Here is a 57,671-nt window from a genome sequence, read left to right as displayed (position 1 = left end):
GGTCATCAAATACTTTCTTTAAGGTGATATCCCCATTGTCAGCTACTGAATAATCGAATGTATATTTATTTAACGATATAATCTTGTTGGCTGGATCTATTCTTGGCGTTATATCTATTTTCTTATAGTACTTATCTCGAACACTTTCATAACCTTCATATTCGAAAACAATAGACATCCAGTCGTCAGGAATACTCTTCCTACCTTCCTTATCATCGTCAATAAAATAAATACCATACAACGCAGATTTTTTGAAATACTGCCCCATCAGCTTATGCCTATTCAGTAAACCTGTAATCTGCTGAGTTACAAAAACAAGAAGAATCACGACTTTGAGTCCGATCATCAACTTGTTTTTCCAAGGCCGTGCGTATATCGGTCTCTCCAGCAGCTGCAACTGAGCAGGACGTCCGTGTACCAATAAGTTGAATAAAGACTGGATGTGTGGTAAGAGCAAATAGAGAGATAAGATCAATAGTGCGGTCGAGACAATCTTGACAGGGACGTCAAAGAAATAATTGGCCGTCATAATATTGATACTGACCGCCATGGTGATCAATGCCCCTAAGACCAAAGTTCTACGAAACAACAGGAATCCTGCCAATATCTCAGCAATTCCGACAAAAATATTGTAGCCCTTGGAGTATCCGAAATACGTCCAGGCTAACCCCATGGGAGAGAACTCTCTCAGCGGCTCCATCAGTCGACCTAGCCCCGGAGGCAGCATCTGCGAATGCGTCAATTTAATCACACCATAGTTGATCAACATAAATGCGATGTAATACCTCGTGACGGCAGTAAGCCAATAATAACAGGTATTATAACTTTTTCTATCTCTATCAACAACGGACCAAATAATGGTCCCTAATACCGCAACAGTAAAAAAAAGTGCTAAAGAAACCCAATCATACGAAGTATCCCCGCTACCGTTAGTGTACACTGCGTAGTCGTATCTATAATTCAGAATATGAAATGCAAACCAATGGCATAATTGGCGGATCGGCGTAGCCAGAAATTGGGTCAGGTAACCTAACAGCGAGAAAGCTCCATTATTCTTAAATAGAATGAACAATAGAATAAAAATAAAGGAAAAACGAAAGCCTATTTTCCTTGATTGGGTCCATGATTGGTCGATCATAATCTAACTTATAAAGTTTCTATTCTAAATTAATGAATATCAAACAATATCGTCCATATTTAACCTTATTTAAGACTTCAATCACGCAGTGCCTTATTTCACTAAACTTGCCATATCCCTAATAACAAACATGCTATTTCAATAGATTTTATGTAGGTTTAAAAAAAAATAGCGACGTTATGTTTATAAAAAACAAGTGTAGTATAATTGCATCTATTCTTTTATTCTGGATTAGCTCAGTATCCGGACAGGAACTCTATTACTTTACCGATAAAGACTCTGTTCAACTGGGAGTAAAATCGGCAACAGAAATAATTGTGCCTCTTGGTAGACATAGAATCACTTACGAAATTGATTTTTCCAAACCTATCTCCTCCTCCATCTTTGAACTACCAGGAAGTCTGAGTAAATCCCCTCCTGCTACAGATAATCCAGCGATGCCATCCGCTACAGTATACAATAGAAAAGGAGAACCACTTTATTACACCTTGTTGTTTGATAACGGCAGTGACTATTTCTCGGAGGACCTACAACGCATTATTGACCTAGATAATGGAAAAATTGGGTTTGCTGATGAAGAGGGGAATATCAAAATATCTCCGGAATGGGACTTTACAGCTCCATTCAACTATGGCTATGCAGAGGTACTACGCGATATCAAAAAAGAACGGATAGATGAAGAGCATTGGATTGTAGTCCCAAACTCCTCCAGTTCCTTTAAAGGATATGTGAATAAAAATGGAAATCTAATCAAGCCGAGCAAAACAAAAAAACACGAAAAAGACTATAATCTAGGGGATGGCGAATACCTCCCTTACCCCTTCAGATACACAAAAGATGAACAGGATATTTTAAAGAGATTTGAAGAGTATTATGAGATTATAAATGACATGTCTCTACACAATTATTACAGCTCGGACTCTAAATCGGAAGTATCACTACAGTTTGAAATTATAAGAAGACCTACCACAGATTTCCCCTACTACAAAATTCAAGGCTACCGCAGCCAACGCACAGAAGATGATTATGTTTTTTTATTTAATGCCGAGACACAAACTTTTCACTATATAGATTACCCCTATTCTTTAGATCAGGAAAATATTAAACCAATGAAAGAATATATACTGGAAAACCTGGAAAGAATCATCGAGTACGACAAGCAAAGGACTAAACATAAATCAGCTTTTCCTTTTGATATTGACCGCGCCTATCAAAAGTGGAACTAAAAAATCAACAGCAAATCCCTAGATTTGTACAACACCGCATTCGTATACACATGGAAAGAAACAGTCCTATCTATATTTCCTTAACGGGAGAGAACAGTCATAAAATCAACATTCCACCTGGACAAGGTAGTTTCTCTATCGGAACAAAAAAAGCCTCTCCAGGGAAATACGATGTACTAGTAGATACTGACGTACCCATCAATTGGAACGTTTTTAATGAAATGTATACTCCCCATGGAAAACAAAATGCAGACCGCTACCCTAATGGTGACTGGCCTCGTTTTTTATATTACTCGGGAAATGATACAGGTTTCATCCAATGGTCGGAAAAACGTAAGATCGAGAGAATGCACTGGAGTCCACTAGCTCCAGTAAAAGCGGATTTTACAAAGGCCAATATCTACGAACTGAGCATACACGCATCGTCACATCCCATCGAGCTGACACTCGGAGAGCATATCCAAAAACTGTTCCTTTCGGGGAACCTAGAGAATATAACGGTTAAGACGAGCACTCCCCTCCTATTATTACAACTTGCCCCAAAGACAGACCTACCTCATACGATATACAAGTTACCTGATTTCCCACATCTCAGCAAAATGGTGGATTCCGTCCATGTGGACAATGCTATCGTCGGTCCTCCCATGGACTGCAACAGCCTATTACAGTTCAAAAACACAAAGAGCTTGAATCTCAGCGGAAATATTACAAATATTGACGCATTGGCAGAATTAACAGATTTAGAATCCCTTGGCCTCCGGACGGTATCCGACCTGACAGGGATGCCTGCCCTCGCAACATGGGCTAAACTCAACAGCTTTATTGGTTGGAATATAGAGGAAACACAAGGTAAAATCCTGCAGCGGGAACTGAAAACCATCTTAGCAGAACGACAAATGGGGTACATCGGTATCGAAACTACGTAAAAAGATATGGTTTAAAACTGAATATGGAATACCTTTTACCAACTGGGATTCAAAGAATGCAAAAACAGCAACAAAGGCCTACAAAACGGCACTAAAAGAAATCGGCAAAGCAAAAAAAGAGGAAGAGGTCAAACAGGCTATCGTCAAGCTCATCGAGCTGATTAATATCTTGCCCAATATAGAGACTGTAGAACGTGAAGACACAGGCACTGCTGTGGAGCAACTGATCGAATCCTCCCCTTTAAATCTTCCTCAGGAACTTGCAACAAAATGGTTTGACGAGATTCGGGACTTTTAATATGACTAGATCGTCGGTGTACCGCAACGCTTCAGATACTTATAGTACCACACGTCTTTAAGATTGGAAATAACCACTCCTTGTTTGGTCGATACATGTACAAACTTTCCGTTTTGAAGGTAAACTCCGACGTGGTCTATATCCCTACCCCCGAAAGAAAAGAATACCAGATCCCCTTCCTTGAGCTGGTCGTCATACTTTCGCTTGATCCGCTCCGCCATATCCCGCGAGGTACGTGGTAAGTCTTTACGGTATACCTCATTGTAAACCATACCTACAAAAGCAGAACAGTCGATTCCCGAACGCGTCAGTCCGCCCATACGATGTGGGCTACCCATCCAATCATCGATAAAAGAATAAAGGTCCGCATTCAAGGACTTGGAGTCTGTACCAAGTAATTCTGCGTAATATGCCGTTAGATTACTTTTATTTTTCTTGCCTGCCGAATGACTGCCCCCGACCGTTGGCTTATGGTTATTTCCGTAAAGTGTCTTCTTTTTGGCACCACAGGATGCAAAAACAAAGGGCACAAGGAGCAGTAAAATAGATAAGTGTTTCGTTAGAGTCATAGCGTATCCTCCTATTTATTACGAATATAATAGCTCACAATAATACTATAAAACAGATAGTTTTCCACATATGTGATTTAAACATGACCTATTTCAAACATAAAACAAGCCAAAATGAGGGTAGTTTCTTTAAAATGTTTTTTATTGCTCCCTTATTTGACTGATATTTTTCCCTTAGATTTGTATTATGAACAACAAATTCAACAAGGCGCTACTCTTAGCGCTATGCACCCTCTCTACAGGGTTATATATCGGATGTAACAATCCTCCACAGCAGAATAACACGATCGTTACAGTACAGGATACGGTTCCTCAAAAAGTATCCGAAAGTCTAGCAGCAGATACCCTATCCCATCAGAATATCGGTTTTGGAGTATTCGACGATTCACGCAAGCAACTCATCTTGGTCGATGACGAAGAGCATCCATCAAATGTGAAGGCGCTAAGTTATGTATGGTCCAATGAAAAAGCGTATCCATTTGAATTTGTTAAAATGCAGAAGGAGAGTGAAGACTACAATGGAAGACAGACGCCAGAAAACTTCAACAATATTCCGGGAGCGGTATTCCAACTGCGTGAAAAACTATCTCCGGGCGAGGCCTATGCTTTCCTCGCCAACGACAATTTTCATAAGACACGAAAAGCGGTAAGCGTCAAAAAAGAATTGGCTGATGCCAACAAAAGCAGCGTAGTTGCAGAGTTGAAAAAAAGCTACCAAAGTCCTATAAAAAACATCAAACTCATCGCGACGACGGTAGAGAAAGACAGTGTTTTTCTAGCACAACTCGCCCCTGTAGCGGATACCCTAACGGTGTTGCTCATTGCCAAATCCCATACAAATCCAACCCTATTTATACAAGAATTCAAAGCAGAGTATGACGAGATAAGTACGTGGAGAGTAGATGATGGTGGTCAGTTTCCGATGGAGGATTTCGACATTCTCAATGTCTTCCACTACAACAACAAAATTGAACTGGTCACATCATTTCCAGGGGCCGAGGGCGGTAATCTCTCTTTCATAACACCGGATAAACAAAACCGCTACCACACGCTCAAAGAAGCCTATGTATATTGGTCGCCTTTGTAAAGAGAATCATTGAAAAAACCTTAATTTAACATTAAATAACTGATACTCTGAAAAAAAAGCACTAATTTGACGGCAATTTTATGAAACTATACAATGCTGACCTTCCTCCTAATGAAGAAGATGCTGTCCTCTTGGCACAGTATCTTAAGGGAAATAATATGGAAGCCTTAGGCAAGCTGTATAGCAAACATGCCGAAATGGTATACTACGTATGCTTACGCTACTTTAAAGAAGAGGAAAAGAGCAAAGATGCTGTGATGCAAATCTTTGAAGAGCTAATAACCAAGATTAAAAAACAGGATATCAAGAGCTTTCCGAAGTGGCTATACGTAGTAAGTAAGAACTTTTGCCTCATGGATCTACGATCAAAAAAAGGCAGAATAGAATTTTCAGTCGATGAATTTGTGGAATTCCCGATACGTATGCATCAGGAAGAAAGTTATTCGGAGAAAGAGGAAAAACTATCCTCGCTGGAACAATGCATAGAAAAGCTTCCAGAAAAACAAAGAGTGACGGTAGACCTTTTTTTTATCAATGAACATTGCTACAAAGAGGTCGTTGAAATAACAGGATATAGCATGAATGAGGTAAAAAGCTATATCCAGAACGGAAAGAGAAACTTAAAAAACTGTATGGATAGAGCTGATGCGTAAACTCACATTCGATATTGCCCACCTACGTAAGTATGTCAATGGCGAATTGTCTTCTAAGGAAATGCATGAAATAGAACGTGCTGCCCATGATGACGAGATGCTATCGGATATCCTTATGGGTTTGGAAATCGAAAAGAACAACGCGAGCAGTCCGCTATCATTCGTCGATATCAATGACCAAATCACTAAACGGACTGTACAGCGACCACCTTCCAGATCACTATGGAACAGTAATCTCTTCAAGATAGCCGCATCGGTTGTAGTTCTACTGACGACAACAGGTATACTATTCTGGAATAATAAAAATCAAGACACTCACACGCAAGAGCTTGTTGCCGACGATATGCCTGAAGGTCCTATTGGCCCTAGCCACGACCGTATAGCGGAAATTGCCGCTACGCCTGACAGCGTAGGCCAATTGTTTTCTGGCCCTGGGTACCGCCAGCAGGAAGCGCATGCAGAGCAGAGCAGCAAACATGAAAACATGTCCGCCAATCTACGCTCGAGAAAACTCACAGAGCAAGAGAGCCAGATTCTAGCCTACACACCTACGGAAAAAAACATTGAACTCAACCAAGACATAGCCGGCACATTAAATCTCGGTCACCCTAAGCATGAGAGCGATGTAATCATCATTAATACCGAAGCTCAGGATAAATCGAACCTTATCGCTTCCAATCAAAAAAAACAAGGACAGCCTAGGGTAACAGAAACCAGAGTGAGCAACAATCCAAACACCCCGCTATCTAGTGCACAAATGAGGGCCCGTCTGAGCAGTCTAGGTCTGGACGCTAAGACAGATTTAATCTGGGGGCAGATTTTGGACCAGCAATCGAAACAACCTTTGGCCGGAGTAGAGGTTACAGACACTCAAAATGATAAAGTTGTCGTGACAGATGCAGACGGAAGATTTTTATATGCAGCCAATAGTAAAAATAGCCTAAAAATAAACGCCTCAGGATATACCGCTAAAGAAGTCAAGGCCGAAGGTGGAGAACAGACCATATTATTATCGCCGTTAGAAAACCTACTGGACGAAATTGGCTTTACCCCAAAAGCCAAGCAAGAGAAGAGTATACCTACAAATGGCTGGGAAAAATATATGTCCTACCTCTTTCATGAGATAGACAAAATTACTGAAACGGAATATGACTTTTCTGTCCGGATGGAGCTGAATAAGGAACGTAAACCTATAAATGTATCTATAATAAGATCGTCGGATAGGAAACTTAACTCCAAGATTATCGACCTGATCGAACAGGGTCCTACCTGGAAAGCTGGAACAGATTCCAAAAATATCTATATACAGATCAAACCGCGTAAATAACTTCCTATAGGTTTAAAAAGATTCAAGCCCCTAGAAAGGAGCTTGAAAAAATCATATCTTATTGTTGTATCGTACTGAGCCTTATAGGCAACGTGTAGGAGACCCGAACAGGTCTTCCATTCTGAATACCTGGGGTCCAATGCTTCGCCCTTTGTAGGAGCTTAACAGCCTGATCCCCTGTTCCGAACCCCAAATCTCGCTTCACATCAAAAGAACTCAAGCTACCATCTTTTTCTACAACAAAGCTGACCTGTATAACACCTGATGCTCCGTTATCAACAGCTGCGGAAGGGAATTGATAATTGCGTGCTACCCACTCGACGAACGCTTTCATTCCCCCCGGCGGCATAGGCATAATCTCTACGGTCTCGAAAGGATCCCCCGAATCGTCTCCTCCCCCCGTAATACTTCCTGTACTCCGGCCTGTATTACCACCTTCTCGTTTTTCTTTGCCAAAAGTACCTTTGGGTATAAGTGTTCCACCAGCCTGTCCTTTCATCGATATCGCTCCGATCATCTTCTTCGGGGCAAGTGTTTCCGATGTCGCTACGACATCTTCTTTAACGTTTGCCTTATCAGTGGGACTAACCTCCGTAAATTTCACTACATCTACTGCAGGCACATCTTGGGCGACCTGCTGTGCTTCGCCGGTTTCTTTTGGAATGACAACCTCTTCTTTAATCGGAAGAGGATCCTCAATCTCAACAGAAATCAACGATGTATTAATACTCGAAAGATTGTCTTCCGCTGCTTTCTGGGGTTTATGTTCCATAAAAGAAAGACTGCACAGCGCAGCAACAAATAATGCCACACCTGCTAAAGAAATCTGTATAGCTTTCTCTCCAAAAAGCCTCAATTGGTAAGCTCCATAAGCTTTGTTCCGGCCGACAAAAACGACATCCATCCATTCTTTGTCGAAAATAACTGATTTTGAAAATAGCATAGCAAAAAGTTTTTTGGTTTATAACTCTCTTTTATACTATGATGATCCAAAGCGATTGTTTCCACAAAACAAATTGAACATATTTTGCACCTGCACCTACCATCAGGCAGGCTCCCTGAAGTATATAAAAAATATAGATTACCCTAATCGGGACATCAATTTTGAATACAGCTTAAGCAGAAAAAGAGCGGCGAAAACAAGAACTGCAATACCGGCTAAGGCTACAACAGGTTGTTCAAAAAATTCTACCATAATAATTAGATAAAGGTTAGCTATCACTAAGATAACAATAATGTTGCAACAGCAAAATATTTTTTATCATTTTATTTCCTTTATATTTGCTCGTGATGAAAAGATTTCTTGCCCTATTATTATGCATTATTTATACGATGGTCTCCTTTGGAGGATCAGTGTATATGCATAACTGTTGTGGCGGAACATCCATCAGTATATACGAGAAAACAGGCCATGATGAATGTGCGCTATGCACAAGACATGAAGAACAAACTTCTAGTTCTTCAGAGCACAAGACATGTTCGGATGGAAAATGTAGCGATATCGAGATTAAAATCGACCAGCTTGCCAATAAACTGTTTTCGGGAAGTTCGAATTTTTCTACCGATATAGCACCCGCGATCTTAACTCGCCTATGGATCAACCTCAAGCCTATCAGCTTGGAGTTTGAAAAGGAAAAATTGGTCCTAACGAACAATTTCGTCTTCAAAGACGTCTCTCCCCCCACATTTCTTTTAAATTGTATTTTCAGAATTTAGGATAGCATCTCCGCTGTTATTAAATGGGGCACTGCAGAGCTATGCTCCATCGATTAAATCACACAAGAGAAGCTATTGGTATATCCTTTCAGTCGGGTTAGACTGAAAAGTAAAGAACATTTGTCTTTTGGATATTACAAGTCCATTGAAAGGACTATATGATTCGCCCTAGAAGGCAAACGATATACAATAGCTGCCTCACAACAAATTGTTTACATATGAATACAATATACAAAGTCGCATCATTCATTATATTTATTTTTATAACACAGGTCACTGTAGCACAGACCCTGAGCACCGCCGTATTTGAAGTACCGGGCAATTGTGGTATGTGTAAAAAACGCATTGAAACAGCCGCCAAAATATCAGGTGTAGAATCTGCAGTCTGGGATGACAAAACACACAAAATCACGACAAAGTACGATTCTAAAAAAGTCAACCTCAACCAAATCCAACAGGCGATTGCCAAAGCTGGCCATGACACCCCATTAGTCAAAGCGGAAGATGATGTATATGCCAAGCTGCATGAGTGTTGTCTATATGAGCGACTAGGTGAAGGCAAAAAAGACGAACATGCAGGTCACAACCACGATGATCATGCAGGACATAATCATGACGACCATGCCGGTCATAACCATGATGACCACGCTGGGCACAACCATGCCCCTAAGGCAAAACACGATGACGATGATGACCATGAGCATCACGAACATATCATAACGGGTGTTGTAGTAAACGAAGATGGAAAAGCAGAACTTACCCCTATCGTTGGCGTGAATATCAAATGGCTCGAAGCTCCTACAAAACAGACGACAAGTAATGAAAATGGGGTATTCAAGATTAAACATGAAAAAGGGTACAAACACCTTATTTTCTCCCACCCAGGAATGCAGGCTGACACTATAGTCGTAAAAGACCTTCATGAGGTACTCGTTATCCACTCGAAAGACAATGTATTGTCAGAGGTAGTCGTATCAAGGAGCAAAAAAGCAACCTATATCAATAAGCTGAATCCAAATCGGATGGAAGTCCTAACGACAAAGGAACTCTTCAAAGCAGCATGTTGTGACTTAAGTGAAAGCTTCTCTACGAATGCATCTGTCGATGTCGTGAGTAATGATGCGGTAACAGGTAGTAAACAGATCCAGATGTTGGGCTTAAGCGGTATCTACACCCAATTGACTGTAGAAGGACTACCAGGTCCCCGCGGTTTCGCAACACCACTTGGTCTGAACAGTATTGCTGGAACATGGATCAACTCTATAGAAATTTCAAAAGGTATCGGATCTGTTGTTAATGGATTTGAAAATATGGCAGGACAGATCAATATCGAACTGAAAAAACCACACGAAACAGATCGCTTGTTTTTCAATGCTTACGCCAACAACATGGGACGTACAGACATCAACCTGAACCTAGCACAAAAGCTGAATGATAAATGGTCGGTAGGCTTCTTACTCCATGACAACTTCATGTACAACAAAGGCATGAACTACAGTAAAAATGGATACAGAGATGCACCTGTTGGCAACTTATTCTCGGGAATCAACAGATGGCACTACGAAGACGGAAAAGGGGTGATTGCACAATTCGGTGTTAAATACCTTAAAGACGACCGTACGGGCGGACATACTGATTTCAATAAATCTACTGACAAAGGCACAACGAATAGATATGGGATCGGTTTCGACAACCAACGTATTGAAGGTTTTGCTAAAATCGGATATGTGTTCCCAGAGAACAGACTAAGAAGTATCGGCCTACAACTATCCGGTTCGAACTATAAACAGGACAGCTACTTTGGACTTACTAATTACCGGAGCGAGCAGAGCAGTGGTTATGCCAACCTTATCTTTCAAGATGTGATTGGCTCTATAGCCCACAAATATAAAGTGGGGGCTTCGATCTCTTATGATGACTATGACGAAACTATAACTGAATACAATTTCAAACGGAAGGAAGCCGTCACGGGAGCATTTGCAGAATACACCTTCAGCCCTGCTGAAAACTTTGATGCGGTATTAGGCCTGCGCCAGGATTACAATTCTCTATACGGATGGTTTACAACACCAAGAGCTGTTGTACGCTATGCACCAACATCGACTACGACACTCCGTTTAAGCTCAGGAAGAGGACAGCGTACTGCAAATATATTCGCGGAGAACATGAGTATATTTGCATCGAGCCGTACGATCGACTTCGCTTCTTTAGCAAACCAGAACAATGCCTATGGATTAAAACCAGAGGTATCTTGGAATACGGGATTGACCTTTGACCAGGACTTTCAATTATTTGGACGGGAAGCGGGGATATCAATGGAATTATTCCATAATAACTTCCAAAACCAAGTTGTTATCGATTTTGAGAACCCAAGAGCGGTATCTTTCTACAATCTAGAAGGTAAATCATTCTCAAACAGCTTGCAAACAGAGCTACGCTTTATGCCTGCTCAACACTTTGAAGCTAGATTTGCATACAGACTATTGGATGTACAGACAGACTATGCCAGCGGACGCCTACAGAAACCATTGACAGCAAAACATAGAGGTTTCATGAACCTTGCCTACAATCTACATAGTGGATGGTCGTTTGACTACACCCTAAATGTAGTAGGTAAGAAAAGAATGCCTTCTACGGCTGCCAACCCTGTAGAGTACCAGCTACCGGAAAACTCTAAGTCTTATGTCACGATGAATGCACAGGTCAGCAGAAAACTAGGAAAAAACAAAAATATTGATATCTATGTAGGTGGGGAAAACTTAACGAATTACTACCAAAAAGATCCGATATTAGGTTTTGATCAACCTTTTGGTCAATACTTTGACACCAACTTATTATGGGGTCCATTAACGGGTAGAATGTTCTACACAGGGGTGAGATACCATATCAAATAATAAAAAAGGCCGTTTGTAAACAAACGGCCTTTTTTATAAGGATAGGACTATCCGCTTAAGTTCGTCATAGAGACGGGCGGTCGGAAGTCCGACAACATTTTCAAAAGATCCTTCAATAGCATCCACTCCTATGCGGCCTATCCATTCTTGAATCCCATAAGATCCAGCTTTATCATAGGGTTTGTACTTATTCAGATAATATTCAATCTCCTCCTTGTCCAACGTTCTAAAACGAACAATTGTCTCGCACGTAAAACTTCTTATCTCCCCATGGTAAGCTACGGCCACCCCGGTATAGACACAATGCGACTTACCGCTCAGACCAGACAATACCATTCGTGCTTCTTCTATATTCTTAGGCTTACCAAGCACTGTACCTTCCCCGTCTACTACAACGGTATCAGCCGTAATCACGATATGCTCGGAAAAGCTGAGTTCGGCAAAAGCTTTAATTTTCTCCACTGCAATATATTCGGCGGCATCTTCGGCCAGCACGCCTGCAGGGATCGATTCATCGATTTCACGAACTACAATCTCAAAATTGAGATCCAACGATGACAGAAGTTCCTTTCTACGTGGAGATTGCGAGCCTAGAATAATAGGTATTTTCGCTATAGCTTCTAAAAACAACATGTTATATACTTTTTATAAGAACTTCTGTGTGCCATTTATCTTGAAGTCGCAACACCTTTTCAATAATCTCGCGCACCACACCTTCTCCTCCACGCTTAGTAGAAACATAGTGGCTTACACGCTTAATATCTTCAACGGCATCCGCAGGGGCAATAGCGGCTCCAACTTGTTGCATACAGCTATAGTCAGGCATATCATCGCCTATAAAGGCTATATCCGCTAAGCTTAAACCGTAACGTGCAGCGAGCTCCTCAAGCAGGCTTAATTTGTCCGAAACGCCCAAATGTATCTCGGGAACATGAAGCCCCTCCATACGTTTCAAAACTCCTTGAGAACGTCCTCCGGTAATCACGAAAACCAATAAACCCTGCTTGACCGCATACTGTATTGCATACCCGTCTTTGACATTGAAAGTTCGCAGTTGTTCACCATTTTCGTTGACTAAAATAGCACCATCTGTCAATACTCCGTCGACATCCAAAACAATGCATTTTATATTTTTTAACGTAGAATAAATCATAACTAATACAAAGGTAACTAATAATTGTAGATATGCTAAACAGCCTCCTTACTCAGAATAGCCATAGATTTATCAATATAAACCAGAAACATCAAGAATTTGTCACAAAGTAGTTGTTATCGCAACTTTTATACTAATAAGACTTGACAACTACCGATTCTTGACGTAACTTTGTGTTAACAATTCGGAAATCTATGAAAGTATTCGAATAGAAAAAAGAGTTGTTTTAGAATAGTCTTTTCATAATTTAGGTTTATAATTGGTTAGTAGCAAACCTTGGCGCCCATCGTCAAGGTTTTGTTCTTTTATACCCTACAGATCGGCTCCAACAGACAACTTACCGTACAGCCTCCAATGTTGCCTCTTTTCAGATAAAACTTTTATGATTCATTCCGGTCATCAACAGACATACAAGTTCTTAGTGACCATTGAACCGAACAAAGAGCGCTCATTGATGCCTTCGAATATAGAGTCGCATCAATAATACATAAACTTTCAGAAAAAAAGGGGCATTTTCATGCCCCTTCAATTTATAATAATATCTTGCCTTAAGACTTATTCTTGTCCGTGCCTTTAGGATTGGATATGGACGAACGCATATCTGTATCCGCTTGGATATTTTGCATCTTGTAGTAATCCATAACTCCTAGATTACCGCTACGAAAAGCTTCTGCCATTGCTAATGGCACCTGTGCTTCCGCTTCAATCACCTTAGCCTTAGCTTCCTGTGCTTTCGCTCTCATCTCCTGCTCATTCGCAACAGCCATAGCACGACGCTCCTCAGCACGGGCATTAGCCACTTTAAGGTCAGCCTCTGCTTGGTCAGTCTGCAATTTTGCACCTACGTTTTCACCGATATCGATATCAGCGATGTCAATAGATAGAATCTCAAAGGCTGTTCCCGAATCCAATCCTTTCGACAATACAGTCTTGGAAATACGGTCAGGGTTTTCCAGTACCTCTTTATGATTTGCAGAAGATCCTATCGTAGTGACGATACCTTCACCCACACGAGCTAAAATCGTTTCCTCTCCGGCACCACCGACCAACTGATTAATATTAGCACGTACCGTAACTCTTGCCTTTGCGATCAACTGTATACCATCCTTGGCAACAGCCGCTACAGGAGGTGTATTAATAACCTGAGGGTTAACAGAAAGCTGCACCGCATCAAAAACATCCCTTCCAGCTAAATCGATCGCTGTAGCGAGTTTAAAATCCAGAGGAATATTAGCCTTATCTGCTGAAATCAAGGCTTTGATCACCTTATTTACATTTCCACCTGCAAGATAGTGTGTCTCAATATCATTGGTACTGATACGGAGTCCTGCTTTGGTCGAGGTAATCATCGCATTCGTAACCAATGCCGGAGAAACTTTCCGTAAGCGCATTAACACAAGATTCAGTAGACTGATACGTACGTTGGAAAGTTGAGCGGTAAACCATAGATTGACCGGTAATAGGTAAAGTAATAAGAACAATGCGACTACAGCCCCAATGACCGTTAGAATTAAAGAAACGTCTGAATTCATAAATTAATATTTTTAAAAATAGCTTTTTAAAGATATTAATTTATTTTAATTTTTTAAGCATAATCTGCTTTAGATTCTTAGAAATCCTTATAAAGAAATTTAAACATTTATATACCTTTGCATTAATCTGACCTAGTCCGAATGAATGAAAAACAAAGTGTAAACTTTATATAGACGGAATATTTTTAGTTTTTTTTACATTGTTTTAGAAATCACCATCCATGAATAAACGAAACAAATTAAAAACACAAGTTTTTATAAGTATTGGCGTTGCTATTGCAATTATCTTAGTATCTATACTTTATTTGTTTAAGCAGTTTTCTAACTATATGGTTAGGAATGATGAAATCATCAAGAACTCACAGGGCCAACTGCAAGCAGCCACAGCTATAAATACGGATTTCTATAACCTGACCCGCGCACGAATTGATCAGATAAAGGGCAAACAGAATGCTGAATTCGAAGCTACGACACATAAGGATGCACTTAAAAAGCAGGTCACTGCGCTACAGACCATTAGTTCGGAAAACAGAGAAAATGCACAACACCTAATCGATCGTATCGAATTTGTATTGACCAACGTCACTCCCGGCACTACACTGTCTAAAGATGAAGCCATCAATCACTGGATCGAAGAACAAGAAAAAAACTTACAATCTACCAATGTATTTGTCGGATCTGTAATTGCCAATCGAGCCAAGGAAATGGCCCGCAACGAAAAATACATCAATGATGTAGAATCCATCACTATAGGATTGATCGCCATAAGCCTCCTAATAATCGGATACGTATTTTATAAAATCTTCCAGCTCCTAAATCAATTACGCAAGTCCAGTAATGAATTACAAATAGTCAATAAAGAGTTTGAAGAAGCAAGAAGCAAGATTGAAGACACAAATTGGATTTTAGAAAACAGTGCTTATGTCGCTGATAAAATAAGTGGTATCGATGAAAGTGAGAAAATAAGTAGTATTGTCACTGATTTACTGAACAAACAGGTACCCTTACAGGCCATCGCTATGTACATCAGAAAGTTAGACTCCTATGAATTCACACTGACGGCCTCATTGGGATTAAAGAACGCTTCGAACCTCACTGGATTTGTCAGCGGTGAAGGCTTTTTGGGAAAGGTCGTCGAAGATAAAAATTTTATTGTTCAGGAGATAAAAGACTCCAACCACCTAAACACACAAACTGGAACACTAAACCAGCTACCATCCACTGTATTTATCTCGCCTTTGGTCCATGAGGGGCATTGTCTTGGTGTTATTGAAATGGCAGCATGTTGTGAGGAAGGGGATCAAAAAAGATACCAAGACTACCTAGTGCGAATCAGCCGGATTATAGCTACACGGATCAAATTCGGACAGAGCCACTTATTGGTAGAGCAACTGCTCGAGGAAACCCAACGACAGACCGAAGAGCTAGAAGCACAACAAGAAGAGCTCCGTATAACAAACGAAGAACTTATCCACAAGACCCACCTATTAGAATCTTCTGAAGAAGAACTCCGTGTACAACAAGAGGAGCTCACGCAGACCAATACGGAGCTAAATCAAAAGGCAGCGGAAGTAGAGAAGCGAAACAATGAACTCAATGATGCCCATAAAGTCGTAGAGCAAAAAATAAGTGAGGTACAACAGGCGAGCAGATACAAATCCGAATTCATGGCGAATATGAGCCACGAACTAAGGACCCCCCTAAACAGTATTTTGATCCTTGCTAAATTACTACAGGATAATAAAGCGAAAAACCTCAATACAGAACAGGTCAAATACGCCAGTGTAATACATGGTGCGGGTACGGATCTCTTAGAACTTATTAATGAATTGTTGGACTTAGCAAAGATTGAATCTGGGAAAATAGACTTAAATGTTGATAAGATCTACACCAAAGATTTTATTGAAAACACAGAGGAACTCTTCCGCGCTGTAGCAAAAGACAAAGGTATTACCTTTACAACACAGATCGCACCTGAAGTTCCGAAAGACTTCCTTTCGGACGAGTATAGATTGCAACAGGTGATAAAGAATTTCCTATCCAATGCCTTTAAATTCACGCCTATAAACGGTTCGGTAGAACTGAATATCCGGATGCAGGCCAACAATCTTTTCTTTGAAGTCAAAGACTCTGGGAAAGGGATCACAAAAGAAAAACAAGAGCTTATATTTGAAGCATTTAGACAGGAAGACGGATCAACAAGCCGTAAATATGGTGGTACGGGACTCGGATTATCCATTAGCCGAGAAATCGCTTCTTTATTAGGCGGACGGGTCACCTTGGATAGCGAATTGGGCAAAGGCAGCACCTTTGTATTGATCATCCCTTATGCCCCTTTTGAGGCCGTCGAAATGGCAAAGAAACAGGTTGTCGCAGAGAAAAAAGAAAGCGTTAAACCAATTTCAGAAAAAGTACCGGAACAAGAACTACCTGCAGTCCAAAAAGACCGTAAAATCCTTATCATCGAAGATGACATCAATTTTGCAGACATATTAAAAGGATTTGCAGAGGAATATGGCTTTATCGTAACGCTCGCACATGACGGAGCAAAAGGATTTGAAGAAGCCCTACAGACCATACCAGATGCCATCATTCTAGATGTCATGCTGCCTATCGCCGACGGTTGGGAGGTATTGAGAATGCTCAAGGAAAATCCATCCACCAAACACATACCGGTACACATGATGTCTGCAGCGACTTTTAACAAGAAAGACTTCCTAGAAAAAGGAGCTATAGGTTTTATGCACAAGCCGGTAACAGCAGACACTATACAGAATACATTTGAAACGATAAACTTAAATGTGAGCCAATCTGTCAAGAAAATATTATTGATCGAAGACCAGGAGTTGCAAAGCGAATTCATCAAAGATTCATTTGCAGACCACAACATTAATGTAATCCAGACATTTTCGCTTGCTGCAGCTTGGGACAAACTGAACGAAGAGGTGAATATCGACTGTATCATCCTCGATATGCAACTCCCTGATGGCAACGGTTTAGATTTGATTGAAAAAATAAAAGAGACGCCAAAACTGGTCAACATTCCAATTATTATAAACACAGCTTACGAACTTCCTAAGGAACAGTACGATCAAATACTGGCAGATGCTAGAGCCACTATCCTAAAATCGGACAAATCGAGCGACCGACTGATAGATGAAGTCAATTTGTTTTTAAATAAAATAAACGACACTTCTTACCAACCTATCAAGAATATGGGCAACATCCAACAAACGAGTAATCTCAAGGGCAAACGTGTATTGGTAGCAGATGATGACATGCGAAATATATTTGCCCTGACCACCTCACTACAAAGCTTTGAGATGGAAATAGAAATTGCCAATAATGGAAAAGAAGCCGTGCAGATCATGAGCAATCCTGACAATAATATTGACATCATCTTGATGGATATCATGATGCCGGAAATGGACGGATATGAAGCAATCAAAATAATCCGTGAGGATCTGAAATACAAAAACATCCCTATACTGGCTGTAACAGCCAAAGCAATGAAAGGAGATCGTGAAAAATCTATACAGATCGGTGCCAATGATTATGTCAGTAAGCCTATTGACATCGATAAACTAACATCATTAATGCAGGTATGGTTGGGCTAACACATAACAGTGATTTTATTAGTTTTACGGACCTGGATGAGCTAATCTATCTGTTGAAAAACATTTCAGAATTTGACCTTAGTGGATATTCAAAATCATCTCTCAAACGCCGGGTAGAACGCTTTCTCATTGTCGAAAAAATGGATTTGGTAGACTTAAAAAATGCCATTCTAAATATCGATGGATTCGAAAATTATTTTATCCAGGAGCTAGTCGTCAACGTAACCGAGATGTTCAGGGATCCTGAGTTTTTCAAACAACTAAAAGCTAAAACGTTCCCCTACTTAGAGACCTACCCACAGCTTCGATTATGGAGTGCAGGTTGTGCTACAGGCGAAGAAGCATATTCATTGGCTATATTGCTAAAAGAAAATAATCTATTGGATAGGTCCTTTCTATATGGCACCGACGTTAGTTTAAAAGCATTAGATTTTGCCCGTAAAGGCGTTTATCCATTAGCCAAAATGAAATCGTATACCGACAACTTTAATAAATCGGGACTGACATCCGAATTCTCTTCCCACTATACTGCGATGTATGATGCGGCCATCATAAACAACGAATATCGAAACAAAGTGCTTTTTTCGACACACAACCTGGTCTCTGACAATGTATTCAACGAATTCCAGCTGATCCTATGCCGTAATGTAATGATATATTTTGACAAAGAACTGCAAGAGCGTGTTTTGAACCTGTTCTATCAATCATTGGCTCTCTTCGGTTTTCTATGCCTAGGGACCAAAGAAAGTCTATATGGACATCCAATTAAGAGTAAGTTTAAAGTCATAGACAGCACACTCAATATCTACCAAAAAATTAAATGAAAGATAACGCGGACAAAATAGTGCTCATCGGTGGCTCGGCAGGTTCTTTATTACTGATTACAGAAATACTGGACAACCTCCCTGCACAGTTGGGCTATGCACTTTGTATTATAATACACCGCAGCGCAACATTCAACTCCGAGATAGAACAAAATCTCTCAAAAAAACTGAATAGACCTGTAGTAGCTATTATAGACAAGATGCCTATCGAAAATGATATCATCTATTTTGCACCTCCAGGCTACCACCTTCTTATTGAGCCCGACAAAACCTTTGCTTTGGACAGCTCTGAGCATGTCAATTATGCAAAACCTTCTATCGATGTACTTTTTGAAACCTGTGCACAGGTATACCAAACAAACTGTAGCGCTTTTCTGCTATCGGGAGCCAATGCAGATGGTGCCCATGGATTAAAAACAATTGAAGATTTTGGAGGAAAGACTTTTATCCAAAAACCAGAAGATGCACTGATCGATACCATGCCACTTTCAGGAATTCAAGAAACCAATACTTCCACTATTCTTAAAAACCAAGAAATAATACGTTATTTTAGCTACAATCTCCAGTCACCATGAAAAACATAAACTTATTAATACTTGACGACAAAGAAGAAAACATCATAAGCTTACAGGCCCTCTTAGCAGACATCGAGAATATTAATATTATATGTTCTACGGATCCTAATGAGGCCCTTAAACTCTGCTGGAAGAATGATATCGCCCTGGCTCTCGTAGACGTACAGATGCCCGAAATCAATGGTTTTGAATTTGTATCATTACTGAAATCAAATCCAAAAACTAGTCATATCATGGCTGTAATGGTCACAGCGATCTCCAAAGAGGACAAGTATCTCATCAAAGGATTACAAAGTGGTGCCGTTGACTACCTATACAAGCCATTGAATCCGGAGATCACTATTGCCAAAGTAACCTCTTTCATCAAGCAGATCCATATCCAAGAGGAAATCATACAAAAGAATATCGAATTAGAGGAGTCAAAAAAAGCGCTGATACAGGCCAATCAGGAGGCAGAACAGGCCCGCAAGTCCAAGGAAATCTTTTTGGCAAACATGAGCCACGAAATAAGAACCCCGATCAATGGGATCAAAGGAATCGTACACATGTTAAAAAATGCCAATCTGAACTTCGAGCAATTGGACTGGGTCAACAGATTAGAAATTGCCTCCAATTCGCTACTACTTATCATCAATGATATTCTTGACATCTCTAAAATCGATTCAGGAATGATGAAAATTGAAATGGAAGATTTTCATTTCACCAACCTGCTTTTAGATCTAGGGCAGATGTTCAAGATTAAAGCTTCCGATAAAAAACTAGATTTCGATGTCATTCTGGATGCAAAACTACCGACACATGTGTACTTCGACTCCCTACGCCTTGAGCAGATCATAAGCAATTTCGTATCGAACAGCCTAAAATTCACAGAGAGAGGAAAAATAACGTTGGCTGTAGAATCACTAGAAAAGAATAATGACATTCATAAAATAAAGTTTTCAGTCAGCGATACAGGGATCGGCATCAAACCAGATTCTGTCGATAAAATATTTCTAGCATTTGAACAGGGAGATGATGGCATCACTAAAAAATTTGGAGGCACAGGATTAGGCTTGGCGATTGTAAAACGACTTGCGGAGCTTTTGGATGGTGAGGTACATGCGAAGAGCATTTATGGACAGGGGTCTGAATTTTCATTTATTGTGGACATCAAAGCTGCAGAAAATACAATAAAAATAAAACGGGAAACAAATCTGCCCTACTCTCAATTCCCGAAACTGGACAATATAAATATATTGGTAGCTGAAGACAATGAACTTAACAGCTTTATGCTGGCACATATGCTACAGACCTGGAACTGTAAAGTAACGGTCGTCAAAAATGGAAGATTAGCACTAGAAGCTTTAGAAAAAGACAACTTCGATTTGGTGTTAATGGACACCCATATGCCTGTCATGAGTGGCTTTGAAGCAATCAAAGAAATACGGGGCAATATCAATCCAGCACGTAGGCAAACACCGATCATTACGATTTCTGCATCCGTATTAGAACACGAACAGCAGGCTGCATTTCAGGTCGGTGCGGATGAAGTAATTGGTAAGCCATTTGAGCCTACCGAACTCTACAAAAAGATAACAAAAATATGTCAGCCTGAGAAAGTCAGTAATTTGCCATTTTGAATAAGAGGTCAACCTTTAATTCTTTTATTTTTAGTACCTTTAAGCGTTATATTCACAACGACAGAAGTTGCATAAAAGCAGCCTCCGCAGGAAGGAAGGATTCTTTTAGCAGCGTCATTAAACAAAATGAAACGGGTATAGCAGTACGTCGTATTCTATATCCTTAATTTAATCAAATTTCAATGAAAAAACTATTTTTTATCCCTGTCCTAGCTGCAGTTGTCTCTTTGGCAGCATGTGGAGGAAACAACACCAAAACAGAAGGTTCGACAGAAAACAAAACGGAGGAAACAGCATCTGGGTCTACAGCGGAAACAGTACCTGGTATTGAGAACGTAACGATTTCAAACAGTTGGACTGTAGAAGGTAATGACCAAATGAAATTTAACACGGAATTGATTCGTGTAAAAGCAGGTGAGCCTTTGGAATTGACATTGAAAAATGTAGGTAAAATGCCAAAAGAATCAATGGGACATAACTTGGTAATATTAAAACCTGGTGTAGATTTACCTACTTTTGGTGGAGAAGCTTCTGCTGCTGCGGACAATGAATACATTCCTAAATCAGCTTTATCTTCTATCGTAGCACATACCAAATTATTGGGTCCTGGCGAAGAAGACAAAATCTCTGTAACTTTAGAAAAAGGTGTATATGACTACATCTGTAGTTTCCCAGGACACTATGGTGTGATGCACGGTAAAATCGTAGCGGAATAATCAAACAATATTTAGAGCACAAAAGGCACGGTTTCGTGCCTTTTTATTTATGAGGGTTTTTTGACTCAATATTTTGGAATTACTTGGAGATAAGTCTTAACTTAGCCCCGAAAATTTAAAACTCGCAATCATGCAATACGATGTTATAGTTATAGGTAGTGGTCCTGGCGGTTATGTAGCCGCTATCCGTTGCGCTCAATTAGGTCTAAAAACTGCAGTAATAGAAAAGTACAGTACATTTGGAGGAACTTGTCTTAACGTAGGCTGTATCCCTTCCAAAGCTTTACTTGATACTTCAGAGCATTATCACAATGCAGCTCATTCTTTTGCGACTCATGGAATCAGCCTTAGCAATCTTAAAATAGATGTTAAGAAAATGATTGAGCGTAAAGATGATGTTATAGCCCAAAATACAGCAGGAATCACTTATTTGTTCAAAAAGAATAAAATTGACTCGTACGAAGGTGTAGGTTCTTTTGTCAACAAGAACACGATAAAAATCACTAAAAAAGATGGTGCTACCGAAGAACTTACGACTAAAAACGTAATCATTGCAACAGGTTCAAAACCGACTGCATTGCCATTCTTACCTATCGACAAACAACGTATCATCACTTCTACAGAAGCCTTAAACCTTTCTGAAGTTCCGAAACACCTCATCGTTATCGGTGGTGGAGTAATCGGTCTTGAGTTAGGATCTGTTTATGCTCGTTTAGGTGCTAAAGTATCCGTAATTGAATACGCTAAATCAATCATCAGTACTATGGATGGTGGTCTAGGTAAAGAACTACAACGTGTTCTGAAAAAGTCTTTAGGCATGGAGTTTTTCTTGGGGCACAAAGTAACCGGAGCGACAGCAAAAGGCAAGAAAGTAACAGTTACTGCTGAAGATAGTAAAGGACAAGCCGTTTCTTTTGAAGGCGATTACTGTATCGTATCTGTAGGACGTGTAGCTTACACTAAAGACTTGGGCTTAGAGAACATCGGTATCACTCCAGAAGAGAGAGGTAACAAAATTCCAGTAAACGATCATTTAGAAACGGCTGTTGAAGGCATATATGCTATCGGTGACGTTATCAAAGGAGCTATGTTGGCCCACAAAGCAGAAGACGAGGGTATCTATGTTGCTGAGCGTATCGCTGGACAAAAACCACATATCGATTACAACTTGATTCCTGGAGTAGTCTATACGTGGCCAGAAGTAGCTTCAGTAGGACAGACTGAAGAGCAATTAAAAGAAGCTGGTAAAAAATATAAATCAGGATCGTTCTCTTTCAAAGCCTCAGGTCGTGCGAAAGCATCTGGAGATACAGACGGATTTGTTAAGGTATTGGCCGATGCAGAGACTGATGAAGTCTTAGGTGTACATATGATTGGACCACGTGCAGCAGACATGATTGCTGAAGCTGTGGTAGCAATGGAATATAGAGCATCAGCAGAAGATATTGGTAGAATCTGTCATGCACACCCTACGTTTACCGAAGCATTGAAAGAAGCTGCATTGGCCGCTACGGCTAATAGAGCTATCCATGCTTAATTCTAGAAAAACTTAGAAAAACAATAGAAATGCCTTTTGCTAAAACCATCCAATAGGACGGGTATAGGCGAAAGGCATTTTTCCTTTAAAAACTTGTTTTAATTTTTACGCCTATGAACTTTCATACACGAAAATGGGTAAAACCTGAGGATTTAAACCCTAACGGATCTTTGTTTGGAGGTACACTCTTAAGATGGATCGATGAAGAAGCGGTAATCTATGCTATTGTGCAGCTAGGAAATCCACATGTGGTCACGAAGTTTATTTCAGAAATCAATTTTGTCAGTTCCGCAAAACAGGGGGACATCATCGAACTAGGAATCACTGCGACAGAATTTGGCAGGACTTCCATTACTATGCGATGTGAAGTAAGGAATAAAATAACCCGAAAAACGATACTATCTATTGACAAACTGGTTTTTGTCAACCTCGATGCTGAAGGCACACCTACGCCTCATGGCAAAACAGAAATTACTTATGCTTATATGAGTGTAGACAAATTTACAAAGGACGAAACACCGTAACGTCCTTTGTAAAAACAGCTATATCTTATAAGGTATTCACCGCTTTTTTAGGAGCTGCTATCTCCTTCTTAACATCGCGCTCGACCCAAAAAGAAACGATGGGAATCAACGATACGACGAAATACTTGACCACTCTCGAAAACTTCCAACTGTAAGTCTGCCAACAAGCGAGCAAAAGTATCACAAACAGTACGACCAAGAAACCGTGAATAGATCCAGCAATACGGACTGCACCGTTTCTAACATCATCAGGAACTTCCATAAAGTGATGTAAAACATACTTAATAGGCATAGCAATAAAGAATAGAATAATCGTGGAAATGGCTTCCCAAAGAGCAACTTGCTGAAAAATACGTATCATGGTATAAATTATTTTCAGCAAAAATAAACCAATCTTTGACCTCTCGGGCATCATTTGATAGAATTGACTAGCGTTTGACAATCTATCCTACTGGACCTCATGTTTTTATTCATTACCATCTAATTGTCACATAAAGTATAAGGAATCTTCAAATACGTTCTTTAGAGGCCAAAAGAACTGAAACAGCGACCAATAATACCGATACTTTCAATAAAAAAATGTATTTTTGATAGCAAATTGTTTAATATAAATACAGAAAATATATGAACTACGACATCATCGTGATTGGAAGTGGCCCAGGTGGTTACGTTGCAGCCATACGTGCAGCTCAGCTAGGCTTTAAGACTGCCGTTGTAGAGCGTGAAGCTTTGGGTGGCATCTGCTTAAACTGGGGATGTATACCGACCAAAGCTTTATTGAAAAGTGCACAAGTTTTCGAATACCTAAACCATGCTGAAGAGTATGGTATTAAAGTACAAGGTGGAGAAGCGGACTTTGGTGCAGTTGTAAAAAGAAGTCGCGGTGTTGCTGACGGTATGAGCAAGGGTATACAATTCTTGATGAAAAAAAACAAGATTGATGTTATATTGGGTACTGCCAAAATCAAAAAAGGTGGTAAAATCGATGTAAAAGCAGCAGATGGAAGTACCAAAGAATACACTGCAAAACACACGATCCTAGCGACAGGTGCACGTTCAAGAGAGTTGCCAAACCTACCGCAAGATGGCAAAAAAATCATTGGATACCGTCAGGCAATGAACCTACCGACACAACCTAAATCGCTTGTAGTTGTTGGTTCTGGAGCTATCGGTGTTGAGTTTGCTTATTTCTATAATGCAATGGGTACTAAAGTAACTATCGTAGAATTCATGGACAGAATCGTCCCTGTTGAAGACGAAGAAGTATCTAAACAACTAGAAAAATCACTGAAGAAAGCAGGAATCGATATATTAACAAAATCTGAAGTACAGTCTGTTGATACAAGCGGAGCCCTTTCTAAGGTAAGTATCAAAACGGCTAAAGGTACAGAGGTAATCGAAGCAGAAGTCGTGCTTTCGGCAGTAGGTATCACACCTAACATTGAAAACCTAGGTCTAGAAGAAGTTGGCGTAAAAGTCGACAAAGGCCGTGTATTGGTCGATGACTACTACAAAACAAATATAGATGGTGTATATGCGATCGGTGATATCGTAAAAGGACAAGCTCTAGCACACGTAGCTTCTGCAGAAGGTATAACCTGTGTGGAGAAAATCAAAGGTCTACACGTAGAGCCAATCGATTACAATAACATCCCAGGATGTACATACTGTTCACCTGAAATCGCATCTGTCGGATATACAGAGAAAGCAGCTCGTGAAGCAGGATATGAAGTAAAAGTCGGTAAATTCCCTTTCTCAGCTTCAGGTAAAGCTTCAGCGGCCGGTGCCAAAGACGGTTTTGTAAAACTAATCTTTGATGCCAAATATGGTGAGTTTTTAGGAGCACATATGATCGGTGCTAACGTTACTGAAATGATCGCAGAGATTGTTGTCGCTCGTAAGTTAGAGACTACAGGTCATGAAATGATAAAATCAGTACACCCGCACCCTACAATGAGTGAAGCCATTATGGAAGCGGCAGCTGATGCGTACGATGAAGTGATCCACTTGTAGTACGTATTCTTAAAATAAAAAAGGCAGATTATAAATAATCTGCCTTTTTTTATTTTAAGACCAACTTAGAAGGGAATACAACCTCCTGAGGTTCTATTTTATCACTGCTGTCGAGAATTTCAAAAAGTATCTCCGCCGCTTTCCTTCCCTGCTCATCGGGATATTGTTCTATGCTCGCCAAAGGCGGGTTCTCCATATATTTCCAAAGCGGGTAATTAGCAAAGCTAATAAAATGCATATCCTGTCCCACACTGATTCCTTTGCCACGGGCATACTTGATGACATCCAGTGTCACGAAATCATTGAAAGAGACGATGGCAGAAGGTCTCTCCGGCAACACACACAGTTGCTCCATCGCTGCCTGATTCCCTCCTTCCGTAAGATCGGTATGCACAACATACTTTTCATTAAATTCGTAGTTATTTTTGATCAGCGCCTTCTCGAAAGAAGCTGTCCGCTCAGCCGCAGCCAACAAAGTCTCCGGACCATTGATCAATGCAATATTTTTGTGGCCACGAGAGATAAAAGCTTCAATCGCTTCTTCCATACCAGAGGCAAGGTCACAGTATACGCGATGTACATCGCTAGATTCGGGAACACAGTCAAAGAAAACAACGGGAATCTGCGAACTAGCCAACATATCGACAAAACCCAAATCAGTCGTATTTTTTCCCAAAGACATCAAAATACCGTCGACACGATGTTTCTTGAAGGTCGTGATAATTTGAGTTTCTCTTTTGGCATCATCTAATGACTGTCCCAATAGCACAGTATATTTTCTATCCTCAGCGATTCCCTCGATAGCACTGATGGCTGACGAGAAAAAAGGTTCGGACAATGTGGGTAAAATAACACCTATTGTAAACGTCTTACGTTGTTTAAAAAAGATAGCCGTCTGATTGGGCTCATAATTTAGCTCTTCGGCCATTTTTTTTACCCGCATAGTCGTGACCAAGCCAATACTGGGATGATCATTCAATGCTCTGGACACCGTAGATGGCGATATCTTCAACTTTCTCGCTATTTCTTTAATAGTAGTCGGTTTGTTCGATTTCATCATGACACAATTCTATTTTTTAATAAACCTCCTCATATCCAAAGATAGGCTTATTCTTTTAACCGCAAAGTACCATTGTTAAACTTAAACATTCGCCCCCGAGTATTACTATGTTGCTGAATACGCTCATCCATCGCTTTATTTTTACGCAAAAAACCACCTGATCGGGTGCTGGGCATCACGAAGCTTCCGCTATGCATGTGGGTTATCGCAGCACGTAACATCGTCTCTCTCGGGTCTCCGAAATCGAATAATTCGTTGTACTCCCATACATGGGTAGTAGGCACCATACCGTTAAAATAATCCCCCTCGCCCAGTTTATTATACGTCTTGAACGATGCTGGGTATAGGCTTACATTCTTGTGGGGATTTTTCGGATAGTTAACAATAGGCAATTCCCAAAAACCTACCGGTTTGCCATAGGTATTTTCCTTCACAATCTTTTCCGATGCATCTACCGCATTCGTTCCGATCATAATCACCTCCATATGAGGCTTCATCACATTCATCAAAAGTTCACTGGCCGAAGCTGTAGACTTGGATACCAAAAAGTATATACGCTTTAATTCTATACTCCCTCTCTTATTAAAATACACAGGTCCAAATTCGCCTCCGGGACGTGTCCAGCCTTCCCGCTGAAAATAGCCATTCATCGTAGAAGTATACATCAGTTCTTGGTTCCGCGCTGATGGCACAAACCAGTCTGCCAGGTATTCGGCAGTAATAACTGCACCACCTCCATTATAACGTAAATCGACTACCATCTCATCAATACCTTGAAGTCCCTTTAAAACTTCTTCAAACACATAGTACATAGCAGTCTTCACCCATACTCCATTATCCGGCTTTTCGATCGCTGCGAAAGAATTGAAAGCAAGGTATCCAATCCGCTTTCCACTACTAGAAATAATACGCGCATCCAAAATAGGGTTACTTACAAATGAACTATTGGTAATAGTCACAGAGAGAAGTGTACCCTCTGGCTTCTGGATCACAACCTGCAAACTTGCAGCGTTCAAATAGGTATTTAATGTACGAAAGCCCGTTGGCTGTTGACTATCCCAATCAATCTTGGTATCGTTATTAATACTAACAATCCGGTCTCCCCTTCTAAGCCCAGCCTGCCAAGCAGACGAATTACGTTCGACCATCCGTATATACAGATCCGCATTCGGATCGCTCTCCTCGGTCATCAGATAAAAAACCTCAATCCCAAACCTCGTCGGAATTGCATCCTGCACCTCATCACTGATAAGCCCCTCTCTATCCAGATAACTATAGCGGTCGATAGGCTGTCCCGTTTGGTCATTTTTAGGAGTCAGACTCAACATCCAATCCAATACATGCTCTCCTCGTTTGAAATACTGTGTATAATTATTCCGAATCAGATCAGGCTTATTCAAGTCTTTCAAATCCTTAGGTGGCATATAATCCTGCCACAACGAGAACAACTTAGTATAGTAAAATACACTATCTTTTATAACATTTTCCTCCAAATCTGAATTATAGACTTCTACTTTTTGAGGCGGCTGTATTTGGGTATCTTCTTCAATACTGGGCGCGCTCTTCTTACATCCGAACGTTATACTTATTCCGGCAAGAAGCACCATATAGGACAGGAGGTTTTTCATATAGGCAGCAGTTTATTTAGTTATCGACTAATTCATTAATAATTAAAATCTGATCTTTTGGTAAATGGTACTCTTCTGCAATATAATCAATTGGGTTGAAAGATTTAAACTCCAGCTCATCAATAAAATATACTTTTAAACTTTCCTTTACTTTATCCGCCTCTCCCCAATCTATAAACCGGAGCTTATTAAGCTGTTCGACAGGATTTCCTTTAGTAAGTACTGCTATTTGCTTTTCTCCTTCCACCAATCGCAATAAAAGTTTGGCAACGGGTTCTAACACCAACAACCGTAGCGGAATCTGCGCATTTGCGATCAATCGATTAAAATTATCTTCGTACTTACTATCTATTCCATACATAGTCTGTGTAGCCGGGAAAACCGCAGCCTCACCATGATGGTCATAGACTTTCTTCATGAACTCGGCCATCTCACTGGCTTTGACAGTACCTTCTGTAAATTCATAAAAGCTGCCAAACAAATAGTATACCTGCAACAGATACTCGCGCTTGGAAAAAAGAACATCGTCCAATTCAAACAGATAGAGCGATTTATCTAGCGACAATTCATCTAACTTCATTTGGCAACAGTTAAGATAAATGAATCGCCTGAATCGGAAATTAGCCCTAAACCTTTGAAAGCAGCGGCGTTTGACGCTGTCCCCAAAACATCATAACCATTCACCACAAGACTCAAAGGCAACTCTGCTCCCGGATTTTCTAAAATGTTTAAATCTGGCAGCTCGGCCATGGACGGGCATAACACTTGTATACCATACTCTTCAAACAAGAGAAGCGAAGCACTCAGCGTTTGCACTTCATCAAGCCCCAGGGGTAAAATATAGCTACATTCTAAATCTAACGCCATCTTTAGCATCTCATGCGCATAAGTCGGATTGACTCCCTTAGGGATTTTATGATATCGATTTCCAAATAGAGCTGGCACCTCGTCGGAAGTAGCCAATACCAGTTCAAATTTTTCGGATAATTGTCGCGCTACACGCATCGAAAAAGAACGTGTGGCACAAGTCAGTAAAAGTTTTTTCATGTATTTTTCTAGCCGTAAATAAGTCCGTCGCGCATGTGAATCGTCCGGTCTGAAATATTTGCCAGCTCTTCGTTGTGTGTAACAATAATAAACGTTTGATTCATCGAATCCCGTAAATTAAAAAATAGTTGATGTAATGATGCTGCATTCTCAGAGTCTAAATTTCCCGAGGGCTCGTCTGCTAGCACCAAAGAAGGATTGTTAATCAATGCCCGTGCTACCGAAACACGCTGTTGCTCGCCACCCGACAACTGGCCTGGCTTGTGATGTGCACGCTCGGTAACCCCCAAGATATCTAATAGTTCCATCCCTCTTGCTTCGGCCTTTTGTTTGGAAGTACCGTTAATAAAAGCTGGAATACAAATATTTTCTAAAGCGGTAAATTCCGGCAACAGATGATGAAACTGGAATACAAACCCGATGTGCTTATTTCTAAAAGCACTCATCTCGTTGGCAGAAAGGGCATGTATGGCCGTATCATTGATAAAGAGCTCTCCTTTATCCGCCTTATCCAATGTTCCAATGATATGCAAAAAAGTACTCTTACCAGCACCTGAGGCACCGACAATAGAAACAATCTCGCCACGCTGCACCTCAATATCAACACCTTTGAGGATAGGCAATGAACCAAAAGACTTATGAATGTCTGTCGCTTTAAGAATCATATGGCGAATTTACTAAAAAGAATGAAAATCTATGGCCTCCTAACAGTTACCTATCAATCTCATATTAATTAAGGATTCAAAATAAAGCCTTGCCTCTTCCGAATAAAAACCCTATTTTTACGTCAAATTTTTTTATCAATGAACATTCACGAATATCAAGGAAAAGAAATACTTAAGAGTTTTGGTGTAAGAGTCCAAGAAGGAATCGTTGCTGAAACGCCTGAGCAAGCAGTTGAAGCTGCTAAGAGAATGAAAGAAGAATTCAACTCGGATTGGGTTGTGATTAAAGCACAAATCCATGCAGGTGGCCGTGGTAAAGGTGGTGGTGTAAAGTTGGCTAAAAACCATGATGAGGTATTGCAACGTGCAACAGACATCATCGGTATGCAACTTGTTACTCCGCAGACTGGTCCTGAAGGTAAAAAAGTTAACAAAGTGCTAGTTGCACAGGACGTTTACTACCCTGGTGATAGCGAAACCAAAGAGTTCTACATGTCTGTATTGTTAGACCGTGGTACAGGCCGCAACATCATCATGTACTCTACAGAGGGTGGTATGGATATCGAAGAAGTAGCTGAGAAAACTCCGCACTTAATCTTCAAAGAAGAAATCGATCCTAAAGTTGGCTTACAAGGATTCCAAGCGCGTAAAATCGCCTTCAACCTAGGTTTGACAGGTGCTGCACATAAAGACATGGTTAAGTTCGTTGCTGCTTTATACAAAGCTTACGATTCTATCGATGCTTCTATGTTTGAGATCAACCCTGTATTGAAAACATCTGATGATAAAATATTGGCTGTTGATGCTAAAGTAAATTTAGATGAAAACGCTTTATACCGTCATGCTGACATCGCTGCAATGCGTGATATCACAGAAGAAGATCCAACAGAAGTTGAAGCTGGAGAATCTAACTTAAACTATGTTAAATTAGATGGTAACGTAGGCTGTATGGTTAACGGTGCTGGTCTAGCAATGGCTACAATGGATATCATTAAGTTAGCTGGTGGTGAGCCTGCAAACTTCTTGGACGTAGGTGGTACAGCAAATGCAGAAACAGTAAAAGCTGGTTTTAACATCATTTTGAAAGATCCTAACGTAAAAGCTATCTTGATTAATATCTTTGGTGGTATCGTACGTTGTGATCGCGTAGCACAAGGTGTAATTGATGCATACAACGAAATCGGTAACATTCCAGTGCCAATTATCGTACGTCTTCAAGGTACAAATGCTGCAGAAGCGAAAAAATTGATCGACGAATCTGGGTTACAAGTTTACTCAGCAATCTTATTGAAAGAAGCTGCTGAATTGGTAACAAAAGTATTAGGAGAGAAATAGACTTTCAACAATAATATAGAAAAAGGGGGTAAAATAAATTTTACCCCCTTTTTTGTGTTATAGCCATTTTTAACATATGTAAAAATTTATTACTACTATAATGTCGATTTTTGTAAACGACAAAACACTACAGATTAAAAGCAACTATGAACGCTATTCTTTCAAAAAAAACAATAATCCGACTAGTTATCATTTGGCTCGTCGTCCTAATATTTAGTCTTTTTGGACATACTTTTAATCAGGGATTAAGCCCAACGAGTGGAACAGTACTATTTATAGTATTACTAAGCACTATCATATACTCTTCATTTGGAGTCGTCAAAGAAGCCGATGAATTGGCCCATAAACTGGGCGAACCCTATGGTACGTTAATATTAACGCTGTCTATCGTCTCCATAGAAGTTATCCTGATTTCGGCAGTAATGTTGGGCCCTGGAGAATCTGCTGAAATTGCCAAAGATTCTATTTTTTCGGTAATGATGATTATTATGAATCTCGTTGTTGGGATATGTCTATTATTCGGTGGGTTGAAGTATGGCGAACAAGAGTACAATGCGCAAGGTACCATGACCTATCTATCCATGATCATCATGCTGTCTGGGATATCAATGTTATTACCAAACTTTATCCAAGGTGCTGGAAATGGTATTTTCTCAAATGTACAGGCAATCGGCATATCCAGTCTTATCATCGTTCTGTATACGTTCTTTCTTGTCTACCAGATGAAAGGCTATAGACACCTTTATCTACAACCGTGGCAGGGACAGATGGAAATCCGTTATAACGACCGGAACTTAAGCGCTAATGAGGAAGAAAGTAATGGCGGGAATGTGGACAAGAGGGAGATCATAATACGCAGTATTTTGCTCATCACGATAATACTACCTATTGTATTATTGTCCCATCATATGGCCAGTGTGGTAGATTATGGAATCAAAACAACCAATCTTCCTCCACTCTTGGGCGGTATTCTAATTGCGATTATCGTATTTACTCCGGAGTCGATGACAGCGGTAAAAGCAGCTCTGAACAATGAGTTTCAACGGGCGATCAATCTTTGTCACGGGGCTTTTGTCTCGACAGTAGGGCTTACGATTCCCTCTGTACTTATCATCGGTTTAATAACAGGTAAGACTGTTGCATTAGGACTCACCGCAACAGAGACGATTTTATTCGTGATAACACTCCTATTGAGTCTGATGAGTTTCTTAGGCAAACGCACTTCCCCTATTCTGGGTGTGATGCATATTGTCCTATTTGTGCTATTTATTCTTTTGGTATTTAACCCTTAATGATAGATTATCCAATAGGCATCCGGGCCAACGGTCCGATGTCTTGCCCTACAAAATCCTTCTTGAGGTATTTATGATAACCAGCGATGGCAATCATCGCTGCGTTATCTGTACAGTATTCAAATTTGGGGATGAACACGTTCCATTTATAACGCTCGCCCATTGCCAATAGCGCAGTCCGTAATCCCGAATTGGCAGATACGCCACCAGCAATGGCAATATCCTTAACTCCAGTCTGCTTCGCTGCTTTCTTGAGCTTATTCAGTAAAATAGATACTATACGCTCTTGTACTGATGCACACACATCATCTCTATAATCTTCCAAAAAAGTTGGATTTTCAACTACTTTACGCTGCACCAAATATAGGATAGCTGTCTTAAGTCCAGAAAAACTAAAATCCAGCCCTGGTATCTGAGGCTCTGGGAGACTAAATGCTTTTGGATCGCCCAATTGAGCATACTTGTCAATCAATGGTCCTCCAGGATAAGGCAAGTTTAGTATCTTGGCAGTCTTGTCAAAAGCTTCACCTGCGGCATCGTCCAACGTCTGACCGATCAACTCCATGTCAAAATAATCCTTGACCAATACTATCTGTGTATGTCCTCCCGAAACAGTCAAACACAAAAATGGAAAAGATGGTCTTGGATTGTCAATAAAATGAGCTAAGATATGCGCTTGCATGTGGTTAACTTCAATTAATGGGATCTTACGCGCAAGGGCAAAGGACTTCGCAAAAGAAGTACCGACCAATAAGGAACCCAATAACCCCGGTCCTCTCGTAAAAGCCACCGCATCTATGTCATTTTTCGTAACTTCGGCCTGTATTATTGCTTGGTCTACGGTCGGTATTATATTTTGCTGGTGTACCCTCGATGCTAATTCTGGAACTACACCGCCATATTTCGCATGAATTGCTTGACTCGCAATAATATTTGACTTAATTTCACCGTCTATACAGATGGAGGCTGAAGTTTCATCACAAGAAGATTCTATTCCGAGGATAATTGCCATTTGAGGAAGTAATTTTAAAATACAAAAGTATCAAAAAAATACTAAAAATAACGCTAATAACTCTAGCTAGTATCCTTTTGCTAGTTGTTCTTGCTGTTTTATCTCTTCAATTTCAGTCTGTACAGACCTATGTCTCAAAGAAGGTCGCCACCTACCTATCAAACGAACTGAACAGCGACATTACGATAGACTATGTATACTTTAAACCATTTTCTTCAATCACAATAAAAGGGTTCAATATTAAAGACAGCTACGGTGTACCTCTAATCGCTGTAGACGAGCTATCGGCTAATATATCCCTAACGCAAGTCTTCAACAATAAGATAGTCGTAGAAGAACTGAACCTGAAAGAAGGATTCATTAATATCGAACTGTACAAAGACAGTTCAAATTTCTCTTCCATAGTAAATTATTTTAGCCCGAAAAAAGGCACGAAACCACAGAAAAAGAAACAGATTGATTTTCAACTGGACAAAGCAACATTTGTCAACAACCATTTTAAACTGCGCAACCATAATTTTAAAGGACATAATAAAGGGATAGATTTTGCCAATCTAGATATTACTGACTTTTCAGCTGTTTTTGATAAAATCAAAATTGACTCGGTGATTGCCGCCAATATTTCAGGATTTACACTCCGTGAAAGATCCGGGTTGTTCATCCAACAACTGGATGCCTCAGCTACCTATGGCTCAAAAAAGATGGAGTTTAAAAACCTGTTCTTGAAAACTAACCGTTCCCTTGTACAGGATTACGTCTGTTTTGAATATGACAAAATAAGTGATTTCTCACAATTCATAACGGATGTAAAAATAACTGGCAATCTTAAAAATGCCTCCGTCGATTCAAAGGACATCGAGTACTTTGCCCCGACCATGCGTTACGTGGTTTTTAAAACTAATGTGCATCGTGCTTCCCTAAAAGGTACGGTCGCTAATATCGATGCCCGAAACGTACACCTATCGACAGGAAAAAATACCGAACTAAAAGGTAATCTCTCGATAAAAGGTCTACCTGATATCGATAAAACATTATTCAAAGTGGAGTTGGCGAAACTGCAGACATCTCCCAAAGATGTCGAATTGCTCGTGTCTCAACTCGCAAATAAGAAAGAGTTTACTCTCCCGGAACAAATACAGCAATTTCAAAAGACAACATTCGAAGGTCGGTTTGATGGATTTTACAATGACTTTTGGGTTGATGGTAATTTTAACACTGCAGTTGGAGATGTTACCATGAAAAGTAATATCGACCTAAAAAAGGAACTCAAATATAAAGGACAGCTCTCCTCAAAACAACTGGATGTCGGCGCTTTACTCGCTATTAATACGATAGGCAACACGGGATTAGAACTCGATTTTGAGGGACAGGGTTTAAGTATGGAAGAGCTGCTGTTACAGTTTTCGGGTAAGCTAAGCAACAGTAAGTTATTAGATTATTCCTACAATCAAATTTCAGTCAATGCCACGCTCAAAGATAAAACACTGGAAATAAATGGGGAGGTAGCGGACGACAACCTGACGATAGACTATCAGTCTACTCTTGACTGGAAACAGGAATCTCCGAGCTACCTCCTAGACGCAGAAATCCATCATGCTAATCTAAATAAGCTGGGTTTTATAAATAAGGACAGTGTCGAAATACATGCTGCGCATATCAATACAAATCTGATTGGGAATTCTTTAAATACGCTTACAGGGCACCTGGATGCAGCAGCAATCCAGTTATCCACTACAAAAGGTAATTTCAATATCAAGTCCCTCCAATTTAAGGCTGACGGAACTGAAAGCAACCGGTCATTAAGGCTCAATTCGGATATATTGGATGCAAAGATGGAAGGAATTATTGATTTAAACACGATAATCCCCTATTTCAAGTCCTTGGCTATGCGCTATGCCCCAGCCATAGGAATAGACATACATCCCTATAATCCACAAGACTTCAATCTGGATGTCCATGTAAAATCGTTTACACCTATAGCCGCACTATTAGACCCTTCGCTCAGTCTGGATGACGGAGCACATCTAAGTGCAATATTCTCTTCAGAACAGTACACTGCTCAGTTTGTCGCCTTCAGCCCATTGGTGCTTTACAAAGGCATCAAGCTAACCAATCTATCTATTCAGGAAAATGCAGACAACAAAGCCTTTTCACTCGATGTCCAAGCTGACCGGATGAGCCTAGGCGACAGCACATATATCAACAATATTGCCATCCGTAATGTACTAGCTAATGACAGCCTACTATTTAATGTACGCATGTCTGAAAAAAATGCGATAAACTACCTAGACCTAAACGGGAATATTCATTTTGCACATAATGCACCTGCTTATATTAAGTTTAAACCCTCCTCTATTATCATCAATAAGGAATCTTGGCAACTCAACGATGATGCAGCGATGCGGGTTTCTAAAGGTAAATTTTATATTGCCAACCTAATCCTAAGCCAAGCACAACAGCGCATCAAACTAGATGGTATTTTATCCAACGAAAACGATAAAATAAATGTTCAATTTGATAAATTCAGTTTGACTTCCCTTCAAGGTATAACGAGCCCCCTAGGTATTGAACTCAGTGGTTTTCTGAGCGGAGAAGTCGAAATAACTTCGCTCTTCAAAACACCCTTCGCTTCGAGCAACATCACCACGACGCCGATCATATATAATGGCTTACCTATTGGCCAATTAAATCTGAAAGCAGATTTTGATCCTAATATTGGGACCGCGAATGTTGATTTAGCACTTATGGACGAGCGGAACAGGGGGGTAAATCTTCAGGGAACCTATAACTTCTACAATGATAATGAACCTTTGAATCTCTCGGGAAAACTCAATGAAACTGATTTAATGTTATTTCAGCCCTTTCTTAAAAACCTGGTTTCTGACCTACAAGGTAAAGCTACGGCAGACATCAATATAAAGGGGACATTTAAAAATCCCAAAATAACAGGGGTAGGCCGTTTTAGTAATTCTCAATTTGTTGTCAATTATCTCAAGACACGTTACTATGTGGACAATCAAATGGCAATGGTAGAAAACAATGCTATCATGTTGCAGAATCTGCAAATCCGGGACAGCAAAAACCAAGTCGCTACGGCAAATGGTATTATTAACCTCTCTAAGTTAGCTTCTCCCTACATTGATGTAGATGTCAATGGGACTAACTTTATGATCTTAAATACGACCTATAAGGACAACAATCAGTACTACGGAACTGCTCATGCCACAGGAGCATTCCGCTTTAAGGGCTACACCTCTGCTATTGACATTGATATCAATGCAAAATCGGAAAAAGGAACCGTACTCACGATTCCATTCAACAGCGCTATGACAGTATCGGATAGCGATTTTATCTACTTCATCAGCAAAGACTCCACAGAAAACGAAAAGCAACAGCGAAGATCGTTGTTCAAAGGGATAACGATGAATATGAACCTAAGCCTAACGGCAGATGCGGAGATTAATCTACAAACGAATCCTGGATCGCTAAAAGGAAATGGACTAGGGGAAATTGCTATGAAAATAACGTCCCTAGGAGATTTCGAAATGTTCGGTGATTATACCGTCAATACAGGAAAGTTTCACTTTACAGCTCAAGACTTTATTAATAAATACTTTGATATTAAAGAAGGGGGAACTATACGTTGGACAGGCAACCCGAGTGAAGCGAACATAAACTTAACTGCAATATATCAGCAACGGACTGCAGTCGGACCACTCTACAATGCTGCTGGAAGAACCGGGGATGACGAGCGGGTACTTGCACAGGCAGATATGTTGATAAAAGGCACTCTGGAACAACCAGATATTACTTTTGACCTTAATTTCCCACAAAATCCCTATATAAAAGATCAGCTTCAGAGCTATTTAAGTGATATCAACAATGTCAACCAACAGGCTTTAAGTCTAATCGTAAGACGTAGTTTTACGCCCAACTCGACCAGTGAAATCGGAAAGGAGGTGAATAGTACTTTACTATCCGCAGGAACTGAGATTGCGTTCAACCAGCTGAACAATATCATTTCACAATCACTTAATGTCAATTTCTTTGACTTAAACATCCGCTCTTTCAATGATGCATCCGCTTCAGTCCGACTACTGAACGACCGCCTTATTCTAACTGGAGGGATTACAGACCGAACAAACTATCAAGCCAATGACCTGACATTCTTTAGAGAAGGAATAACTACAGACGCCGAACTTACCTATAGGCTACGGAAGGATGGCAATCTTATCTTGAGAGCCTATAATAGACCGTACACCAGAAACTTCCTAATACGGATGAACGAAGGAGAGTATATCAGTGCCTTTGGCGTGGTCTACCGCCAAGAGTTTGATACCTTCCAGGAATTCTGGAAAAAGATGTGGACCTGGGGGTATCGGAAGGAACAAAAACCGAAAGAGGAAACAAAAAAGACAAGTAAGTAGCCTAGCTTTAGCGCCAGATACTGACGGACTGAACTCGGGCATCTTCAGCAAATTCATTGGCCAAAGCATTAAATCGTGATCTCAACAAAATCTGTCTACCAACAAAGGTTTTAGTATAATACAGATCTGCCTTACCTACCTGCTGCTGCCAATTATTCAAAAAATCTGTCGCCAATGCCATTTTTTTTCCCAATACCGCTGGCACAGCGTGATAGTCCTGCTGATTGAATAGGCCTAATACCTTACTCTTTCTTACGATGATAAAGCGAGGTTCACCAACTGGGTTGACGATTTCTTGGATCATTTGAATAAAGCGAGACTGCTCATAGGCCGTCCCCCCTTCCATATGACAATAGACATTTCCATTTTCATCACCAAAAGTCAATACTTTCAATTCGTCAATCGGAGTATGAAACAGTTGGGCTTTACATACTGTCATTAATAATGCATTTCCAATCTGATAAATATCCTTGGTAATATCCCTGTATTTACGGTAATATTGAAAAGATCGAACAGTCTGCCTTCCGTAGAAAACTGTTGCCACTCCAAACATCCCCATTATAGCATATCCTGCTGATTGCCCAGGACTTATTCTCATAAATTTGCTAAGAACCTGTGCGGAAGTCTCCATAAAAAATAGTAATGAGCTTCCTAACCCAACGAGCATATTATTGATATACTTTTTCATCGAAGCTGTTTTCACTTCTTGATACGTTCGTCCTTCAGCATAGGGAATCCATACCTCTTCGATCAGTCGTGTTCCTTTATGCATGCTTTCTTGCCATCGTACCGCAAGCCTTGAACGATCTTTAGCTAACTCAAAAAGTCTCTTATTATAGGCCTGTACCGTGCTATCCGTATACAACTCTGGCAACAAGAGTCTATCTTTACCATTCTCTATACTGGGGACTTCATGCTCAGAAATACCTACAAAATTCTTAAACCGACGTTTCATCAGTGTAAGATCACTTCCTCCACGCACCGAAGTTGGATCTAATGCAGCAATATGCCAGATATTACTGGTCTTGTGAGGCATATCCTTTTTGGAACGGATAGCGCGTCCGCGCATTTGATTGGACAGAACGTAAGAACCAACGAAACTAGCTAAAATCAAGCTATTGATCGCAGGAGCATCCCATCCCTCTCCTAGTAAGGATTTAGTACCGATCAGAACTTCTATCTCGCCACTTTCAAATAGCGCTGTAACAATCCGCAAAGCTTTTCCTTTTGTCCCCTCACCGGGAATGACTTCAACATAGTCGGCATCGAATGCTAAGGCGCTCCAACACACATTTTCCCAAGACAGTGCATGAGCCAATTGCTCAAACGCCTCCATTATACCACGAGGGAGAATAATCAATGTTCCGGTTAGAACGGCTATTTTTTTTCCTGCAGTGTTCTTTCTGCGAAGCTGTTCAAATATAGGGACTACCCCTATCTTAGTCAGTGGAAGAAGGTTTACAGGATCCTGCGTAAGAAATTCCCATCGGATATAATCCGTCAAAATGACTTGTCGCAATTCCCTTCTTAATGTGTTAAATTCAAGCTCAACAATATCCTCTATTGCTTGAAGTTTGTGGACCGACATCGCTAAATCCTTCGTCAACTTCTCGTTGTCTTCAAAACGAACTGCCCTTCGCTCCAGTAAACCAGCACGTTTCAATTTTCGCGCTAGTGATTTTCGATGTGCATCATAATGGTTCCTAAAGAAAACATCCTCTTCAAATAGATAAAAAGAGAGTAGTACTTGCATCCACTCTGGAGTAAGTTGGGGTACTTTCAACTTTCCCTCTACCGTTTCTTTTCTTTTGAGCTCTCCGATTCCCAGTATTTCTAAATGTGACGGATATATTCCCACCCCCTTATGATGAAGATAAACAAGACATGCCGAATAATGAGATAAATTGGCGTACAATAGTTCTTGATTCTCCATTGGCTCTAACCAAAAAGGATGGCTATACATCGCCTCGAAAAGTATTGGATCGGCTAACAATTGTGTTAATACCTGAGCACTTGTATCCCTAAAAGCCGTTAATTCTTCTTTGACTTTTAGATCTGCTTCACACAAATAAAGATAGTCTTGATGTACACAGAGATCACCTTCCTGAATGAGCTCTGGCACGGAAATTTCGGCATCTACTGCCCCATTAAGCTCAATATAACGCGCCCATTCATTTGGACTCACATCATAGGGTGGCGTAGCGGTCAAACCTACAATTTTGGGTTTAATTGCATTTTTTATCTTAGAGAGGGTCTTCCACCATTCACTTTTCAAATGATGGGCTTCATCCACAACGATGGTCTTAACACCTGCCGCTTTCAGGCCTTCAACAACCTTACCGAGATTCAGAAAGTTTGATTTCTTGCGCTCAATGACATCGTACTCATGTGCGTAATCAACAACTATCAGATCTTCTTTCTTATTATTGCAAGCTGCGTGCAGGCTTTGGTAGGTAGCAACCGTAATTAGTTTTGGTTCATGTATATTACAAGTGATCCAATCTGGCTCATTATCCTCCTGTAGGAACAATTCACAAAAACGCTGAATCCATTGATTTCGAATAGCAATGGTAGGTGCAAGAATCAAAGTGGGCGCTCCAATTCTTAACATAACCTCTAGGCCCAGAACAGTTTTACCCGATCCAGGTGGAGCTATCACATGAAGATGTTCGTCACTTAGATGCTCATCCAAAGCATCCAAAACACGCTTTTGATAGCTCCTCCAAGCGTACTTAAATTGTATACTATCAGAAAAAACAGACATAAACTAAAAATATAAAAGCTCTCCCAATGGAGAGCTTTTATTGTTATTTAAATTTACTAGCCAATGCAGCTAACTTAGAAGCCATATCCGTTTCTGGAGCTTTCTGCTCTCTTTTATCTGTTCGCTTGCGAGGAGCTTTGTCTTCAGTTTTCATGGACAAGCCAATGCGATTACGCTGTTCATCAACTTCGGTAACCGTTACCATAACACTCTGCTGTACTTTTACAACCTCATGTGGGTCTGACACAAAATGATTGGCCAACTGGCTGAGGTGTACGAGACCGTCCTGATGCACACCGATATCTACAAAAGCTCCGAAATTAGTAATATTAGTAACTATTCCAGGTAATTTCATGCCGACTTTAAGATCCTTTATTGCATTCACGCCTTCTGTAAAAGAGAATGCTTCAAACTGTTCGCGGGGATCCAATCCAGGCTTAGCAAGTTCGGCCAAAATATCATTTAAGGTAGGTAATCCTACCTCATCATTAATGTATTGTTTTAAATCGATACGCTTTCTCAATTGTGCGTCTTTCATCAACTCTCCTACTTCTACACCTAAATCTTTTGCCATCTGTTCGACAAGATTATAGCGTTCGGGGTGTACTGCTGACGAATCTAAAGGATGTAAACCATTACGGATACGTAAGAAGCCCGCTGCTTGTTCAAATGCTTTGTCTCCCAAACGTGGCACCTTTTTGAGTTCACGCCTAGATCCGAAAGGTCCATTCTCTTTTCTATAGTTTACAATCTGTTGTGCCAACGATGGGCCTAAACCGGAGATATACGCCAAAATCTGTTTTGATGCAGTATTCAATTCAACACCTACCGCATTAACACAGGAAATAACGGTGTCATCCAGTGCCGATTGTAATTTATTCTGATCTACGTCATGTTGATATTGTCCTACACCAATAGATTTAGGATCTATCTTAACCAACTCCGCCAGAGGATCCATCAGTCGTCGTCCGATAGATACGGCGCCGCGCACGGTTACATCATAGTCCGGAAACTCCTCTCGGGCTGTCTCTGATGCAGAATAAATAGAAGCTCCACTTTCATTGACCATAACCAGCGTAACACCTGTTAAATTAAGTTTGCGAACGAAATCTTCGGTCTCACGGCCTGCAGTTCCATTACCAATTGCAATAGCTTCAACATCGTATTTGCGCACCAAATGCTGTACTGTTTTCTCCGCTTCTATATTTCCACCAGCTCCGGTATGTGGGAAAATAGCGGTATTTTCCAAAAGATTTCCTTGCGCATCCAAAACCACGGTCTTACATCCTGTACGGAATCCTGGATCTATCGCCAATAGACGCTTTTGTCCCAAAGGAGCTGCCAACAATAGTTGTCTTACATTATCCGCAAACACTTTGATAGCTTCTTCATCAGCCTTTTGGCGAGTCAACACCCGGACTTCAGTTTCCATAGATGGTTTCAACAAACGTTTATAACCATCCAATAAAGCTAATTCTACCTGCTTAGAGGCTTCATTGTTACCTTTAATATATATCTTTTCTACTCGAGGTAAAATTTCTTGTTCATCTACTTCGATGTCTAGGTAAAGCAATTCTTCTTTCTCCCCACGGCGCATCGCTAGGACACGATGTGAAGGCGCACTGCTCAACGATTCATTCCATTCGAAATAATCCTTATACTTCAACGCCTGTTCTTCTTTACCAGGTACAACACGGGATACAAAATGACCTTTATCCAAAAACAACTTACGTACACTTGCTCTTACTTCTGCATCTTCGGCTATTGTCTCTGCAATGATGTCTCTAGCACCCGCAAAGGCTTCTTCTATAGTATTAACGCCAAGTTCTGCATTGATATACTGTTCAGCCTGTGCTTCTATATCGCCTACCTGTTGCTCCAGTAACAAATCCGCCAAGGGCTGTAGACCTTTTTCACGAGCCATTGATGCTCTGGTTTTACGCTTAGGCTTGTAAGGTAAATAGATATCCTCCAAAGCGGCCATAGTGCCTACCGTATTGATCTGCTGCGCGAGCTCGGGAGTGAGCTTACCTTGGTCCTCAATAGATTTCAAAACGGCTTCCCTACGCTTGTCCAAATCACGTAATTGTTGAATGCGATCACGAATAGCTGTAATCTGCACCTCATCTAGACTACCTGTTAACTCTTTTCGATAACGCGAAATAAATGGGATAGTAGCACCTTCATCCAAGAGCTCAATAGTCGTCCTTACCTGTCGATCAGTGAGTGACAGCTCATTCGAAATAATAATTTCGTGTAACATAAATTGGGAATAATCAAATAAGAAAGAGAAAGCTGTTGAAATATCGGTTCAACAGCTTTTCATATAATTAAAATGTGTGTTTTTAAGCTTGTCCTGAAGGAGAGTTTGTTGCGGAAGATTCCTCTCCACTATTTTTAGATTGCTCTTCTTTTGTATCTACTGATTCTACAGTGGTATCCTTATTAGAAAAATGGTCACTATAACCGTACTTATAATATTCTGTATCATCAACTGGATGACCACCAGGATTATGTTGATAGGTGTTTTCTGGAGCAGAAAACTGTGGAAATTTTTTCTCGGCCTCAGTTTCGGCAATGGTCTCATCTTCAGAGGAGACTTCAGCTGTATTTACGTTTGTCTCTTCTGCTTTGGGTGCACTTGTTTGAGGCTTATCTTCTACCGTCACATCCAAATCCTTTTCAAAATTGTTGATCTGATCCGATATTTCTCTTTTAATTCCCTCAGAAGCGTCTTTAAACTCACGAATACCTTTTCCTAGGCCTCTAGCTAACTCTGGTAATTTCTTTCCTCCAAACAGTAATAGTATTACTATTACTATCAAAATCATCTCCTGCGTACCAATATTCAAAAATGCTAATGTCATAACTTTAAAACTTTAGAAAAGCTAAGGTAAGTGTATTATCTTTTTACATCAATAGCTAGTTGTAATTATTTAGACACATTCATCTGCTTATTTTTACCTTCAAACTTTTGTACCTTTGCAGACTAGTTCAAAAAATATGTTCCAAAATATAAAAAATAATCGTTCTTACTACCTGAGTACAATGGCATTAGCCGGACCTGTTGTTATATCTCAACTAGGGCACACGCTGGTCCAGACTGCAGACACAATGATTGTTGGACATTTTGCTGGAACCATTTCCCTTGCGGCTGTTTCGCTAACCCATTCTGTATTTATGGTGGTACTCGTAATCGGTCTTGGTATCGCATACGGCCTAACCCCATTGATTGCTCAAGAAAATGGAAAATCAAATAAAGAAGAATGTGGAAAGTTACTATCCAATAGTTTTTGGATAAATATTATCTCGGGGATTTTGCTATTTTGTATCGTTTACTTTGGTTCTATGTTTGCGATGCAGCACGCAGACCAGGATCCAGACGTAGTCAATGAAGCCAAGCCTTACCTTCTCCTACTCAGTCTATCGATATTACCCTTGATGACTTTCAATACCTTCAAGCAATTTGCTGAAGGATTAGGTTTTACAAAACAAGCAATGCAGGTTACGATATGGGGCAATGTACTGAATGTTGTACTCGCCATTATATTAGTTAAAGGAATGTTTGGCTTCCCTCCTATGGGGATCCGCGGAGTGGGTATTGCTACTCTTATCGATCGTATACTCATGATGTTGGTTATGCTATTTTATGTATTAAGATCCAAGCACTTTAAAAGCTACATCGTCCATTTTAAGTTCTTCTCTGTACAAAAACAACGGGTGATATCCATTCTCAAAATAGGAACACCTGTCGCTATGCAATATGTCTTTGAAATCGGTGCTTTTGCAGGTGCATCGCTCATTGCTGGAAAAATTGGTGCCTTAGAACAGGCATCACACCAAGTGGCTATTACACTGGCATCAATGACCTATATGATGGCGAGTGGGATTGCTGCTGCCGCTACGATAAAGGTGGGCAACAGTTTTGGAAATAGAAAATTTATTCGACTACAGAAATTTGCAAAGGTTTCCTACCATTTAGTTTTACTCTTTATGATATGTACTGCAATTCTATTTGCTGTCTTCAATCAGCAATTACCCTACCTCATCAGCAAAGATGTAGATGTTATACAACTGGCAGCGCAATTGCTACTGGTTGCTGGACTTTTTCAGCTATTTGACGGAACACAGGTGGTGGGACTTGGTATTTTGAGAGGTATGGGGGATGTTAATGTACCTACATTGATTACCTTTATTTCGTACTGGATCATTGGGCTTCCTGCAGGTTATTTCATGGGAATAGTATTACAATGGGGAATTAAAGGAGTATGGTACGGACTTACCCTTGGGCTATTGAGTTCTTCTATCTTGCTAAATATGAGATATCGCTATATCGCTTCGCGGAAACTGATAATCGCTTAGTAGATTGTGTTTAATAGCCTATCAAGCACAATTAATAGCCCCCTCAATATACAACAACGGACTAAGATAGGGGATGTCGAGATTGGCTCCCCTCAAAATGAACCAGATTCCCATTAATAGGTAGAGTATAGGCATTATTGTGGCAAATCGAACCTTTACCATTTTTTTTGTCCACATGGAGGCGACAGAAAAAAGCAACATCAAAGGGAGTGTACCTAAGCCGAATAAAAGCATAAATTGAAAACTTGCACCAACTCCATCTGCATTCATCGCTGAAACAAGCGCCATATACACCATACCACAAGGCAACAAACCATTTAGTACACCAGCAATAAAAGAACCTCCGGGTCTGTAGAGCCAGCGTCCCATCATACGCGCGAAAGGTTGGATGGCACGAGTTTGAAATTGAGCTAGAGCAGCTGAATTTTTGGCAAAAATATAGGATAACCCTATCAGAACCAGAACAATGCCTGTCACCAAAGAAAAAAACTGTTGCCAACCTTGGACAGAAGCGATATTACCTATAAGACCAAGTAGAAGCCCTAGACCTCCATAGGTCAGAATACGCCCCATTTGGTACAACAACTTATTAAATGTCTGTACCCATGAAATTTTCTGGTTGCCTTGAATCGCTATAAGTAGTGGCCCACACATCACAGCACAGTGGATACTACCAAATAGCCCCATGAAAAATGCCAAATAGTAATATGTCATATTAACCCGCTATTGTATAAATAGAGACTGGCTATCGAAGTAGGCGCGTGTATTATGTTCCCATACAACCTCCAAAGTCCAATTGCCTTTTGAAAAAGTTGAAACAGGTAATCGAAAAGTATTTGATTGGGTATAAAAAGGAACTTTTAAGTCCAAATTACCATCAGAAGGCCTTTTGAAATTAACTTCACCTTTATTAATATCTCCTTTGAATACAATAGTTAGTGTATCTCCATCTAATTGCAACTTGGGTTTGACGTCATCGTCTATCACATTTTGCTTTCGTTTGTAAACATCGTCATAGCTAAGACTCTTTTCATAGTAGTCTTCGTCGACAAGAGAATCTGTATCGTGCGATACCATATAAATACCCGCTCCCATAATCAAGAGCATAAACGTTCCTAAACCAACAACTATTCTCAATCCCCAGTTCATATCAACTATATTTTAAGAGCCAGAAGGTGAAATAAAAGTCGTCTTAAGACTCTCGACCACCTCTCCTTCCGAAACGACCTGTACACGAATATCAGTTTTGTATTTTTCAAAAATCCCTTTTTCTCCAATCAAGAAGAAACTAATTTTTGCGGATCCGTCTTTTGAGAGCTTACCGACATTATTAACCAACTGAATAGCTAATTTACGATCTTCCGGAACCAGTTCAAAAGGTATTTCCTTTCCACTTTTATTAATTAGCTCTAAGGTATACAGGTTACTGACAGTCCCATCTTCCCGTATTTGGTAGGTACTACCCGTCGCCCGCAACAAAGAACCACCGATCAATGAACGATTAAAGAGCATAAAACCAAAACCGGTCACCAAAAAGCATAATATAATAGCATAGATGATGTGCCGAACGCGGCTTTTCTTAAAGCCTTTCTTCCCTTCGATCTGACCCAATGAATAAAAACCAATCAATCTTTTCGGCTTATTGATTTTCTCCATCACAGCATCACAGGCATCTATACAAGCCGTACAGTTGACACATTCAAGCTGTATCCCATTTCGAATATCTATACCTGTAGGACATACATGTACACACAGATTACAATCTATACAATCGCCCTTGTGCTCATCGTTCTCTCCCTTGCGCTGTTTACCCCTAGGTTCGCCACGTTCTTCATTGTAGGCCACAGTAAGACTCTGGTCATCGAGAAGTACCCCCTGAAATCTACCATAAGGACATATCGTAGTACATACAATCTCCCGCACAAATGCAAAGACAGCGTAGAACAAAGCTGTAAAAATAATAATAGCAATCAATCCGCCGATATGACTATCAATAGGATCAGTGATAATCTTAAGTAACGCATCAATACCGATGATGTACGACAGAAAAATATTCGATATAAGAAAAGAAATAGCAATAAAAATCGTGTGCTTCAACATCTTCTTCCAAGCACGTGCATCAGTATTTGGACCATTGTTCAACTTTTTTTGTTGGGTCCAATCGCCTTCAATCCAATATTCAATACGCCTAAAGACTAATTCCATGAATATGGTCTGAGGACAGGTCCATCCACACCATACGCGTCCGAAAATTGCGGTAAAAAGGACAATTCCAACAAGAATAATCAACGTCCCAAATACGAAGATATGGAGGTCTTGTGGGAAAAACATATTCCCAAATATCGAGAACTTCCGCTCGATGATGTTGAACATGACAAACGGATTGCCATTGATCTTTATAAAAGGAGCTGCAAATAGAAACAGTAGCAAACTATAGCCTACATACTGTCGTGCATTATAAAAACTGCCCGATGGTTTTTTAGCGTATATCCAAGTTCTCTTCTTTCCTTTCGAAGGTAATACGGGTCCGTTGTCATTTACTACTGCTTCCATTGCTCCTAAAAATTAAACGATGTAAAAATCTATTTATTCACAGTTGAGTCAGCAGGGGCTCCTTCAGCATCAGCAGAAGCTCCTTCCGATTCGTAAGCTTTAACTTCAACTCCTTCCGGAGCTTTTGCATTCGCAGGATTAGTATCCCTCAATGTTAGGATATAACTGCTCACCTCTGCAATCTGCCCTGGTGTCAATGTTTGCTCCCAAGGTACCATCCCTTTTTCAGGCACACCGTACTTTACAGTTTTAAATACATCTTTGATTTCTCCTCCATGTATCCAAAATCTATCCGCAAGATTTGGCCCAATACCTCCTTCACCGGCGGCACCATGACAGGCCACACAGTTTGCAGTAAATATTGCCTTACCAGCTGGTGCCATCGCAGGATCAAATTGTACCGAACCCTCATCGATCAAATTTGCAGCCTGTGCAAGATATTCCTGCTTAGCTTTTTCAGCTACTGCTAATTCTTGGACATATTCCTGATCTTGGTTCAATCCCCAACCAAACACGTGGTACACCAAAAGATAGGCGAAACCAAATACAACAGTAGAGTAAAACAAGACGTTGAACCAAGTCGGAATCGGGTTATTCAATTCTTGAATACCATCATATTCATGATCAATAACCATGTACTTTTCCTCATCAATCGGACGAAGCTCTAACAGATTATTCCAGATTCTCCCCCACTTGCCTTTGCCTTGAACTTTAGCTAGGCGCTTTTGTTCTTCTTCTTCTCTAACTAGTTCCGGCATAGTCACACGAAGGATAGATTTCATCGCTTTATGTACAACCAGTGCTGAGAACAATAATGTAATCATTACTACGATTAACGCGACGATCAGAATATCGCTATATAGATCGACCGCTCCGAACTTCCATTGGGTAACACCTTCAATAGGTTCGGCTGCCATTAAAAATAAACTCATAATTTCAAATTATCTTCAGATGAACACTTGGTTTCCTTATCCGACTCATCAAATGGTATATCCTTCATATATTGGATGTAGTCCTTTTTCATAAAAAACAACATTATACCAACCAGTGCAAAGAAAACGATGAATATCCATAGCGATGTGATCAAATACATCTCATCACCATTTAAGTTTGTTATTTGCTTAAACATATCTCTTTAACTTAATTGAACAATATTCCGTTTCTAGTTCTCTGTTACGACTGCCTCTTCAGTAGTCTTGGGCTCAGCTTTAATGTCTGTTCCAAGACGTTGCAAGTAAGCGATAAGCGCAATAATCTCACGATCAGATTTTATTTCTACCTGTGTAGAAGCTAAATCCTTGGCAATAGATTCGGCCTGTTTCTCTGCATTAGCAACCGCATTGGCAACATCCTCATTAGAATATGGGACTCCCAGAATCCGCATCGCGTTCATCTTGGCAACAAGCGTACTATTATCTAACTTTTGATCGATCAACCAAGGGTAAGGAGGCATAATACTTCCCGGCGAAGTAATAGTCGGATCCAACATATGATCGAAGTGCCATTTATTAGGATACTTACCACCTATACGATGTAAATCCGGTCCGGTACGCTTCGACCCCCAAAGGAAAGGATGATCGTATACGAATTCACCTGCTTTACTATATTCCCCATACCTTGCAGTCTCCGACCGGAAAGGACGTACTGTCTGTGTATGACAGTTTACACATCCCTCTTTGATATAAAGATCTCGTCCCTGAAGCTCCAATGCGGTATAAGGCATAACACTTTTTATGGTCGGAATATTATCTTTGATCATAAATGTAGGCACCATCTCCACAATCCCTCCAATCAGAATAGCAACAAGAGCTACTACCATAAAAAGAACTGGTTTACGTTCTAATCTTCGGTGCGAAGAACGCTCGCTGACAGTTACAGGAAGTAAAGCTGGTGCTTCTGCAGGCTCATTTGCCATCAACTTACCAGACTTCATAGTCTTGACCAAGTTATACGTCATAAGAATAACCCCACCAAGATATAATGCACCACCTAATGCACGCATCATGTGCATCGGAAGAATTTCTAAAGTAGTAGCTAAGAAGTTAGGGTATTTAAGAACCCCTTCTGGTGTAAATTCTTTCCACATCAAGCCTTGTACAACAGCAGCCCAATACATGGGTATTGCATAGAATAAGATACCTAACGTACCAATCCAAAAGTGCACATTGGCCAATTTTTTAGAGAACAACTCTGTTTTATAAATACGCGGTATCAACCAGTACAGGATTGCAAACGTCATAAATCCGTTCCATCCTAATGCACCAATATGCACGTGCGCTACAATCCAATCTGTAAAGTGAGCAATAGCATTTACTTGTTTCAAGGATAACATCGGCCCTTCGAAAGTCGCCATCCCGTAACAGGTCAAAGCGACCACCATAAATTTCAAGATAGGTTCTGCCCGGACCTTATCCCAAGCTCCGCGAAGCGTCAATAACCCGTTGATCATCCCTCCCCAAGAAGGTGCAATCAACATGATAGAAAACACAACACCTAAAGATTGTACCCATGAAGGCAAAGACGTATAAAGTAAGTGGTGTGGACCAGCCCAGATATAAATAAATATGAGCGACCAGAAGTGTAAAATACTAAGCTTATAAGAGTAGACTGGTCTATTGGCCATCTTAGGCAAGAAATAATACATCATCCCCAAAAATGGAGTGGTCAAAAAGAATGCTACAGCATTGTGTCCGTACCACCATTGTACTAATGCATCCTGCACGCCGGCATAGACATAATAGCTCTTCCAAAAACCTACTGGCAACTGAATGGAATTGACAATATGTAATACAGCAACAGTCACAAAAGTCGCTATGTAAAACCACACTGCCACGTACATGTGACGTTCTCTCCTTTTTATAATGGTACCAAACATATTGATTCCAAAAGTGACCCAAATCACAGCAATCCCGATATCGACAGGCCACTCCATCTCCGCATACTCGTGTGAAGTCGTTAGGCCCAAAGGTAACGTTATAGCCGCTGCAACAATTATCAGTTGCCATCCCCAAAAATGAATCTTACTGAGTACGTCACTAAACATCCTGGCTTTCAGTACCCGCTGTAGGGAATAATACACCCCCATAAAAATAGCGTTACCCACGAAAGCGAAAATAACCGCATTGGTGTGCACTGGCCGCACACGACCGAAAGTGGTATACTGCGTCATAAAATTCAGCTCTGGCCATATCAGCTGCATTGCTATCAGTAAACCAACAGACATGCCGACGATACCCCAGACGATTGTAGCAATCCCGAAGTTGCGTACAATCTTGTTGTCGTAATTAAATTGCTCTAGCTGCATTACATTTCATATTTGATTTCAAGATAAAAGTAATTACAAAAATTTGACAATCCAATGATATTTAGCGACAATAAAAGTGATTTTCGTCACTTTCTTTCTTTTTTAAGTTCAACGCAAAAAAAAGGGACATATACGATATATGCCCCTTGATTTTTAAGCTCTTAAACTCAGAATTTTAAATACGATAGCCGTGTTTTGCTGGATTTTCAATGACTTCTTTTACCGAAACCAACTTATAAACGTAGGATCCTGTCTCCGCATTTAGACGTAGTTTAAAGTAGTTACTCTCATTTTGTCTACGTATAGAAGCTCTTAAACTTCCTCCTCCTACATTATAGGCAGCTGCCACCAATGTCCAGTCACCAAATTCCGCATAAAGCGACTTCAAATAACGCGCTGCAGCATGAGTAGATTTTAAGAAGTCTACTCGATCATCGACCTGAGCATTGACACGCAAGCCGTACAGTCGAGCTGTAGCAGGCATAAATTGCCAATATCCTCCAGCTCCCTTATGGGAGGTCACACGAGGATCAAGGCCACTTTCAACCAATGGCACATACTTAAAATCTTCAGGAATACCATAAGACTTTAGAATAGCAGCAATTTGCGGAAGAAACTTGTCAGCTTGCTTATGCATCTGATAAGACTGTTGCTTTTTGAAAGAAAACTTGGAAAGATATTTTCCTAGCTTCTGTTTCACAGAGGTGAGCTCCGTAGGAATACTTTCATTTGCGAAAGTTAGAGAATTGAAATAATCCTCATCTGATACTGATGTTAAACTTGCCTTTTCATGCTTCAATTTTTCAGCATGCTCTAACATCAACTTTTTAAACGGATTTTCAAAAGAATCCGGTTGTGGATTTGAATACAATCTCGATAAAACCATTATCGAAAAAATTGCACTAATACATAATACTTTTTTTCTAATCATTCACTCCCTTAATGCTACCCTATCCACGACAACTGTCGATCAAAAAATAGCTTGGTCCATTTATGAAGGGCCAAAGGTATAAACTATTACACTAAAAAACAAACACTTATAAAAACGAATTTCTGAACAAACCTCAAAAATCATGTCCTAACACTCTTTAAACAAAGAAAATTGAATGTAAAAAAAAATCTTAAATTGGGATATTTTCAGTACCTTTGTACCTCTATTTTTATTTAAAAATTATGCCATTCAAAAATCAAAGGAACAGTCGGGATGACAACTCCAGAAAGCAAAGAAGTAACTCAGAAAACTTCAAATCCAAAGGGGGGCCTGGAAGAAAAAGTACAAATACTAGAAGCGAGAGCTTTGGTAAATCCTCTTTTTCTAAAGACAACAGAGAAGAAAAATCTTCATTTGGAAAATCCAATTTTGGCAAAAACAGGTCAGAAGAAAGTCGCTCATTCAATAAAGGTTCATTCTCAAGAAACAGAGCTGAAGAAGGTGGCTCATTCAATAAAGGCTCATTCTCAAGAAATAGATCCGAAGAAGGGGGCTCATTCAATAAAAGCTCGTTCTCAAGAAACAGATCTGAAGATAGTCGCTCATTCAATAAAGGCTCGTTCTCAAGAAATAGATCCGAAGAAGGAGGCTCATCTAATAAAGGCTCGTTCTCAAGAAACAGATCTGAAAGCGACAGAAGTTTTAACAAACCTTCTTTTTCTAAAGACAGGTTTGAAGACCGTAAATCAGGAGGGAGGCCTTCTAAATTCAATAAACCAAGCTCCTCTACATTTGACCGTTCAAAAGATGGTGATGCTAGAGAGAACAGGAGTTTTGGTTCAGGACGAAAACGCATATTCAATGATGAGTATCAAGAACAGAAGGACAATAATGACTTCAAATACTCTGATAAACATAAATTCAAACCAGCTCGCAAACCAGCGAACCACGAAGTGGAAGATGATGGGCTTATTCGCCTTAATCGCTATATCTCTAACTCAGGAATCTGCTCCAGAAGAAAAGCTGATGAATTAATCAGTGCCGGAGTAATTTCTGTAAACGGAGAAGTTGTTACTGAATTAGGAACTAAGGTCGATCCTGCCAAAGACGAAATCCGTTACAATAACGAACGTCTGAAACGTGAAAAAATGGTCTATGTACTCTTGAACAAACCAAAAGACTATATCACGACAACGGACGATCCTCAAGAACGTCGTACCGTTATGGAACTTGTTTCGAAAGCTACTAAGGAGAGAATATATCCTGTAGGTCGCTTAGATAGAAATACAACGGGACTATTATTGATGACCAATGATGGTAATCTGGCCGATAAACTGTCCCATCCTAAAAACAATATCACCAAAATCTATCAGATTGAACTTAACAAAAGTCTTACTCAGGGAGATTTCAATAAAATCGAATTCGGTCTAGAGCTGGAAGATGGCTTTATAAAACCAGATGACTTAAGTTATGTACAAGGTGCTTCTAAACGTGAAATCGGAATACAAATCCACTCCGGCAAGAATAGAATTGTACGTCGTATCTTTGAATCGTTGGGTTACGAGGTTATAAAACTAGACCGGGTTGTTTATGCAGGTCTAACCAAGAAAGACCTACCGAGAGGACGTTGGAGATACTTGGAAGAACGTGAGCTTATTCAATTAAAGCACTTAATAAAATAAGACTAAAGTCCCGAACAGATCGGGACTTTAGTTTTTTATGAAGTCTATAGAATACGGTTAAAGATTTGTATTTTTATAAATTAATTAATAAACAAAAATGACAGACCCTAAAACTCTTACTTCCGTTGCTGAGTTTCATAAAACTTTTCAACATCCTATATTAGATACTCCTCAAATTCCCTCAGAAAGCAGATGCAAATTAAGGGTCTCCCTGATAGAAGAAGAATTAAAAGAACTTGAAGAAGCTATTCAAGCTCAGGATCTCGTTGAGATTGCAGACGCACTTTGTGATATACAATACGTATTATCTGGAGCCATCCTTGAATTTGGATTAAAAGACAAATTCAATACGCTATTTGAAGAAGTACAGCGCTCTAATATGAGTAAAGCATGTAAAAATGAAGAAGAAGCAATTGCTACTCAAGCACATTACAAAGCAAAAGGAGTAGATTCATACTATAAGGAAGTAGATGGTAAGTTTCTAGTTTTCCGAGAAGGAGACAATAAAACGCTCAAATCGATCAATTACTCTCCTGCAGACTTAAAGTCTATACTAGAAAAATAAACAAAAGCGACAAATAGTCGCTTTTTTATTTGGTCAATAGAAGCCATCCTTTTTGATTAACAACATCACCTTTGTGTCGTTTTGCTTTCATCACATAGTAATATGTTCCCCCACTTAGTCCCGTTCCATCCCAACTATTATCGTAAGAACTGTTATGATAGAGCCGATCTCCCCAACGATTGACAATAGTGAGTTCTAAACTCATAAACTGCTCTTCTGAAACAAACACCAATTTGTCATTATATCCATCTCCGTTTGGTGTCACCACGTTACTTACCGTAAAAATTCCATCTCCTTCTACCGTGATATAAACTGTACTCCTAGAAACAAGATCAAATTCATCTACAACCTCATAAACGAAGAAATCAGAACCGACAAAGCCAGCTGCTGGCTGATATTCAACTTCACCTCTAGATGACAAGGTAACGGTTCCATTGGTAGCTCGTTCGACGATCCGCGTCTTTTCTGCAAGTAATTTACCATCTCCTCCCTTATCATTTGCCAGTATCGGAATCATTGCCGATTGTCCCTTTTTCGTGGTTACATAATCATCCGCAGACAATGGTCCATTTATAATCTTCCCGAACTTAGAAAAATAATTTTTAGCAACCCCAGCATACATACTTGCAAGGTTCTTGGTACTATGCTGTTCCTTGCCCAAATAATCCGTTGTTGCTAACTGCCACTCCTTCGCATTGGAATATTGGAAAATTTCCATATCCTGACTTTTCACAAATCCGGACGCATCATTCTTACTATGTTCGAAAACGTAAGTTGTACGGGCATTATGATCTGCATATACTCCCCAAATTCGATTCACTCCGCCATCCTTCTTCGCAAAAGACATACTTTTATCATCCACAGAACTGTTCACTAAACTTACAAAAAACTCAGTCTCCTTCTCTGGAGTTAGAATAACTGGACTATAATCCCCTTCACTTAATCCGATCGCAAATGTATAGGTTGTATTAGCGGCCATCTTTTTAGAATAAATAGAATTAGATAAATTACCAGAAATGACCATCCGAGTCGCAGATGAGTTTTCCAATACAGCATCTAGATACAGCCTAAGACGGTTTCCTCGCAGTTCAATACAGGCACCGTCTTCCATTAATCCTATACTTTCTTTGGTATAAAAATCCGCTGAAGTAGACTCTATCCCTTCCAAAAAACTATGTTGTAAATTGGATAGAATTAAATTCCCAGTGTTAAACAGTTCAATCCGAAGACTAAGCGTAGAGTTTCCATTACCATCAATCCATGTGGGCATCTGTATCTTGCCCACAACATTATTATTTGGAGCCATAATACGCATTTTCCCCGTTCCCTCCAATCGAGCAGAAGGCGCACAAATAATGTAAGAAGACTTTACTTCAAGAATACCTAGTACTGACAACTCCGCATTCGGTCCAAAAATGAGAGTATCGGAATCAACAACCAAAGTTTCACTTTCGCCTATTTCCCGGACTCCATCAAAGATAAAAACCTTTTTGTCAACGGATTGGCAGAATGTACTAAGCGAAATCCCCATTGCCAACACAAAAAAAGATAACCACTTCATAATTTCGATATGCTTTACGATGAAACAAAAAAAAATTAATCATCACATACCAATGTAAAACACCTATAACTCTGATACCTAGAGAAATAGAATGCTTAACGAACAGCTATTACAATATATAGTCCAAACGATGACCTAACAATCAGAAAACTGTAACGCGAAGCAAACTCCGTAACTAGGTAATGAACGAACAAAATTAGATGTTAGAATAACTTTCCTCAAGAGAGAAAAGCTGTTCTGTTTTTCATAAGTATTATACAAAGAAAGAAAATAAAAAGCAGAAAATTATAAAGAATAGAAAATAAATTTCCCAAACGCTCAAGAAAACGCCGGCAAATTAGACAATAATGAAGGTGAATTTCAAAAGTAGGGGAATTCTCTAAATGAAATACTTAGCGCCCTGTTTGACACCTCTACTTTCCAGGCCTTTATCGATGTAGGTTTGGATCTTAGACTTTGGATATCCCCAATTTGGTGCAATCAATAGTTCTTTATCGGCGATACCAAAAATGCGCTGAATGATAATATCTGGTCTCAAAAGAGGGATAAATCTAGCTAAAAAATCAGTATAATCTTCAATCCCGAACAACTTGAAAGGCTCCTTATTAAACTTCGCTCCCATTATTGAGCCTTTAACAATGTGTAAGTGATGAAGCTTGACAAACTTAATATGAGGTTGTCTATTAATCTCCTCAGCGTATTTCAACATCATTTCCTCGGTTTCCCAAGGGAAACCAAAAATCGTATGCACACAAAGCTCAAGTTTGGTGCCTTCAAGCAACTTCATTGTACTCAGGAACTCACCATGCGAACAACCTCTGTTAATACGTTCTAAGGTATCATCATAAATCGATTCCATTCCCATCTCCAGATCCACGTCCAATCGATCAGTATAAGATTCCAATAATTGGATCTTCTCAAAATCTAAACAATCCGGCCGTGTGCCAACGGATAGCCCAACAGTATTCTCAGGATCTATACTTAGAGCCTCATCATACATCATTTTCAACAAATGAGCCGGAGCATAAGTATTCGTATTCGGCTGAAAATAAATAATGAACTTCTCTGCCGCGTAGCTATTACGCGCCCGTTCTATTCCGTTCTCGACTTGCTCTCTAATACTAGGAATCTTTCTGGCTGTATCTGGCGTAAAAGAATCCACATTACAATAGGTACATCCACCGTAGCCTTTACTACCATCTCTATTTGGACAGGTAAAATTTCCATCCACGATGACTTTAAAGACACGCTGTCCACTATACTTCTCTTTTAAATATGCTCCGTAGTGATTGTAAGGCTTAACGCCATTATCTAATAATGTACCCATTGTTGCTGCAAAGATAGAGATTAGATACGAGAAATAGCGTCATAGAAATGAGATATTCGTCAATACAGGGGTAATCCTATTCCCGTTTAGCATTATCCGCTGGGGGATTATATATACAACAAAAGCCCCTCCAGTTTCCTGAAGGGGCTTCGTATTAAAAAAGGCACCGACCTACTCTCCCACCTGTTACGGCAATACCATCGGCTCTGGCG

The 57,671-nt window shown here is 40.1% G+C and carries 47 protein-coding genes (1 of these 47 running past the window's edge); 22 read left to right on the top strand and 25 right to left on the bottom strand.

Annotation, left to right across the window (positions count from 1 at the left end; translation table 11 throughout):
* A protein-coding gene (locus CLV99_RS00230; protein ID WP_133582477.1) for a DoxX family protein crosses the window boundary here: on the bottom strand, window positions 1–1,138 show its 5' portion. It extends 98 nt beyond the left edge of the window; 1,138 of the gene's 1,236 nt are visible here — the first part of the coding sequence; it begins with the start codon at window positions 1,136–1,138; its stop codon lies beyond the left edge, outside the window.
* Between the two features lie 179 nt (window positions 1,139–1,317).
* Here CLV99_RS00230 and CLV99_RS00225 point away from each other — a divergent pair, with 179 nt between their 5' ends.
* The 3 genes from CLV99_RS00225 (at window position 1,318) to CLV99_RS23435 (ending at window position 3,588) form a co-directional block, all read left to right on the top strand.
* Complete coding sequence (locus CLV99_RS00225) at window positions 1,318–2,364, top strand: WG repeat-containing protein (RefSeq protein ID WP_133582476.1); 1,047 nt, start codon at window positions 1,318–1,320, stop codon at window positions 2,362–2,364.
* Window positions 2,365–2,414: 50 nt separating this feature from the next.
* Window positions 2,415–3,290 (top strand): hypothetical protein, encoded by an 876-nt coding sequence (locus CLV99_RS00220; RefSeq protein WP_211348368.1) that lies wholly within the window; start codon window positions 2,415–2,417, stop codon window positions 3,288–3,290.
* A gap of 169 nt (window positions 3,291–3,459) precedes the next feature.
* On the top strand, window positions 3,460–3,588 hold the full coding sequence (locus CLV99_RS23435) for a hypothetical protein (RefSeq protein WP_262708263.1): 129 nt from the start codon (window positions 3,460–3,462) through the stop codon (window positions 3,586–3,588).
* 5 nt (window positions 3,589–3,593) lie between these two features.
* Here the strand turns inward: CLV99_RS23435 and CLV99_RS00215 are convergent, their stop codons facing one another.
* A complete protein-coding gene (locus tag CLV99_RS00215; protein ID WP_133582475.1) occupies window positions 3,594–4,157 on the bottom strand; it encodes a C40 family peptidase in 564 nt (187 codons plus the stop codon).
* A 187-nt stretch (window positions 4,158–4,344) separates the two neighbouring features.
* On the opposite strand from CLV99_RS00215, the gene CLV99_RS00210 reads away from it, so the two are divergent.
* The 3 genes from CLV99_RS00210 (at window position 4,345) to CLV99_RS00200 (ending at window position 7,224) form a co-directional block, all read left to right on the top strand.
* Window positions 4,345–5,244 carry a hypothetical protein gene (locus tag CLV99_RS00210; RefSeq protein ID WP_133582474.1) on the top strand — a complete coding sequence of 300 codons (900 nt, stop codon included), beginning with the start codon at window positions 4,345–4,347 and terminating at the stop codon, window positions 5,242–5,244.
* Between the two features lie 80 nt (window positions 5,245–5,324).
* Window positions 5,325–5,897 (top strand): RNA polymerase sigma factor, encoded by a 573-nt coding sequence (locus tag CLV99_RS00205; protein ID WP_133582473.1) that lies wholly within the window; start codon window positions 5,325–5,327, stop codon window positions 5,895–5,897.
* Window positions 5,890–7,224: a carboxypeptidase-like regulatory domain-containing protein gene (locus CLV99_RS00200; RefSeq protein WP_133582472.1), complete on the top strand. Its 1,335-nt coding sequence runs from the start codon at window positions 5,890–5,892 to the stop codon at window positions 7,222–7,224. Before CLV99_RS00205 ends, CLV99_RS00200 begins: the two co-directional genes overlap by 8 nt.
* 58 nt (window positions 7,225–7,282) lie before the next feature.
* Here CLV99_RS00200 and CLV99_RS00195 read toward each other — a convergent pair whose 3' ends face one another.
* Window positions 7,283–8,167 carry an energy transducer TonB gene (locus CLV99_RS00195; RefSeq protein ID WP_133582471.1) on the bottom strand — a complete coding sequence of 295 codons (885 nt, stop codon included), beginning with the start codon at window positions 8,165–8,167 and terminating at the stop codon, window positions 7,283–7,285.
* 347 nt (window positions 8,168–8,514) lie between these two features.
* Here CLV99_RS00195 and CLV99_RS00190 point away from each other — a divergent pair, with 347 nt between their 5' ends.
* Together CLV99_RS00190 and CLV99_RS00185 are read left to right on the top strand one after the other, a co-directional pair.
* A complete protein-coding gene (locus tag CLV99_RS00190) occupies window positions 8,515–8,940 on the top strand; it encodes a hypothetical protein (RefSeq protein WP_133582470.1) in 426 nt (141 codons plus the stop codon).
* Window positions 8,941–9,158: 218 nt separating this feature from the next.
* A complete protein-coding gene (locus tag CLV99_RS00185; RefSeq protein ID WP_162849963.1) occupies window positions 9,159–11,834 on the top strand; it encodes a TonB-dependent receptor domain-containing protein in 2,676 nt (891 codons plus the stop codon).
* 33 nt (window positions 11,835–11,867) lie between these two features.
* On the opposite strand, the gene CLV99_RS00180 is transcribed toward CLV99_RS00185, so the two are convergent.
* The 3 genes from CLV99_RS00180 to floA all read right to left on the bottom strand — a co-directional run bounded on the left by CLV99_RS00180 (window position 11,868) and on the right by floA (window position 14,519).
* Complete coding sequence (locus tag CLV99_RS00180) at window positions 11,868–12,467, bottom strand: Maf family protein (protein ID WP_133582468.1); 600 nt, start codon at window positions 12,465–12,467, stop codon at window positions 11,868–11,870.
* A gap of 1 nt (window position 12,468) precedes the next feature.
* A complete protein-coding gene (locus CLV99_RS00175; protein ID WP_133582467.1) occupies window positions 12,469–12,987 on the bottom strand; it encodes a KdsC family phosphatase in 519 nt (172 codons plus the stop codon).
* Window positions 12,988–13,535: 548 nt separating this feature from the next.
* Complete coding sequence (gene floA / locus CLV99_RS00170; protein ID WP_133582466.1) at window positions 13,536–14,519, bottom strand: flotillin-like protein FloA; 984 nt, start codon at window positions 14,517–14,519, stop codon at window positions 13,536–13,538.
* 221 nt (window positions 14,520–14,740) lie between these two features.
* On the opposite strand from floA, the gene CLV99_RS00165 reads away from it, so the two are divergent.
* The 7 genes from CLV99_RS00165 (at window position 14,741) to CLV99_RS00135 (ending at window position 23,931) form a co-directional block, all read left to right on the top strand.
* Window positions 14,741–18,136 carry an ATP-binding response regulator gene (locus CLV99_RS00165; RefSeq protein WP_133582465.1) on the top strand — a complete coding sequence of 1,132 codons (3,396 nt, stop codon included), beginning with the start codon at window positions 14,741–14,743 and terminating at the stop codon, window positions 18,134–18,136.
* Complete coding sequence (locus CLV99_RS00160) at window positions 18,124–18,960, top strand: CheR family methyltransferase (RefSeq protein WP_133582464.1); 837 nt, start codon at window positions 18,124–18,126, stop codon at window positions 18,958–18,960. Before CLV99_RS00165 ends, CLV99_RS00160 begins: the two co-directional genes overlap by 13 nt.
* Complete coding sequence (locus tag CLV99_RS00155; RefSeq protein ID WP_133582463.1) at window positions 18,957–19,535, top strand: chemotaxis protein CheB; 579 nt, start codon at window positions 18,957–18,959, stop codon at window positions 19,533–19,535. Before CLV99_RS00160 ends, CLV99_RS00155 begins: the two co-directional genes overlap by 4 nt.
* On the top strand, window positions 19,532–21,154 hold the full coding sequence (locus CLV99_RS00150; protein ID WP_133582462.1) for a response regulator: 1,623 nt from the start codon (window positions 19,532–19,534) through the stop codon (window positions 21,152–21,154). The genes CLV99_RS00155 and CLV99_RS00150 overlap by 4 nt, the downstream gene beginning before the upstream one ends.
* Before the next feature lie 182 nt (window positions 21,155–21,336).
* Window positions 21,337–21,870 (top strand): plastocyanin/azurin family copper-binding protein, encoded by a 534-nt coding sequence (locus CLV99_RS00145; RefSeq protein ID WP_133582461.1) that lies wholly within the window; start codon window positions 21,337–21,339, stop codon window positions 21,868–21,870.
* Between the two features lie 130 nt (window positions 21,871–22,000).
* The gene (lpdA, locus tag CLV99_RS00140; protein ID WP_133582460.1) at window positions 22,001–23,407 is read left to right on the top strand and encodes a dihydrolipoyl dehydrogenase; all 1,407 of its coding nucleotides are present in this window, start codon (window positions 22,001–22,003) and stop codon (window positions 23,405–23,407) included.
* Window positions 23,408–23,520: 113 nt separating this feature from the next.
* On the top strand, window positions 23,521–23,931 hold the full coding sequence (locus CLV99_RS00135; RefSeq protein WP_133582459.1) for an acyl-CoA thioesterase: 411 nt from the start codon (window positions 23,521–23,523) through the stop codon (window positions 23,929–23,931).
* A gap of 25 nt (window positions 23,932–23,956) precedes the next feature.
* Here the strand turns inward: CLV99_RS00135 and CLV99_RS00130 are convergent, their stop codons facing one another.
* On the bottom strand, window positions 23,957–24,292 hold the full coding sequence (locus CLV99_RS00130; RefSeq protein WP_246032663.1) for a DUF3817 domain-containing protein: 336 nt from the start codon (window positions 24,290–24,292) through the stop codon (window positions 23,957–23,959).
* Between the two features lie 263 nt (window positions 24,293–24,555).
* Here CLV99_RS00130 and lpdA (CLV99_RS00125) point away from each other — a divergent pair, with 263 nt between their 5' ends.
* Entirely contained in the window at window positions 24,556–25,944 is a 1,389-nt protein-coding gene (lpdA, locus tag CLV99_RS00125) for a dihydrolipoyl dehydrogenase (RefSeq protein ID WP_133582457.1), read from the top strand.
* Window positions 25,945–25,993: 49 nt separating this feature from the next.
* Here the strand turns inward: lpdA (CLV99_RS00125) and CLV99_RS00120 are convergent, their stop codons facing one another.
* From CLV99_RS00120 to CLV99_RS00100, 5 genes are read right to left on the bottom strand one after another with little or no spacing between them, the layout of a single operon-like run.
* Window positions 25,994–27,004 (bottom strand): LacI family DNA-binding transcriptional regulator, encoded by a 1,011-nt coding sequence (locus CLV99_RS00120; protein ID WP_246032662.1) that lies wholly within the window; start codon window positions 27,002–27,004, stop codon window positions 25,994–25,996.
* Between the two features lie 47 nt (window positions 27,005–27,051).
* A complete protein-coding gene (locus CLV99_RS00115; protein ID WP_133582456.1) occupies window positions 27,052–28,632 on the bottom strand; it encodes a S41 family peptidase in 1,581 nt (526 codons plus the stop codon).
* Between the two features lie 16 nt (window positions 28,633–28,648).
* Entirely contained in the window at window positions 28,649–29,212 is a 564-nt protein-coding gene (locus tag CLV99_RS00110; RefSeq protein WP_133582455.1) for an HAD family hydrolase, read from the bottom strand.
* Window positions 29,209–29,637, bottom strand: coding sequence for a hypothetical protein (locus tag CLV99_RS00105; RefSeq protein ID WP_133582454.1), 429 nt, complete (start codon window positions 29,635–29,637; stop codon window positions 29,209–29,211). Before CLV99_RS00105 ends, CLV99_RS00110 begins: the two co-directional genes overlap by 4 nt.
* Window positions 29,638–29,687: 50 nt before the next feature.
* A complete protein-coding gene (locus CLV99_RS00100) occupies window positions 29,688–30,341 on the bottom strand; it encodes an ABC transporter ATP-binding protein (protein WP_211348373.1) in 654 nt (217 codons plus the stop codon).
* 141 nt (window positions 30,342–30,482) lie between these two features.
* Between CLV99_RS00100 and sucC the strand changes: the two genes are divergently transcribed.
* Both sucC and CLV99_RS00090 read left to right on the top strand, forming a co-directional pair.
* On the top strand, window positions 30,483–31,679 hold the full coding sequence (sucC, locus tag CLV99_RS00095) for an ADP-forming succinate--CoA ligase subunit beta (RefSeq protein ID WP_133582452.1): 1,197 nt from the start codon (window positions 30,483–30,485) through the stop codon (window positions 31,677–31,679).
* Window positions 31,680–31,825: 146 nt separating this feature from the next.
* Window positions 31,826–32,971 (top strand): calcium:proton antiporter, encoded by a 1,146-nt coding sequence (locus CLV99_RS00090; protein ID WP_133582451.1) that lies wholly within the window; start codon window positions 31,826–31,828, stop codon window positions 32,969–32,971.
* 7 nt (window positions 32,972–32,978) lie between these two features.
* On the opposite strand, the gene tsaD is transcribed toward CLV99_RS00090, so the two are convergent.
* Window positions 32,979–33,983: a tRNA (adenosine(37)-N6)-threonylcarbamoyltransferase complex transferase subunit TsaD gene (gene tsaD / locus CLV99_RS00085; protein WP_133582450.1), complete on the bottom strand. Its 1,005-nt coding sequence runs from the start codon at window positions 33,981–33,983 to the stop codon at window positions 32,979–32,981.
* A 77-nt stretch (window positions 33,984–34,060) separates the two neighbouring features.
* Between tsaD and CLV99_RS00080 the strand changes: the two genes are divergently transcribed.
* Complete coding sequence (locus CLV99_RS00080; RefSeq protein ID WP_133582449.1) at window positions 34,061–38,410, top strand: translocation/assembly module TamB domain-containing protein; 4,350 nt, start codon at window positions 34,061–34,063, stop codon at window positions 38,408–38,410.
* A 7-nt stretch (window positions 38,411–38,417) separates the two neighbouring features.
* On the opposite strand, the gene CLV99_RS00075 is transcribed toward CLV99_RS00080, so the two are convergent.
* The 3 genes from CLV99_RS00075 to CLV99_RS23500 all read right to left on the bottom strand — a co-directional run bounded on the left by CLV99_RS00075 (window position 38,418) and on the right by CLV99_RS23500 (window position 44,041).
* Window positions 38,418–41,174 carry a DEAD/DEAH box helicase family protein gene (locus tag CLV99_RS00075; protein ID WP_133582448.1) on the bottom strand — a complete coding sequence of 919 codons (2,757 nt, stop codon included), beginning with the start codon at window positions 41,172–41,174 and terminating at the stop codon, window positions 38,418–38,420.
* A 43-nt stretch (window positions 41,175–41,217) separates the two neighbouring features.
* Window positions 41,218–43,437 (bottom strand): Tex family protein, encoded by a 2,220-nt coding sequence (locus CLV99_RS00070; protein ID WP_133582447.1) that lies wholly within the window; start codon window positions 43,435–43,437, stop codon window positions 41,218–41,220.
* 82 nt (window positions 43,438–43,519) lie between these two features.
* Window positions 43,520–44,041 (bottom strand): Sec-independent protein translocase subunit TatA/TatB, encoded by a 522-nt coding sequence (locus tag CLV99_RS23500; protein WP_133582446.1) that lies wholly within the window; start codon window positions 44,039–44,041, stop codon window positions 43,520–43,522.
* A 136-nt stretch (window positions 44,042–44,177) separates the two neighbouring features.
* Here CLV99_RS23500 and CLV99_RS00060 point away from each other — a divergent pair, with 136 nt between their 5' ends.
* Window positions 44,178–45,536 carry an MATE family efflux transporter gene (locus CLV99_RS00060; RefSeq protein WP_133582445.1) on the top strand — a complete coding sequence of 453 codons (1,359 nt, stop codon included), beginning with the start codon at window positions 44,178–44,180 and terminating at the stop codon, window positions 45,534–45,536.
* A gap of 21 nt (window positions 45,537–45,557) precedes the next feature.
* Here the strand turns inward: CLV99_RS00060 and CLV99_RS00055 are convergent, their stop codons facing one another.
* The 7 genes from CLV99_RS00055 to CLV99_RS00025 form a co-directional block, all read right to left on the bottom strand.
* Complete coding sequence (locus tag CLV99_RS00055; protein WP_133582444.1) at window positions 45,558–46,250, bottom strand: sulfite exporter TauE/SafE family protein; 693 nt, start codon at window positions 46,248–46,250, stop codon at window positions 45,558–45,560.
* Between the two features lie 9 nt (window positions 46,251–46,259).
* Window positions 46,260–46,685: a FixH family protein gene (locus CLV99_RS00050; protein ID WP_133582443.1), complete on the bottom strand. Its 426-nt coding sequence runs from the start codon at window positions 46,683–46,685 to the stop codon at window positions 46,260–46,262.
* Window positions 46,686–46,697: 12 nt separating this feature from the next.
* Entirely contained in the window at window positions 46,698–48,089 is a 1,392-nt protein-coding gene (gene ccoG, locus CLV99_RS00045; RefSeq protein ID WP_133582442.1) for a cytochrome c oxidase accessory protein CcoG, read from the bottom strand.
* A 29-nt stretch (window positions 48,090–48,118) separates the two neighbouring features.
* Window positions 48,119–49,021, bottom strand: coding sequence for a cbb3-type cytochrome c oxidase N-terminal domain-containing protein (locus CLV99_RS00040; protein ID WP_246032661.1), 903 nt, complete (start codon window positions 49,019–49,021; stop codon window positions 48,119–48,121).
* A complete protein-coding gene (locus CLV99_RS00035; protein ID WP_021071481.1) occupies window positions 49,018–49,218 on the bottom strand; it encodes a hypothetical protein in 201 nt (66 codons plus the stop codon). The genes CLV99_RS00040 and CLV99_RS00035 overlap by 4 nt, the downstream gene beginning before the upstream one ends.
* 33 nt (window positions 49,219–49,251) lie before the next feature.
* Window positions 49,252–51,393, bottom strand: coding sequence for a cytochrome-c oxidase, cbb3-type subunit I (gene ccoN, locus CLV99_RS00030; protein WP_133582441.1), 2,142 nt, complete (start codon window positions 51,391–51,393; stop codon window positions 49,252–49,254).
* A gap of 175 nt (window positions 51,394–51,568) precedes the next feature.
* A complete protein-coding gene (locus tag CLV99_RS00025; protein WP_246032660.1) occupies window positions 51,569–52,279 on the bottom strand; it encodes a lytic transglycosylase domain-containing protein in 711 nt (236 codons plus the stop codon).
* A gap of 287 nt (window positions 52,280–52,566) precedes the next feature.
* Between CLV99_RS00025 and CLV99_RS00020 the strand changes: the two genes are divergently transcribed.
* Window positions 52,567–54,006 carry a pseudouridine synthase gene (locus CLV99_RS00020; protein ID WP_133582439.1) on the top strand — a complete coding sequence of 480 codons (1,440 nt, stop codon included), beginning with the start codon at window positions 52,567–52,569 and terminating at the stop codon, window positions 54,004–54,006.
* A gap of 97 nt (window positions 54,007–54,103) precedes the next feature.
* On the top strand, window positions 54,104–54,571 hold the full coding sequence (locus CLV99_RS00015; protein WP_133582438.1) for a pyrophosphohydrolase domain-containing protein: 468 nt from the start codon (window positions 54,104–54,106) through the stop codon (window positions 54,569–54,571).
* Between the two features lie 25 nt (window positions 54,572–54,596).
* Here the strand turns inward: CLV99_RS00015 and CLV99_RS00010 are convergent, their stop codons facing one another.
* Complete coding sequence (locus CLV99_RS00010) at window positions 54,597–56,132, bottom strand: T9SS type B sorting domain-containing protein (RefSeq protein WP_133582437.1); 1,536 nt, start codon at window positions 56,130–56,132, stop codon at window positions 54,597–54,599.
* A 379-nt stretch (window positions 56,133–56,511) separates the two neighbouring features.
* A complete protein-coding gene (locus CLV99_RS00005; protein ID WP_133582436.1) occupies window positions 56,512–57,459 on the bottom strand; it encodes a TIGR01212 family radical SAM protein in 948 nt (315 codons plus the stop codon).
* Between the last annotated feature and the right edge of the window lie 212 nt (window positions 57,460–57,671).

This window comes from Sphingobacterium yanglingense, assembly GCF_004363245.1.
In the GTDB taxonomy this organism is placed as follows: domain Bacteria; phylum Bacteroidota; class Bacteroidia; order Sphingobacteriales; family Sphingobacteriaceae; genus Sphingobacterium; species Sphingobacterium yanglingense.
Note: the sequence above shows the minus strand (reverse complement) of the source record. Positions and strands in the feature narration are given on the sequence as shown.

Coding starts and splice junctions, on each gene's coding strand:
- CLV99_RS00225 (WP_133582476.1), top strand. CDS start 1,318: ATGTTTATAAAAAACAAGTGTAGTATAATTGCATCTATTCTTTTATTC.
- CLV99_RS00220 (WP_211348368.1), top strand. CDS start 2,415: ATGGAAAGAAACAGTCCTATCTATATTTCCTTAACGGGAGAGAACAGT.
- CLV99_RS00215 (WP_133582475.1), bottom strand. CDS start 4,157: ATGACTCTAACGAAACACTTATCTATTTTACTGCTCCTTGTGCCCTTT.
- CLV99_RS00210 (WP_133582474.1), top strand. CDS start 4,345: ATGAACAACAAATTCAACAAGGCGCTACTCTTAGCGCTATGCACCCTC.
- CLV99_RS00205 (WP_133582473.1), top strand. CDS start 5,325: ATGAAACTATACAATGCTGACCTTCCTCCTAATGAAGAAGATGCTGTC.
- CLV99_RS00200 (WP_133582472.1), top strand. CDS start 5,890: ATGCGTAAACTCACATTCGATATTGCCCACCTACGTAAGTATGTCAAT.
- CLV99_RS00195 (WP_133582471.1), bottom strand. CDS start 8,167: ATGCTATTTTCAAAATCAGTTATTTTCGACAAAGAATGGATGGATGTC.
- CLV99_RS00190 (WP_133582470.1), top strand. CDS start 8,515: ATGAAAAGATTTCTTGCCCTATTATTATGCATTATTTATACGATGGTC.
- CLV99_RS00185 (WP_162849963.1), top strand. CDS start 9,159: ATGAATACAATATACAAAGTCGCATCATTCATTATATTTATTTTTATA.
- CLV99_RS00180 (WP_133582468.1), bottom strand. CDS start 12,467: ATGTTGTTTTTAGAAGCTATAGCGAAAATACCTATTATTCTAGGCTCG.
- CLV99_RS00175 (WP_133582467.1), bottom strand. CDS start 12,987: ATGATTTATTCTACGTTAAAAAATATAAAATGCATTGTTTTGGATGTC.
- floA (WP_133582466.1), bottom strand. CDS start 14,519: ATGAATTCAGACGTTTCTTTAATTCTAACGGTCATTGGGGCTGTAGTC.
- CLV99_RS00165 (WP_133582465.1), top strand. CDS start 14,741: ATGAATAAACGAAACAAATTAAAAACACAAGTTTTTATAAGTATTGGC.
- CLV99_RS00160 (WP_133582464.1), top strand. CDS start 18,124: ATGGTTGGGCTAACACATAACAGTGATTTTATTAGTTTTACGGACCTG.
- CLV99_RS00155 (WP_133582463.1), top strand. CDS start 18,957: ATGAAAGATAACGCGGACAAAATAGTGCTCATCGGTGGCTCGGCAGGT.
- CLV99_RS00150 (WP_133582462.1), top strand. CDS start 19,532: ATGAAAAACATAAACTTATTAATACTTGACGACAAAGAAGAAAACATC.
- CLV99_RS00145 (WP_133582461.1), top strand. CDS start 21,337: ATGAAAAAACTATTTTTTATCCCTGTCCTAGCTGCAGTTGTCTCTTTG.
- lpdA (WP_133582460.1), top strand. CDS start 22,001: ATGCAATACGATGTTATAGTTATAGGTAGTGGTCCTGGCGGTTATGTA.
- CLV99_RS00135 (WP_133582459.1), top strand. CDS start 23,521: ATGAACTTTCATACACGAAAATGGGTAAAACCTGAGGATTTAAACCCT.
- CLV99_RS00130 (WP_246032663.1), bottom strand. CDS start 24,292: ATGATACGTATTTTTCAGCAAGTTGCTCTTTGGGAAGCCATTTCCACG.
- lpdA (WP_133582457.1), top strand. CDS start 24,556: ATGAACTACGACATCATCGTGATTGGAAGTGGCCCAGGTGGTTACGTT.
- CLV99_RS00120 (WP_246032662.1), bottom strand. CDS start 27,004: ATGATGAAATCGAACAAACCGACTACTATTAAAGAAATAGCGAGAAAG.
- CLV99_RS00115 (WP_133582456.1), bottom strand. CDS start 28,632: ATGAAAAACCTCCTGTCCTATATGGTGCTTCTTGCCGGAATAAGTATA.
- CLV99_RS00110 (WP_133582455.1), bottom strand. CDS start 29,212: ATGAAGTTAGATGAATTGTCGCTAGATAAATCGCTCTATCTGTTTGAA.
- CLV99_RS00105 (WP_133582454.1), bottom strand. CDS start 29,637: ATGCGTGTAGCGCGACAATTATCCGAAAAATTTGAACTGGTATTGGCT.
- sucC (WP_133582452.1), top strand. CDS start 30,483: ATGAACATTCACGAATATCAAGGAAAAGAAATACTTAAGAGTTTTGGT.
- CLV99_RS00090 (WP_133582451.1), top strand. CDS start 31,826: ATGAACGCTATTCTTTCAAAAAAAACAATAATCCGACTAGTTATCATT.
- tsaD (WP_133582450.1), bottom strand. CDS start 33,983: ATGGCAATTATCCTCGGAATAGAATCTTCTTGTGATGAAACTTCAGCC.
- CLV99_RS00075 (WP_133582448.1), bottom strand. CDS start 41,174: ATGTCTGTTTTTTCTGATAGTATACAATTTAAGTACGCTTGGAGGAGC.
- CLV99_RS00070 (WP_133582447.1), bottom strand. CDS start 43,437: ATGTTACACGAAATTATTATTTCGAATGAGCTGTCACTCACTGATCGA.
- CLV99_RS23500 (WP_133582446.1), bottom strand. CDS start 44,041: ATGACATTAGCATTTTTGAATATTGGTACGCAGGAGATGATTTTGATA.
- CLV99_RS00060 (WP_133582445.1), top strand. CDS start 44,178: ATGTTCCAAAATATAAAAAATAATCGTTCTTACTACCTGAGTACAATG.
- CLV99_RS00055 (WP_133582444.1), bottom strand. CDS start 46,250: ATGACATATTACTATTTGGCATTTTTCATGGGGCTATTTGGTAGTATC.
- CLV99_RS00050 (WP_133582443.1), bottom strand. CDS start 46,685: ATGAACTGGGGATTGAGAATAGTTGTTGGTTTAGGAACGTTTATGCTC.
- ccoG (WP_133582442.1), bottom strand. CDS start 48,089: ATGGAAGCAGTAGTAAATGACAACGGACCCGTATTACCTTCGAAAGGA.
- CLV99_RS00040 (WP_246032661.1), bottom strand. CDS start 49,021: ATGAGTTTATTTTTAATGGCAGCCGAACCTATTGAAGGTGTTACCCAA.
- CLV99_RS00035 (WP_021071481.1), bottom strand. CDS start 49,218: ATGTTTAAGCAAATAACAAACTTAAATGGTGATGAGATGTATTTGATC.
- ccoN (WP_133582441.1), bottom strand. CDS start 51,393: ATGCAGCTAGAGCAATTTAATTACGACAACAAGATTGTACGCAACTTC.
- CLV99_RS00025 (WP_246032660.1), bottom strand. CDS start 52,279: ATGGTTTTATCGAGATTGTATTCAAATCCACAACCGGATTCTTTTGAA.
- CLV99_RS00020 (WP_133582439.1), top strand. CDS start 52,567: ATGCCATTCAAAAATCAAAGGAACAGTCGGGATGACAACTCCAGAAAG.
- CLV99_RS00015 (WP_133582438.1), top strand. CDS start 54,104: ATGACAGACCCTAAAACTCTTACTTCCGTTGCTGAGTTTCATAAAACT.
- CLV99_RS00010 (WP_133582437.1), bottom strand. CDS start 56,132: ATGAAGTGGTTATCTTTTTTTGTGTTGGCAATGGGGATTTCGCTTAGT.
- CLV99_RS00005 (WP_133582436.1), bottom strand. CDS start 57,459: ATGGGTACATTATTAGATAATGGCGTTAAGCCTTACAATCACTACGGA.